Consider the following 54603-nt stretch of genomic DNA (forward strand, 5'->3'; position numbering starts at 1 on the left):
ACCGCCCTGTTCGCGGCGGGCGACCTCATGGCCGTCGGCGCCCTGCGCGCCGCCGCCGAGGCCGGCCGGTCCGTACCCCGCGACCTGGCCGTGGTCGGCTTCGACGACATTGACGCCGCGACCCTCGTCAGCCCCGCACTGACGACCGTCGCACAGGACCGCAACGCCCTCGGCGCAGCCGCCGTCGCCGCCCTGCGCGACCTGCTCGGCCCGGGTCCGGCGGAGCGTCCCGCCCCCTCGGTGGTGCCGACCCGCCTGGTGGTCCGCGGCAGCTGCGGGGCCGCGCTGGCCTGACCACCCGTCACCCGTCCGTCGGGATTGCGGCATTCACACGGTGTGCCCGGGTACGTATGCGTCATGAGCCCGAGCCGCCGCGCCACCCGCCCCCTCGCCGCGATCCTCGCCGTCGCCGCCGTGACCGCCCTCGCCGCGTGCGTCCCGGCGGACGACGGCACCAGCGACCGCCCCTCCGGCAGCCGCACCACCACCCCGGCCGCGGTCGCCGACCTGCCCGACCTGCGCGGCATGGAGCTGCAGGCCGCCCAGGACCGGGCCCAGAAGCTCGGCTTCCACCGGCTGGACTCGCACGACTCCGCGGGCCGGGGGCGCGAGCAGATCTGGGACCGCGACTGGAAGGTCTGCTTCCAGAGCCCCGCCCCGGGCCGACGGCCCACGGGGACCACCGTCGACCTCGGCACGGTCAAGCTCGCCGAGACCTGCCCCCGGAACGACGCGACCGCGCCCCCGACGGCCGGCAGCACCATGCCGGACCTGACGGGCACCTCCCTGAACCTCGCGCGCCGGGCCCTGCCCTCCATGACGAGCATCACGGCGCAGGACGCGTCCGGCGAGAAGCGCTACATCCTGCTGGAGAGCAACTGGCAGGTGTGCTCGCAGACCCCCGCGCCCGGCGCCGCGCTGCACGGGCAGCCCGTCTCGTTCAAGGCCGTGAAATTCGGCGAACGCTGCCCCTGACACCCTTTCTCTCATCACCACCTTGACAGGTGACGCACACCCATGCGAAGGTCGTCACTCTTCCAGCAGGTGATGGGTGAGGAGAGGCTTCATGAGGCATGGCTGAACGACGGAACCGGGCCGCGGAGGACGACGGCCCGCCGGTGGCGCGACGCACAATGCTCGCCATGCTCGGCGCGGGAGCCGCCGGCCTCGCCGCCGCCCCCTGGGCGCAGCGCGGGTGGGAGAAGTTCCTCGGCGCCGCCTCCCAGGTCGACCCCACCGGGCTCGCCGGAGTCCTGCCCAACCCCGGGGGCTTTCGCTACTACAGCGTCGTGGGATCCGTGCCGCGCAAGGACGCCACGAACTACCGGCTGCGGGTGAACGGCCTCGTCGACCGCCCGAGGACATACACCCTCGGCGACCTGCGCGCCCTGCCGCAGACCCGGATCGTCCACGACGTGCAGTGCACGGACGGCTGGCGGGTGGCCGACACCCCGTTCACCGGAGTGCGGCTCGCGGACCTCCTCGACGCGGCCGGCGTGCACGCGGACGGCGCCGCGGTCCACTTCACCTGCTTCGACGGCGTCTACACCGAGAGCCTCACCCTCGACCAGGCCCGCCGCTCCGACGTCATGGTGGCGCTGACCATGCAGGGCAAGCCGATCAGCCACGAGCACGGCGGCCCCGTCCGGCTCTACGTCGCCCCCATGTACTTCTACAAATCGGCCAAGTGGCTGTCCGGGATCACCGTGACCGACCGGGTGATACCCGGCTACTGGGAGGAGTACGGCTATGCCGTCGACGGCTGGCTCGACGGAGCCGACCAGCGCGGCGACGCCGCCGCGGCCTGAACGCGCCCGACTCGTCGCCCGGTTCACCCGCGCCGAACGCCTGGTCCACCGGGCCACCGGCTGGCTGATGCTGCTCTGCGTGACGAGCGCGGCATGCCTTTACCTGGCCCCGCTGGCCCAGCTGGTGGGCCGCCGCCACCTGGTCGTCACCGTCCACGAGTGGTCGGGGATCCTGCTGCCGCTGCCCTTCCTGCTCGGCCTGGCCTCGTCCGCGTTCCGCGCCGACCTGCGCAGGCTGAACCGCTTCGCCCGCTACGACCGGCAGTGGCTGCGGGCGGTCGGGAAGCGCCTGACCTCACCGGAGGCCCGGCCGGCCGGCAAGTTCAACGCGGGGCAGAAGATCTACGCGGGCTGGATCGCCGGCGCCGTCCTGACCATGATGGCCACCGGCCTGCTCATGTGGTTCACGGGCGTGCTCCCCTCCGTCTCCCGCACCAGCGCGATCTTCGTGCACGACATCCTGGCCTGGGCCGTCGCCGCCGTCCTGTTCGGCCACATGCGGATGGCCTTCCGCGACCCGCAGGCCCGCCTCGGCATGCGCACGGGGTACGTGGAACGGACCTGGGCCCGGCGGCTGCACCCGCGGTGGCTGGACGAGGAGCGCGGGCCAGAGGGGTTCACGCGGCCCCGCGGAGGGATGATCAGAGGGAAGGACCGCTGAAGCCCGCCTACCCCCAGGGAAGTCGCCATGTCCTACCCAGACCCCCGCTACTTCGGCGAGAGAGGCCAGGTCAGCGCGGCGTTCCGCCCCGCGTCCCCGGAGCCCGACACCGGCGTCGTCAGCTACGTGGCCACGCAGAAGGACACCGGCGGAGAGTTCGGCCTCTACAAGATCGACATGCCCCCGAGGACCATGGGCGCCGCCGAACACTTCCACCGCACGATCTCCGAGTCCTTCTACGTCCTGTCCGGCGAGGTCCGCCTCTACAACGGCGAACGCTGGATGACCGCAGGCCAGGGCGACTTCCTCCACGTACCGGTCGGCGGACTCCACGCCTTCCAGAACGACAGCGACGACCCGGTGTCGCTACTGCTGCTCTTCACCCCGGGCGCGCCCCGGGAGGAGTACTTCGAGAAGGTCGCGGAGTACGCACAGCGCAGCCGCGCGGAACTGAAGGCCTTCCGGATCAAGCACGACCAGTACGACACGGACCTGCTCGACGACTGACCGCGTGCGAAGGTGCCGGGCGCTTCCGCCGAGCCGCCCAGTCGGGGTCAGGACTCTCCAGGGCCGCGCACTCTCGGCTCCCGTGACCACCGGGCCCGCTCAGCGGGTGCAGGCGGTTCGCAACCCGCCACGCCCCCGCCGCCTGCCCCGGGTCCACCGCCTTCCCGCACCGCATGTACACCTTCGACGACACAGCGCGACGTGTCCCACAGCGACCCATACGTATACGTGCGGGCGGACGGGGTGCACCCGAAGGTTCGACGCGGGCAGGCAGGCACACTCCTGCGTCCTGGTCCTGATGGGAGTACGCCTGGACGGCTCCAGGGAACTGATCGCGCTCGCCGAGGGGCTGTGTGAGTCGACCGAGTCGTGGGCCGACCTGCTGCGCGGCTGCCGCATGCGCGGCATGCGCGATCCCGAACTCCCCCCCGCGCGCTTCACCGCCCGCCACGGCTGCCACCGGTCTTCAACGAACTTCGCAACGAGGCAGCACAGCCGCGACAGTGGGTGCCCCCACCGCATCGCGCGCTGTCGCCGATCGCCGCCCTGGCTACTCCCTTGCCACCACCGGGCCGGCCGAGGAGGCCGAACCCTAGATCGACTCGCGGTAGCCGTAGAACTCGTGGTCCTCGTTGTAGCCGCCCTGGCCGGCTCCCAGGTGCTTGAAGGACTCCACGAACTCGATGGACTCGATCCACTTCACCTGCTTGAAGCCCAGTTCGAGCTCGTTGCGGAGCCGCAGCGGTGCACCGTGCAGTTCATTGAGCGGCTCGCCGTTCATCTCGTAGGCGAGGAGGGTCAGACGGTGCCGCATGTGGGTGATGTCGTGGGCGTCGTAGTAGCGTCCCGCTTCGGAACCGGGCGCGTATGAGTAGAAGACGGCCCAGCGTGCCTGCGGCAGTGGTCGTACCAGGTCGACGATGTCTCGCATCGGCACGCCGCCCCACTTGGCGACGCCGGACCAGCCCTGGATGCAGTAGTGCTGGGTGACCTGCTCCTGCTTGGCCATTCCTTTCAGTTCCTCGTAGGAGAGGGTGACCGGGCTCTCCACGAGTCCGTCGATCCGCAGGGCGTAGCCGCGGTAGCCGCCCTCCCGAAGATCGACGTACTCCTGGCTGACGGGAAGGGTGCCGTTGGGCCAGAAGAAGGGGGAGACGGCCCGTTCCGGGTACGTCGCGCGGGGGTCCCCCCATTCCAGCAGCCATTTCGCCCAGCCGACGAGCCTGCGTCCGGTGCGCTGCACGGTCCGTGGATGGCGCAGGGTCAGCGGGGAGGCGGCAGCCCAGAGGGCCACCACCACGGCCATCCAGCCGACGTACAGCCACAGTCCCGTCCATGCGGCGGTGTTCGCCCCGGCGGTGATGTGGTTGAGGTTCGTCAGCAGCCCGGTGATCCACACCATGAGGGTGTGGGCGAAAATGAAGACGAGGAAGAACGTGAGCACCAGGAAGTGGACCGTACGGGCCACCTGCCGATTGATACGCCCCCAGCCGAGGCCGAACCTGGCGGCGATGGCGGGTGCCTGGAGCAGGCCGGTGAGGAACGCCGCGGGGGCCGCGACGAAGACCGCGGTGAAGTAGGCGAGGATCTGCATCCCGTTGTACTGCGTCCATCCCTCGTTCGAGGGGAAGTCCAGCGAGAGGTACTGCAGGCCGGTGGAGACCGCGTTGGGGAAGACGTCCCAGTCCCGTGGCACCAGCCTCCGCCACTGGCCGGTGGTGAACAGCAGCACGTAGAAGGCCGTGCCGGTGAGGAGCCAGAGCAGGTCGAAGCTGAAGTGCCACCAGCGGGCCAGGCCGATCGAGTGCCGGATTCCCGGCAGGCCCAGCCATCCGGGCAGGCTCACCGCGTCGTCCTTGGCCGTCCAGGCGCGATCCGGTGGTTCCTGCCGCATCCGATCCCGCGGCACCGGGCCGCGCAGCCGCAGCCACTCCCGGCCGGGGGTCGACCCGGCGTCCAGCTGCAGCCGCGGGTGGTCGGCCAGGATCTGGAGACCGGCCCGGATGATGAAGAGCATGAACAGCAGGTTCAGGAAGTGCAGGATGCGCAGCCACAGGGGGAATCCGGAGCTGACCGGTGGCTGGAAGCTGCCTTGGCCCGGGTAGGTGCGGATGAAGTCCTGCACGGCTGAATAGGTGCGCAGTTGCTGCGCCACGGCGATGCCGACGATCAGCAGCGCGACGCCGATCGGCAGCAGCCACACCGTGCTGACCCAGCGCTTCCCGATACGCACTTCCGGGACGCGCGCCATGATGGGCGGGATCCGCCGGGACCACTTCGCGACGTCGACGCGGTCCTCGCCCTTGGTGAGTTCGTGCTCCAGGGGGTCGGGGGCGTGGAGCGGGTCGGACGCGAACGCCGTGTGCGACGCCTCACGGTCGTCGTCCGGATCGCTGTTGCCACTGGGTACGTTCATGACGACGGCTTCACGTCCAAGGATGTCGGCCTTGACAGGGCGGGCGTCCGCTGCTCGGTGCGTCCGAAGCGCAAACCTGCGGACAGATTCCACCGGAATCAGACAATCATGGCTTTTCGTTGGCGTTCCGCAACGAGCCACGCGGACGTGCCCCCGCGGCGTCCGGCCGTGGCAGCCGCGGCGCACATCGGGCCGGATGCGGCGGACGGGTGAAGCGACGGTTTCCCCGTGGCCGGGCCGGCGCGGCACGGGGCCGGCGTGCTGCGGGCGGGACCGGCGGGGTACGGGAGGAGAGCGGACCGGGGCCGCGGCCCGGGCCGCCGCGGCGGGCAACCGGCCGGACGACGCCGGCCGACCCGTCGGCCTTTGCCGGCATCGATCATCCGAGCCTGGTGGGCGGCGCCCGAACGCGATGTCCGAATGCCGCCAGCAGTTCGCCGGCCGGCCTGTGAGGCTGGTGACCTCCACACGCGATGGCCCGTTGACAGAAGGCAGGGATGCATGGCTCGGCCCAGGGCAGGCAGCTCAGGTGCGGTGCTCGGACAGTTCCTCATGCTGGCCCTGGCCTGGGGTGCGAGCTTCCTGTTCATCAAGATCGGCCTGGAGGGGTTCTCGCCCGCGCAGGTGGTGCTGGGCCGCCTGCTGGCCGGCGCGGCCGCACTGCTGGCTGTCGTGGCCGCGACCCGGCAGCGACTGCCCCGGACCGCGGCGGTGTGGGGGCATCTGGCGGTGGTGGCGGTGCTGCTGTGTGTGGTGCCGTTCCTGCTGTTCGCCTGGGCCGAGCTGCGTATTTCCTCGGGCCTTGCCAGCATCTACAACGCCACGACCCCCCTGATGACGATGATGGTTGCCTGGGCGGCGCTGCCCGATGAGCGCCCCAACCGGATCAAGCTGGCCGGTCTGGTCATGGGATTCGCCGGCGTCGTGGTCGTCCTCGGCCCCTGGCGAGGGCTCGCCGGGGGCCAGGACGCGGCGCAAGTGGCGTGCCTGCTGGCGACGTTCTCCTACGGGCTGGCCTTCGTCTACATGCGTCGGTTCATCTCTCCGCGCGGAATGGCGGCACTACCGGTGGCGGCCGTCCAGGTGAGTCTCGGCGCGATGATCATGCTGCTGATGGCCCCGTTCACCGCCGCCTCGCCGGTGCACCTGTCGTGGCGCGCCGTGCTCAGCGTCGCCGTGCTGGGCGTGGCCGGAACCGGGTTGGCGTACGTGTGGAACACCAATGTCGTGGCCGCGTGGGGCGCCACCAACGCCTCGACCGTCACCTACCTCACCCCCGTGGTGGGCGTGGCCCTTGGCATCGCGCTGCTCGGCGAAGCCATCTCCTGGAACGAGCCGGCCGGAGCACTGGTCGTCATCGGCGGTATCGCCCTCAGCCGGCGCCGCACCCCCGGCCCGCCCACGTCTCGCATCGCCGCGGACTCGGCAGGGCAAAGGGTGTGACCAGCCGTGACATCCTTCACCCGCGGAGGGCCGCTGCCGTTCCGGCAGCGCGGCAATCACCGCCACACCACCCGGGCCGGGGCTTGCGGACACCCGCCGGACAAGGTCAGCGGGATACCCGATGGCCGCCACGTCGCGGCCGATCGACAGGGGCGATGTGACTCCGCAGGTGATGGTCCTCAACGGCGGTTCCAGCGCCGGCAAGTCCAGCATCGTCCGCTGTCTGCAGGCCCTGCTTCCCGAGTTGTGGCTGTCCACCGGGATGGACGTCCTGCTGCAGTCCATGCCCGCATCGCTGCACGGCTCCCCGTCCGGGCTCGAATTCACCCCCGACGGCCGCGCGACCGTAGGGAAGGCGTTCCGGGAGCTGCAGCGGGCGTGGATACACGGGGTCGCCGCCACCGCCCGGGCCGGTGCGCGTGTCATCGTCGACGACGTCTTCCTCGACGGTGCGGCCTGCCAGGAGCGATGGCAGGAGGCGCTCGAGGGACTGCGCGTCCTTTGGGTCGGGGTCCGGTGCGACGGCGCGGTGGCCGCGTGCCGGGAGGTCGCACGCGGAGACCGGGTCAGCGGGCTGGCACGGTCCCAGGCGGATGCGGTGCATCGGGGCGTGACCTACCACCTGACGCTGGACACCGCCGGCACCGAGTCGATGGACTGCGCCCGGCTGATCACCCGCCACCTGGCCTGAGCCAGGACGGGTGGCGGCGTGGGCGTTCGCCAAGGCAGCGGCCGTGCCCCGATCTCGCCGCTGCTGTCGCCCCGTTCAGCGCCGTGAAAGTGGTCGCTGACAGCCGATGAACGTCCGCCGGGGTCGAGCCGGTCGGGCCGTGGGAAGACCGGCGGCATCGTGGCCGTGCCGAGGACAGGGAGACGGGCCGGTCCGGCCCTCCGCAGCACTGGTGTCGTCATCGGGTCACTGCCGAGGGGCCTGCTTTGTCCGTGCCCTCGGCCGCACCTGAACCTCCGCCCGAACCGCCACTGGTGCCGTGCACCCCCGAACACGATCCGGTGTGCGGCAGCGTGCCGAGTACAGGGGGAAACCGCTGCTCGACCGATCCGTCCAGGCACAACAGCCATCTGCGGCCCATGGATGTGCTCGCCCGTGCGGAACGGCCTCCGGAACTCGCGGAGCGCGCTCGTGCGGATGCCCACGCACGTCGGAGACTCAACAGCACGCTTCGCGAGCGGGAGTTGGAAGCGGCCGTGCACCACCGCGCGCCACGTAACGACCACGGGACGAAGCGGCCGGAGACCGTGGGAAGCGACAGCCCGAGTCGACCGTGGACGAAGAGGAGAAGGTCCCGCCGCGGTCACCCACCACGGCCCAAGGGCGTCGCCGGCCTGATGGCCGCGCCGCACGCGAGGACCGACGCTCCCCCCGCAGCCACAGCCCGAGGGGCGCCTTCCCGGTGAACCTGCGGGCAGAGAGCGGGACGGCAGACTACTCGGCGTCGAACGGCAGCAGGCAGATGGGGCATGTCGCCTCCCGTTGCGCCCGCTGCGCCCTGACGGGAGCCCGGAACCAGACGATCGCCGACATCGCGAGGGCAGCCAGCGCGCCCGCCAGGCCGAACCACGTGGGTTTGACGAACAGCGGCCATATGACGAAGCCGGTCAGGCGCGGAATGTAGACGTGGGAGAGGAGCCGAAGGAAGCGAACCTGGTGGAACAGGAGTGCGACCGCCACGACCACCGCCCCCACCTGCGTCACGGCCAGATACCCGGCGTACTCGCCGCCCGGCTTGCGCACCACGGGCGGCACCCGTTGTTCGCAGCGACGGCAGTATCTCTCGGTGTCCTCGACCGCCTTCCCGGCCATGCCGCACCCCCAGCGCGATGTCCAGTCGTGCCGGATGGTCCCACCGTCCCCGCACCCGGTCAACGGGCCTGCCCGGCGGCAGTGAAGTGCCCCTCCGACAGCCGCACAGCCCGCGCATCCGTCACGGCCGCACGTCGGCGCGGGCCTGCACCACGGCCGGAGGTGTGTCCGCCCGGCGCGGCGCGCGGATCACGAGGAGCGCGAGCAGCACGGCGACCGCGGTGATGCCGGCCGCGACGGCCATGGCCGCGTCGTAGCCGGAGGTCAGGGCCTGGGGCAGGGCGTCGTGCGTGAGGGAGGCGGTCACGGTCGCGGCGGCGCCGGAGATGACGGCCAGGCCGAGCGCTCCCCCCGCTTGCTGGGAGGTGGCGATGAGCCCCGAGGTGACGCCCGCCCAGCGAGCCGGGACTCCGGTGGTGGCGGCGGCGTACATGGGGGCGAAGCTCATGCCGTAGCCGAGCGGCATGACCAGCAGCCCCGGCAGTACGTGCACGAGGTAACCGCCGTGCACGGGAAGGTGGCTGACCCACAGCATCCCGGCGACCACCAGGGCCGGGCCCAGGATCAGGAACCGCCGGAAGCCGAAGCGGCGGACCAGGCCGGCCATGCGGGTGGAGGTCAGGCCCAGGACGACGGGGAAGGGCAGGAAGGCCAGCCCGGTGCGGACCGCGCTGTAGTGCTCGACGTCCTGCAGGTAGAGGGTGAGCAGGAAGAACATGCCGAGGTTGCCGGCGAAGACGGCGGCCATCATGCCGTTGGCGCCGCGGACGTTGCGGATCCTGAAGATGCCGAGGTCCACCAGCGGTTCGCGGGAGCGCCCCTCGTTGACGGCGAAGGCGGCGAGCAGGATCACGCAGGCGGCGAACCCGGTGAGGGTGCGCGCGTCGGTCCAGCCCCATGCGGGCGCCTGGCTGAAGGCGAGGACCCCCGCCATCAGGCCGGCTGTGGCCAGCACGGCACCGGGTGCGTCCGGCAGGCCGCGGCGCCCGCTGCGCGCGGGCCGGTGGTCGGGGACGAGGCGGGGCACGAGCGCGAGAACGGCCAGGCCGACGGGGACGTTGATGAAGAAGTTCCAGCGCCATCCGGCGTACTGGGTCAGTACGCCGCCGAGGAGCAGTCCGACCGCGGCCCCACCGGTGGCGACCATGGACCAGTAGCCCAGGGCGCGGGCGCGCTGGTGCCCGTCCGGGAACAGCACCAGGACGGTGGACAGGGCCGCCGGGGACATGACGGCGGCGGCCAGGCCCTGCAGACCGCGCAGCACGATGAGCAGCGGCACCGAGGAGTTCACCCCGATCAGGAACGAGACCACGGTGAAGGCCGCCATGCCGGCGATCAGCGTGCGGCGGCGGCCGAAGAGGTCGGCGGCCCGGCCGCCCAGCAGCAGGAAGCCGCCGAACGCGAGGACGTAAGCCGTGACCACCCACTGGATGGTGCTGTCGCCGAAGTCCAGTTCGCGTTTGATCACGGGCAGGGCGACGTTGATGATCGCGGTGTCCAGCACCACCATGAACTGGGCCGTCGCCACCAGGGCGAACACCGCCCAGGGGCCGGCAGCGGGCATTTTAGGCATGGCCATGACATGATCCTCGAAGTGGGGCTTCCGGCCGTCGCGCACGGAAGCGAATGGTGGGGGAAGCGGTTCGGGCGGCCCGCGCCGTCGCGGGGTTCGCCCGTCAGGGATTCCGGGGAGCCGCGCCCGGGTGCGGGGACGGCCCGGCGCTCAGCCCAACCGGTCGCCGAGGAGTTCGCCCTCGGACTCCAGGCGCACCGCCCCGGCGTCGTCGCCGGCCTGTACGGCGCGCCAGTAGGCGACCCGGTTGTCGATGTAGCGCTTGCGGGCCGCGAGGCGGCGCATCTCCGCCGCGAGCGCCTCGCCGTGCCCGGCCAGCATGTCGATCTTCATGGCGACCGTCTCGGGCGAGTGCCCGCGCGCCGCCATCAGCGCGCGCATCTCCTCGATCCCCAGGCCCGCGGCCCGCAGGTGCGCCAGTGACTCGATGCGCGTCAGGTCGGCACGGGTGTAGGCACGGTGGCCGCTGGAACGGTCGCGCGCCACCGGGTCGATCAGGCCGATCTTCTCGTAGTACCGCAGCGTCCAGCCGCTCAGCCCGGTGATCCGGGAGACCTCCTGGACGCTCAGGACCGTCTCCGCCGCCGGCTGCGCGGTGTGCTCGCCCCCGGCCGCCCGTGCTTCGTTCATGCTTCGAGTATCAGGAACTTGGAGCGCTCCAAGTCAAGCGCCGGCCGTCGCCGACCTTCGCAGGCCGGACCGGCGGGGGCGCGGCCCCCGCCGGTACGGCCGGCGCCGCGCTACGCCGCAACTCCCGCGGCGTCGAGAAGCCGGTGCATGTCCTCGACCGGCAGGGCGGGATTCCCCGCGGCATGGCCGGCCATGGCGAGGTCGGCCAGCAGCTCACGGATCCGCGCCAGGGGAAGGCGGGGGTCGCGGGCGGCGCCCCAGCGGCACTCCCATTCCGGGTCCCGGGTGAACGCCTCCAGGGCTTCCGCGCTCAGCGCGGGATCGCGCAGGGCGAGGGGACGCCGCCGGGGATCCTCGGACGTCGCGAACCGGGCCGCGAGACCGGCGGCGGGGAACATCGGCCGTGTGACGAGCATCCCGACCGCGCGATGGGTGCCGTTGAGGTAGAGGTCCAGCAGCAGTTCCGGCGGCGGCTCCGGATGGAACTCGGCCAGCAGCAGGCGCACGGCGAAGTCCTCGTCCCGTGCGAGCAGTTCGACGAGGTCGGGCTCCAGGGCCGGGCACACCGCGGCGCTGCGCCGCAACCAGGTGTGGGCTGAGGCCGCGCACTGCCGCAGGACGTCGGGGTTGTCGCGGGCGTCCCACACCCAGCCGAGGGTTCCCAGGCGCGCCTCGGGATCGACCGTGTGGTCGACGGCCGCGCGTTCCCGCTCGGACAGTTCCTGCCTGGCGGACACGACGAGCCGCACCTGCGGGTCCGGGTGGGTGGCGAGTCGCCGCACGAGGTCCGCAGGGAGGGAGGGGTTGGAGGCGACGGCCTCCGGCTTGTCGACGGCCATCCGCTCGGCGAGTTCGCGGCTGAGCAGTCCGGCGCCCAGGACGTCCCGGGAGTCCGCAAAACTCTCGGCCAGCCACGTGGTGCGCTCCTCGTCCTGGTGGCAGACGCGGAGCGCCGCGGCACGTCGCACCTCCAGGTCGTCGTCGTGGAGCAGCGCGTCGCGGGCGGCTTCGGGAAGGACGTCCCACGCCCGGCAGGCGGCCCGCCGCAGCGGGCCGTCGCCGTGGTCCCACAACCCGGCCAGCAGGTGGTCCGGCACGAGCCACGAGGCGACGGTCTCGTGGCGGATGCGCGACTCGGGGTGGGCGAGCAGCCGCTCGTACGCCTCGTCGGGCAGCGGGTCCACGGGGCTCCGGTAGGTGATGGGACCGATGGCGAGGACCCAGACGACCCTTGAGGACGGGTCGTCGAGGAGCCGCGCCCGCTGCGCCGGGTCGGCGTTGGCGCTCACGGCGAATTCCATGCGCAAGGCCGGATCGGGGCGGTCAGGATCGCGTCGACCACCGGCTGCGGCAGATCGCGCCGCTGGGCGACGTTCCGCCTGACCTTCTCGTCGCCGTGCCGGAGAAGGCGCAGCAGGACGCTGTCCGGTGCGGACGGATTCCAGGACAGTGCCGCAAGCGCGTCCTGGTACGGGTCGGTCATTCCGCCTCCGATGCGATGTCCACGTGCCATTCGGCCGGCGCCGGCCTCGGCGCAGACTACGAGAGACCCCGGGCGTCCGGGGGCGGATTCGGGTCCGCGTTCGGATCGACGTGCCCGCCGGGCCGGGGGCCTTCCCGTCGGCCGCCTTCACCGGGCGGCCGGGGGCGCACCGCTGGATAGCGGGAGGAAAGTCAGGCGTACACTGACAAACGCGCCGTGCCGCGATCCCGCGCACGGGCGCACATCACGCAGGAGGTGCGCAGTGCCGTCCGGAAGGCAGGTCTCCGGTCCCACGGAGGACGACCCGAGCTGCTCCATCGAGCGAAGCCTGCAGATCCTCGGCGAGCGCTGGTCACTGCTGGTGCTGCGCGACATCTTCGCCGGGCGGCACCGGTTCGCCGAGATCCAGTCCTCGCTCGGCGTGGCACCCAATCTGCTCAGCACCCGGCTCAAGCTCCTCGTCGACGCCGGTGTGCTGTGCACGCGTACGTACCAGGAGCCCGGCAGCAGGCCGCGGCAGAGCTACCACCTCACGGAGGCCGGGGAGGAGCTGCAGGTGGTGCTGGCCGCGCTGCAGCAGTGGGGCGACCGCCACCGCCCGCGCCCCTCGGGCCCGTCCGCGAAGCGGCGGACGCGTTCCACCAGCCGCCCCGTCCACGTCGGCTTCCTCGACGAGAACGGCCATGAGGTCCCCGGCGCCGATGTGACGCTGCTCGGCGACAAGAGCGCCCGCGCCTGATCCCCCGACCTCCGGCGGCGCGGGGGCTGCCCGCCGCCTCGGCGTGACGTTCCGCCGAGCACGCCCTCGGCTCCGCGCCGACGCCTGCGCTTCCGTACCTCCGCGCTGTGCGATTCCTCTCCCCCGGCGTTCACTCACCACCTTTGACACTTGTAGACCGGTCGTCTAGCTTTTCATAGGCGACCGGTCGACTAGTGCTCGGTCGCCGTCTCCCACCCCACACACACCAACGGAGCACCCCTGTGACCACCCCCGTGAAGCTCGCGATCGTCTACTACTCCTCCACCGGCACCATCACCGAGATCGCCAGGGAGCTGCACGACGCCGCCCTGAAGACCGGCGCCGAGGTCCGCCTCGTCAAGGCCGCCGAGCTGGCCCCGCAGTCCGCGATCGACAGCAATCCCGCCTGGGCCGCCAACCACGCGGCCACCGCCGGCGTCCCGCACGCCACCCCCGAGGACGTCGAGTGGGCCGACGCCGTGATCTTCGGCACCCCGACCCGCTTCGGCAACGTCTCCTCTCAGCTCAAGCAGTTCATCGACACGCTCGGCGGCCTGTGGGCCCAGGGCAAGCTGGCCGACAAGGTCTACAGCGGCTTCGCCTCCAGCGCGACCGCCCACGCGGGCCAGGAGTCGACGCTGCTGGCGCTCTACAACTCCATCCACCACTTCGGCGGCATCACGGTCACCCCGGGCTTCACCGACCCGAGCAAGTTCGTCGACGGCAACCCCTACGGCACCTCCCACGTGGACGGCCAGGGCAGCAACCCCATTGACGACATCACGCGTACCGCCGCCCGCATCCAGGCCGAGCGCGTCGTGCGGCTGGCCGCACGCGTCAAGGCCGCCTGACCCTCGGCGCGAGTACGCCGAGAGGCTCCCATGGGCCGGTGCCGCCTCGCAGGCGGCACCGGCTCATCTGACTTGCATAACTAAAGTTAGATGCCTAGCCTGGCACCACAAGGTGCGTTCGCGCCTGCGATCGAGCCGTCGGGCCCCCCGGACGGACTCGATGCCACCGCCGCCGTGCCGGGCGGCGCCCGTCGCAAAGGAAGCCCCCCATGAACATCGAAGGTTCCGTCGCCCTGGTGACCGGCGCCAATCGCGGAATCGGCCGGGCGTTCGCCCGGGCGCTGCTCGACCGCGGCGCCGCCAAGGTCTACGCGGGGGTTCGCGACCCGGAGAGCGTCGTCGACCCGGACGTCATCCCGCTGCGCCTGGACGTGACCGACCCGGACCAGGTCGCGGCGGCCGCCGCCCTCGCCGGTGACGTCGGCATCCTGGTCAACAACGCGGGTGTCGGCGGAGCGACCGCGAGTCTCCTCGAAGGCCCCCTGGACGGCCCGCGCGAGGCGATGGAGGTCAACTACTTCGGCACCTGGCGGGTCTCCCGGGCGTTCGCGCCGGTCCTGGCCCGCAACGGCGGAGGAGCGGTGGTGAACATGCTGTCGCTGGCCTCCTGGATCGGGCAGGCGGCGTCCCCGGGTTACGCGGCCTCCAAGGCGGCGCAGTGGTCGCTGACGGACGCCATACGGAAGGGGCTCGCGGCGCAGGGCACCCTGGTCGTCGGCGTGCACTCCGGTTACGTGGACACCGACCTCAGCGCCTGGACGGACGCACCGAAGATCAGCGCCGCCACCGTGGCGGAACTGACCATGGACGCCCTGGCCGCGGATCTGCCCGAGGTCCTCGCCGACGATCACACCCGGCAGATCAAGGCCATGCTGTCGCACCCCGTGGGCACCGTCCCCGGCACCTGACGCCGCCCCGAGCGCACACACGTGAACTCCACCGACCCCTGGGGCCGGTGGAGTTCACGTGTACTCGGGGCGGGGACTGTCCGCTCCCCCGTGACGGACAGCGAGGTCCCCGTCGTTCAGTGGCCGGCGTTCTGGCCGCCGTCGACGTAGAGGATGTTGCCGGTGACGAACGGGGCGTTCTCCAGGTAGACCACCGCGTCGACGATGTCGTCCACCTCGCCCATCCGGCCCACCGGGTGCAGGGCGGCCAGGGCCTCGTGGTGCTCGACGGCGTGCATCGGGGTCTTGATGGTGCCGAGCGAGACCGCGTTGCTGCGGATGCCGCGGGTGGCGTACTCGATGGCCAGGGACTTGGTCGCGGACTGCAGGCCGCCCTTGGTCAGGGAGGCGAGCACGGAGGGCACGTTGGAGTTGGCGGCGTCGGCGAGCGCGCTCGTGATCTGCACGATGTGGCCGCCGCCCTGCTCCAGCATGCGCTCCACGGCGAGCTGCGTGATCCGGAAGAAGCCGTTCACGTTGACGCCGAGCACCGCGTCGTACTCCTCCTCCGTGTACTCGTGGAACTGCCTGGCGACGAAGATCCCGGCGTTGTTGACCAGGGTGTCGACGCGGCCGAAGCGCTCCATGGCGGTGGCGATGACGCGCTCGGCGGTGTCGCGGACCGCGATGTCGCCCTGGACGGTGACGATCTCCGGGTCGTGCGACTCGGGGATGGTCCGCGAGGTGGCGACGACGGCGTATCCGAGCTTGCGGTACCCGGCGACGATGCCGGCGCCGATGCCCTGCGAGGCGCCGGTGACGACCGCGACCTTCTGACCCTGGTTGCTCATGGTGTCCCTCTCTTAACGGTGGAAAAGGGGTTCAACCGGCGCTATCCGACCGGTCGTCTACAAGGTAGACGACCGGTCCACAATCGTCAAAGGGCCGCTCGGCCCTGCGCTCCTACCGGCGCTCGGCCGCCGCGGGCTCGCGGCGCGGGCCGGACCCCGGACCGCGAAGGCCCTCGGTGCCGCTCTCACGCGGGAAGCCGATACGGAGTACGAGGGCCGCGACCGCAGCGGCCAGGACCACGACGGCCGCCAGGACCAGCGCCCGGTGGTACCCGTGGTGCAGCAGCGGCGCGGCGGCCAGCGGGCCGGCGATCTGGCCGACCGAGTACCCCGCGGTGAGCAGCGCCACAGCGCGGGGAAACCGCAGCTGCGTGCCCGTCGCCAGCGCCAGCGAACTCACCCCGAGGAAGGTCGCCCCGAAGAGCAGCGCCGAGACGAGGACCGCCGCCGCACCGCCGACCAGTGCGGGCAGCGCGATCCCGACGGCCTGGACGATCAGCGCGGTGAGCAGCAGGCCAGGGCGCGACCAGCGCCGCCCGAGCGCCGCCCAGAGAGCGGAGGACGGTACGGCCGCCAGGCCCACCAGCACCCAGGCGCCGCTGCCGAGCCAGCCGGGCGCGCCTTGGCCGACGGCGGCCACCAGGAAGGTTCCGGCGATGATGTAGCCGATGCCCTCCAGCGTGTAGGAGGCGAAGAGCGCGGCGAACGGGCGGCGGCCGCGCGCGCCCGTCGGGGCGGCCGTGGCGGCCGTGGCGGCCCCGGGCCCGGAAGGCTCCGGCGAGGGCTCGGGCCGCATCGTCCACGCCGGCACGGAGAGTGCCGCCGCCAGCGCGGCGGACACCCACCACGCGGCCCGCCAGTCACCGAGGTCGCCCAGCCCGCGCAGCGCGAGGACGAGCAGGCCGGACAGCGCGATACCGGCACCGACGCCGCCGAAGGCCCAGCCGGGCAGGTGGGCCGGGTGTCCGCGCAGGTGGCCGTGGAGGGAGTTGACGGCGATGACGAAGACCAGCGCACTGGCGGCGCCCGCCACCAGGCGCAGCGCGAGCCACACCTCGGTGGCGTGCGTCACCGGCATCAGGGCGAGGCTCACCACGAGGACGGCCAGGCAGCCGCGCAGCACGGCGGAGGAACGCAGCAGCCGCGGCAGGCAGATGCCCGCGAGGGCGCCCACCAGGTAGCCGACGTAGTTCGCGGTGGCCACCTGCGCGCCGCCCGCGGCGGTCAGCCCCGCCTGGGCCTGCATCAGGGGCAGGATCGGGGTGTAGACGAAGCGGCCGACACCCATGGCGGCGGCCAGCGCGGCAGCCGCGGTGAGCACGTGGGCCCAGGGGGAACGGGACGGCTCGCCGCGTGCCGCGGCCGGACGGAGGGCGGACTCGTGCATGACGGGGATCCTCGGGTGGTCCTGCTCCGGGGCATGCCGGAAACCGCTGCTCGCGCCGGCCACGGGGGGGGCGGTCGTGGCCGGCGTGAGCAGCGGCGGCGTGGAGCGCGGGGTGGGGGGAACGGGACGTGTGGTCAGCCTGCCGCGGCGGTCCGGTCCGGGTCGTTGGGGTGCGACTGCAGGGCGGTGACGACCCGTGTCATCCAGGGCGCGAGCGGCAGTGTGCCGAGGACGTTCTCGAGGAGGTCGGCCTCGTCGTCCGCGCGCCACAGCCCGATGCTGCGCAGTTCGCCCACGGGGCGCCACAGTCGGACCAGGTGGCCGGTCGCGGCGAGTTCGGCGGCGCGAACGGCCTCGGCCGCGCGCCGGCGGTCGACCTCGGCCGGGTCGGTTCCCTCGGGAACGGTGGTGGTGAGCTCGACCAGGAACTCCTGCATGGTGCTGCCTCTCGTGAACGCGTACTGATGGGGGGTGCGGGGGTCGGGGAATCAGTGGTCGGTGGCGACGCGGGAGACGTGGTACTGGCGGATGAGCCAGTCGCCGCCCTCGCGCTGCAGGACCAGCGAGAGGTGGACCGAAGCCGCCCAGCCGTCCGGGTCCTTGAACGTGACGTCGGCGAACCCGCCGGCCACCTCCTCGCCGATCGCGTACGCGTGCACCTTTCCGATGTGCGCCCGGCGCACTTCCGGCACGGCCGCGTAGTAGTCGCGCACGGCGTCGCGGCCGGCGAGCACCTCGGGCCCGAAGCCCTGGAAGAGGGCGTCGGAGGTGAACAGGCCGGCCATGGCGTCGTTCTGGTGGGTGTCGAAGGCGGCCTGCCAGCGGCTCAGGACGTCGTGCAGGGGGTGGGTCTCGGTGTCGGCGCTCACGGTGGGGGGCTCCTCGGGGACGGCGGAACGGGTGCCGGCTCCCTCCCGGACGGACGGGGGGTCGGGCGCGGCCTGGACCCGGTCGGTCAAGTAGCCGACCGGTCTAGTAGACCGTAGTCGAGCGGTCGTATACTGGCAAACATGGGACGGACCAGTGATGCCAGAGAGAAAATCCTCACGGCGGCGCAATCGCTCATCGAACTGCGCGGCTACTCAGCTCTGGGTGTGGCCGAGATCTGCAAGACGGCCGGGGTGCCCAAGGGCAGTTTCTACTACTTCTTCGAGTCCAAAGAGGCCCTGGCCCTCGCCGTCATCGACGAGCACTGGGCGATCCAGCGGGCCGGCTGGTCGCGCATCATGAACGGCGACGCGCCTCCGCTGGAGCGGCTGCGGCAGCTCTTCGAGGAGACGGAGGCCGAGCAGCGGGCCGGGCAGCAGAGCTGCGGAACGGTGTCGGGCTGCATGTTCGGCAACCTCACCCTGGAGATGAGCAACCAGACCGAGGCCATCCGCGCCCGGCTGCAGGACATCTTCGACGCCCAGGTCGCGATGGTCGAGGCGGTTGTCACCGAGGCCCGCGACCGCGGCGAGGTGCACGTCGCCGACCTCCACGAGGCCGCGCGTTCCGTGGTCGCCCAGCTCGAGGGCCAGGTGCTGTTCGCCAAGCTGTACAACAACACGTCCCCGCTCGGCATGCTCTGGGCGAACTGCCTGGCACTTCTCGGTGCCCACGCGCCGCAGGAGCCCGCCACGGTCTGACGACGGCCGCGGCGCGGGGCCCGCCCCGCCGGTCCCCGCGCCGCGCCGCGCCGTCCCGCAGGAGGAAAGCAACCATGACCCACTCCCCCCTGGCCGCCCTGGGTGCGGACCTCCCGGTCCTCGCCGCCCCCATGGCAGGTGGCCCCACCACGCCCGCGCTGGTCGTCGCGGCGGCCGGGGCCGGCGGTCTCGGCTTCCTCCCCGGCGGTTACCGCACCGCGGAGGCGCTGGCCGGGCAGATCGCCGAGGTCCGCTCGGCGGGAGTGGGCTTCGGGGTGAACCTTTTCGCGCCGAATCCCGTCCCGGTCGACGCGGAGGCGTACCGCCGCTACGCACGGGCGGTCGCCCCCGACGCCCGGGCCCACGGCATCGACGTCCTGGCGACCGGGGTCGTCGAGGACGACGACCAGTGGCACGAGAAGGTCCACCTGCTGCTGTCAGACCCCGTGCCGGTCGTCAGCTTCACGTTCGGCATACCTCAGGCGGCGGTGGTCGCCGCGCTGCGCGCCGCCGGGAGCCTGGTCGTCCAGACGGTCACCTCGCCCGCCGAGGCCCGGCTGGCCGCGGAGGCCGGCGTGGACGCGCTGGCCGTGCAGGCCTCGGCGGCCGGGGGCCACTCCGGCACCCTCACCCCCGAGCGCACACCGCAGTCCGTGCCTCTGCCCGAACTGGTCGGCCGGGTACGGGATTCCGTGTCCCTGCCGCTCGTCGCCGCGGGCGGTGTGTCGACCCCGCGGGCCGTGGCCGAGGCGCTGCACGCCGGAGCGGGGGCGGTCATGGCCGGCACCGCTCTGCTGCTGGCCGACGAGGCGGGCACCTCGCGCCCGCACCGGGCGGCGCTCACCGACCCCGCGCGGGAGGGGACCGTCGTGACGCGGGCCTTCACCGGCCGTCCCGCCCGTGCGCTGCGCAACGGTTTCACCGAACGGCACAGCGCGGCCGCCCCCTTGGGCTATCCCGCGCTGCACCACCTGACGAGCCCGATGCGCAAGGCCGCGACCGCCGCGGGCGACCCCGAGCTGATCAATCTGTGGGCGGGCACCGGCTACCGCGAAGCCGCGGCGGAGCCGGCCGGACAGATCCTGCGGCGGCTCGCCGCCGAACTCTGAGCGGTACGACGCGCCCGGCGCGAGGCCGCCAACAGCCCTTCCAACGCACACCTTTGACCCGGAAGTCCCGCCCTCTGCCGTCTCATGCCGCCCTCGTCGCGTCACCATCTTGACCGGTGACGATGATCCGTGCGAGGGTTGCGACCACGCAGGGCAGCAGCGGAAGCGCGGCATCCGGCCGCCTCCGCCGCACGCGGACGTGAAGGAAGGTTCCACATGATCGACAGGCGCACTTTCGGCAAGGTCCTCGGCACGGGAGCGGCGGCGGTCTCACTGACCGGCGCGCTCCCCGCGGCGGCGGCCTCCGCCGCGACGCCCGGACGGCCGGAAGCCGCGACCCGTACCGGACCGGGCGGCCGCACGTCGTTCGGACCGCTGAAGCAGGTCCACGCCGGCGTCCTGGACATCGGGTACGCCGAGGCCGGTCCGGCCGACGGCCCCGCCGTGATCCTGCTGCACGGCTGGCCGTACGACATCCACAGCTACGTCGACGTCGCGCCGCTGCTCGCGGCGGAGGGCTACCGCGTGATCGTCCCGCACCTGCGCGGTCACGGCACGACCCGCTTCCTCTCCGGTCGCACGTTCCGCAACGCCGAACAGGCCGCCATCGCCCAGGACATCATCGCCCTCATGGACGCGCTGAGGATCGAGAAGGCGATCCTGGCCGGCTACGACTGGGGGTCGCGCACCGCGGACATCGTCGCGGCGCTGCGGCCCGACCGCTGCAAGGCCCTGGTCTCCGTGACCGGTTACCTGATCACCAACCGCGAGGCCAACAAGTCCCCGCTCCCCCCGAAGGCCGAGTGGGCCTGGTGGTACCAGTACTACTTCGCCACCGAGCGGGGCCGGCTCGGCCTGGAGCAGAACCGGCACGACCTGGCGCGCCAGATCTGGGAGTTCAACTCCCCGACGTGGGCCTTCGACGACGCCACGTTCGAGCGCACCGCGACGTCCTTCGACAACCCCGACTACGTCGCCATCGCGATCCACAACTACCGCTGGCGCCTGGGCCTGGCGCGGGGCGAGAACCGGTACGAACTGATCGAGCGGCGGCTCGCCGCCGGCCCCGTCATCACGGTGCCCACGATCACCCTCGACGGGGAGACGGACCCCTTCACCCCGGCCGGCGAGGGTGCGTCCTACCGGGGCAAGTTCGCCGGGCCGTATGCCCACCGCACCCTGAAGGGGATCGGCCACAACGTGCCGCAGGAGGCACCGGAGGCCTTCGCGCAGGCGGTCGTCGACGTCGACGGCTTCTGAGGGACGACGGCGGCCCGGGACATCCCGTCCCGGGCCGCCGTGGCGCGCGTCGGCCCTCAGCCCTCAGTTCTCAGTCCTCGTCGGCGAGGATCAGATACAGCTTCTTCCGGGCCTCGTTGACCACGGCCAGCGCCTTGTCGCGCTGCTCGGGCGTACCGGTCGCCCAGACCTGCCGGAAGGCGTCGACCAGACCGCCGCCCGCCTTGCGGATCTCGTTCATGGCATCCCAGTCGATGCCACGCCCGGCCTCCTCCCAGGGGGCGTCCGGCCCTTCCGCCGCCTCGGCGCGGCCGGCCTCGGTGAGCGTGAAGAGCTTCTTGCCGCCCTCCGACTCACTGCTGATCAGGCCCTCGTCCTCCAGCAACTGCAGCGTCGGGTACACCGAGCCGGGGCTCGGCTTCCACGCGCCGCCGCTGCGCTCGGCGATCTCCCTGATCATCTCGTAGCCGTGCATGGGCCGGTCGGCGAGCAGGGCGAGGATCGACGCGCGGACATCCCCGCGCCGCGCCCTCCCCCGAGGCCCGCCCCGTCCGCCACGCCCCCCGTGCCAGGGCCCGGGACCCCAGGGCCCCGGCCCTCCGAACGGCGGCCCGAACGGCCCGAACGCGGCCCGCCGCCCGTCACCCTCGTGCTCGCCCCGGCCGTGATGACCGGGGCCAAAGTGTCCATGTCCATAGGAACGCATGATGTCGCTTCCCTCCATCGTCGTACGATCGCGATGCCTCAACGATATATCGGAACCTGTCGACCGACAAGGCCCGTGGAAGGGTTTCCGTTTGTCCTGTCTCAGCGAAGATGCACCGGTCTCACCGAAGATTGACGACCGGCCTGTTCGTCTCATCGAAGTTTCACCAGATGGGGCCACCCAGCCGCGCCCTGGATAATGGCGGCAGCACGCCGAGAGCGACTGGACGGTCAAGGGTGACCCCTGTACAGGTCTCGCTAGGCTCACGGCATGTCTAACGATCTCGGTTTCACGTGCTCGTGCTGCGGCGAGCACCACGCAGAGCTCCCCATGAGCTACTCGACGATGGCCCCGGACGTATGGGATCACAGCTTCGAGAGCGATCCGGACAGCATGCTGTCGTCCGACCAGTGCGTGATCAAGGGCCAGCACTTCTTCATCAGGGGCCTGATCGAGATACCCGTAATCGGCAGCCAGGACGGCTTCTCCTGGGGCGTCTGGGTCTCACTGAGTAGGGAAAACTTCGCCCGTGCCCTTGAGGTGTGGAACACGGAGGGCCGCGAGGCCGAGAAGCCGTATTTCGGCTGGCTCAGCACCGAGCTCGCGCTCTATCCCGAGAGCACGGCCAACCTGAAGACGAACACCCACACTCGACCGGTCGGCAAGCGGCCCTTCATCGAGCTGGAGCCCACCGACCACCCGCTCGCCGTCGAACAGCGCTCCGGGATCACGCAGGACCGCGTGCGTGAGATCGCCACGGCGGTGCTCCACCCGGCCTGACTGGCCGCGTCGGCCAAAGTTCACTGATACTGGTCGAACTTCGCTGAGACAGGACACCGTTGTCCTGCCTAGCTCGCTCGAGCGCGACCGAGAGCGCTGGGGGGTGCTGGATGGCCCTACCGGCTGGAGCGGATCAGGCAGGGCGGTGTGACGGGTCGGTTCGAGGATGTCGCTCCGGTGCGCACGTTTCGCTGGCCGCACGGTGGGCGCCAGTTCCCAGGCTGCTCATGGGACGGCGACGACCGGGCGGCACGTCGGCTTCGAGTCATGGCTGAGCGGGAACGTCGGCACGCTCCTGACCACTTCCTGCGCCGCGTAGACGGTCCGGCGGTGACTCGGCCGGCGTGCGCCCGGGCCGGGTGGAGGTTCGAACGGGCGGGAACGCTGGATCCTGTCATGCCCGCGAGGGTCCGGTGGCTGTCGCGCTACCGGCACCCGCGATGTCCGCACGCCCCTGCGCCGGACCGGCCCCGGGAGGTCTGCGCGTCCCCGGGACCACTGTCGACGCTGCCTTGCGCTGTTCCACCTGCTCCGGCTCCGGGAGTTGACCGCCAGGGACGAAGCCGCGGCCGGAGCTCGATCCCGAACAGCGCTCGCCGGGCCGGCGCGAGGGGACCACGGCTGCGCAGCTGCCAGCAGCCGGGCACCAGGTGTCGGCCGGCGGCGCCGGACAGGAGTCCTGTCCGGCGCCGCCCGCCCGCCTGTTCCCAGGTGTTCCGCCGACGTCAGGGAAGCCAGAGCGTCAGGAGGAAGCCCGGGCTGTCCCACGTGCACGTGTACTGGTAGGCCTGGCCGGAGTCGACGAACTTCTTGCCGGCCGTCTTGCAGGCCTCGCTCGTCGGATACACCTTGTACGGCACGCTCGCGTTCGCCGGGGCGGCGAGCGTCAGCATCCCGGTGAGCGTCGCGGCCACGGCCACGGCGACCGAGGCGCCTCTGCGCTTGTTCATGTCCCCTCCACGAAGAGCTCGTTGCTACAACTGGATCACCGGCATCCTCACACCGTTGCAATGGACACGTCAAGGAGGCGGATCATGTGCCGGACGCACCGGTCAATGCGGTAGGTGTCGGGGGGGGATGACGACGCTGCGGTTCTCGGAGCAGCGGTAGGAGACGGCGGTCCCGGCGGCGTCCTGTCGCCTTCTCCCGACCTGTCACTACGGGTACTGAGCCCCCGCCGGGCCTACACCCAGTTCGCCCAACCGAACGTGAAGCGATAGGCCCGTCGCCCCGCCTCCGGACCTCGAATGCCGCGAATGAACGTGACCAGCAGAGCGACAAGGAACAGAGCGGCAAAGGCGCCTGCTACCAGGGCCCCAGCGACGGGTCCCACGAGCAGGCCCACGATCACGCTCGCGACGATGACGATCCCCAGACCGAAGTGCGCAGCGGGCAGATCTGCCCTGATCACCTCTGGCAGTGACGTGCGCACCGACCGCATGCCGGAGGCGTACCGCTCCCGCGCCGCTTCCGGATCAGCGGCGGGTCCCTCAGGCCACCGTTCCATCATCGCCCCCGCCCAGTCTGAACGGAGCCTAGCGCGGAAGGCGCTCCTCCCTCCTGACCAGCCATGCACAGGCTGGGCTGTGACCTGCGACATCCAGATCGGTGAACCCAGTCCACGCAGGTCAGCGCTCCCTGACGACCAACGTCGTCGGGACGGGACAGCCGACCGGCTGTCCCGTCCCGTTCAAACGCACCCCGTCGCGCGGCGCAGGCGATCTTGGATCGTCGCCGATCCGGTCGCGCGCCTCACCAGATGACGACCGAAGTGGACGCGGGGCGGGGCGCCGCGGTGTCGGCGGTGGCCGCGGAGGAGACCTTCCAGAAGCCCGCCACCCCCGTGGAAACGGTGTCCTGGAAGCGGCCGTTGCTGTCGGTCGTCAGGGGCCAACCGGCACTGCACGTGGATGAGCAGAACTGCACGAGCACCTGCTTGCCGGCGTAGTCCTCATCCACGTGGGTCTCCCAGTTGGCCCGGGTCAGGCGACCGGACAGCGTGACCACCTGGCCCTTGACCGGCCGGGGCCCGACACCCGCGACCAGTTTGCTGGCCCGCAGTACGTCGAAGGTCGCCGCGGTGTCGATGTGGCGGTGCTGCAGGAAGAAGCCGCCGTAGGCGTCGGCGGACATCTTCCATGTGCCTGCCTGCGAGTGCTTCAGTCCGTCGAGGGTGCCCTTCATGGCGCACGTCGCACTCACGCGGGCGGGACTGGACGGCCATTGACAACCGGTGAGCTGCGCGGTCCGGTCGTTGTCGGTGGTGCTCACGCCGTGGTACAGCGTCCCGCCGGCGCCGGCGAGGCCGTCCCAATCGGAGACGAACATCGACGCGGGCACGGACACCGTGCCGGAGGAGTCGACCGCCACGGCCCTCCCCGAGTTCACCACGACACTGGATATCTGCAGTTCGCCGACGAGGCCGCCGGCCTGGGCGTGCGGCGCGGCGACGGCGCCCACGATCAGGGAGGCGGCGACGGCGGCGACGGCGGCGACGAGCGAACGGACGGACGCGCGCATGAAACCCCACTTCCTACGGTCCAGTCCGATGCCATCCGGCGGATGACGATCATGTGGGGGCCGGTACGCCCGTAGCCTCGTGCGGCCGGCGTGGGCCCTCCAGTGACTGGTGCCGGACGACCCGGCACCACAGAAGATGTCAGCCGGCACCGGCCGGCACCCGGCGCCTCAGTACCCTGCCGCTCCTCCGCACGGGGGAACCCGGTCCCGCCGAGCCGGTACCACAGGCGGAAGCGGTGGCCCATCTGCCCGCCCCGCCCGCTGCCCGCCGCCCTGATCCGCCTGCCATACCTCAGGGGTATGGGTGGTGATCGAATTCGTCATTGATCCCCGTGCAGGGCACGACATCTAATCGCAGGGAGCGGATGTCATCCGAATCAATCCGGAATGCCGAATGAGATGGGGTACGTGAAATGGGTCAGCTCGACGGCAAGGTCGCGGTCGTCACAGGTGGCAGCAAGGGTATCGGCCTCGCCGCCGCGCGGCGCTTCGCCGAGGAAGGCGCCCACGTCTACCTCACTGCCCGCAACAAGGAGGAGCTCGACGCGGCCGTGGCCTCCATGGGACCGGCGGCCACCGGCGTGGCCGGCGACGTCACGAACCTTGACGATCTCGACACGCTTTTCGCCACGGTCGGCAACGACGGCCGTCGCATCGACGTGCTGTTCGCGAACGCCGGCGGCGGCGGGTTCGTGCCCCTGGAGGCGGTCACCGAGGAGCACTTCGACCAGGTCGTCGGGCTCAACATGCGCGGCACGCTGTTCACGGTGCAGAAAGCCCTGCCTCTGCTGAACGACGGCGCGTCGGTCATTCTCGCGTCCTCCATTGCCGCCAGCTCCGCCATCGCCGGACTGGGTGTCTACGCCGCCGCCAAGGCGGCGATCGTCTCCTTCACCCGCACCTGGGCCAGTGAACTCAAGGGCCGCGGTATTCGCGTCAACGCACTGGCCCCTGGTTCCACCGACACCCCTGGTGTGGACGAGGCCGCTCCCGAAGGCGTCAGCCACGAGGACTTCAAGGGCATGCTGGCCGGTTCGGTCCCGCTGGGTCGCGTCGCGCGGCCTGAAGAGCAGGCCTCCGCCGCGCTGTTCCTCGCTTCCGGACAGAGCAGCTACGTGACCGGCGTCGAGCTGCTCGTCGACGGCGGGCTCGTCCGGGCCGCCTGATCCGGGCAAACCGGCCGGCGCCCTCACCCGCGCGGCGTGAGGGCGCTCTTGTCCGGCGTGGTGGTCACCGGGCGCGTGCAGCCGACCTCCGGGGGCTTGGCCATGCGCGTGCGGATGTAGAGGACGTCGCCGATGAACAGGTCGTAGACGAGGACCCCGATGACGCCGCCGACGAGGGGACCGACGATGGGCACCCAGAAGTAGTCGCTGAAGGCGCCGGGCTGCGAGCCCGGCAGGGCGAGTTGCCCCCAGCCCATGGCCCAGGCGAACAGCCGCGGGCCGAGGTCGCGGGCGGGATTGATGGCGTAGCCCGCGTTCGCGCCGAACGACAGCCCGATGGCGGCGACCGCCAGGCCGATGACGACCGGCCCCAGGTAGACCCGGACGGCCGGGTTGCGCAGGTCGATGACGGCCATGATGAAGATGAGCATGAACGCGGCACCGACGATCTGGTCCACGAGCGGGCCCCACATGCTGCCGTGGAAGTACGGCGCGGGAACCGTGCCGAAGATCGAGAAGCTGGCCAGGGTGTGCCCGTCGGTCTTCGGCCCCTTCATCGCCTGGTCCAGGGCGCTGATCGCGTCGTGGTACACCGCGTACACCAGGACGCCCCCCGCGAAGGCGCCGACGAGCTGCGCGAACATGTACGGGACGACCTTGGCCCAGGAGAACCGGCGCCGCACCGCGAAGGCGAGCGTGACCGCCGGATTGAGGTGCGCGCCGCTGACGCCGCCGGCGACGTAGACCCCGAAGGTCACGGCCAGGCCCCAGCCGAGGACCGGCATGACCCAGTCGCCGGCACCGACGAAGCTCGTGGTGGCTCCCGCGGTGCGGCCCGAACCGGGCAGCGCCGCGACCGCCATGGCTGCCACGCCGCATCCGAACGAGACGAGGACGAACATCCCCAGGAACTCGGCGAGGCACTCGCCGAGCAGGCCCTCCCGGCGCCGGATCCGCGCGGGGCTCACCAGGGGCGGGATCTCAACGGCCATCAGGGCTCCCTCGTGACCAGGCGTGCGGGGACGGCAGCCCGCCGATGACCGCCGGGCTCGGCGGAGGTCTAGGCGTCGGCGCCGGCGCGGTACTGGAACCGCGTGACCCAGTGCGGGAGGTCGCGTTCGAGCTCGCCGCGCTGTTGGAGACCGGCCTCGAACAGGTGCTGTGCGACGTGCTGCTGGGCGGGGCGGTTCACCGCGGCCCAGAAGGCGTCCATCTGGTCCTTGAACTCGCCGTCGGGCCGCAGGGTCGCGACGTTGACGAAGTGTTTGATGTCCTTGATCGTCTGCAGGTCGAACGAGGCGATGCGGGACGCCAGTTCGTCGACGAAGCCGTCGAGTTCGGCGTCGGGGAAGGCGCGGTTGAGGTAGCCGTAGCGTTCGGCGAGGTCTCCGTCGAGGTCGAGGCCTCCGAGGAGGATCTCCAGGGTCCGGCCCCGCCCGACCAGTGCGGGCAGGCGCGTGGCGGGTCCTCCGCCGGGGATGGCGCTCATGCCGATCTCGAACTGGCCGACGACGGCCTTCTCCCGGCTGCCGAACCGCATGTCGGCGGCGAGCAGGAACTCGCTGCCCGCACCGCGCGCGATGCCCCTGACGGAGGCGATGGTCGCCATGGGGAGCTTGCTCAGCCGGGTGAGGAGGGCCGTGAAGGGATGTACCTCCTGCGGGTGGGCCAGTACGTGCTCCAGCTCGTCCTTGGCGGAGAGGTCGTAGTGGGCGATCCAGAACTCGGGGTCCGCGCTGTCGAAGACGACGACCGCGACTCCGGCCTCCTCAGCACGGGTGAAGACGGCGTCCAGCTCGCTCGTCATCGTCGCGTCCACGAGGTTGACCGGCGGGTTGTCGAAGGTCACGCGCCAGTACGTGGGCGTGTGCTCGGTCAACGAGAACCGCGTCGGTGAGTCCATGGGCCCGACACTAATGTCCGGTGAGGGAGCGGCAACCCGGTCGCGTCCAGCGGAGGGAAGGGCCCGGTCCCCCAGCCGGCGGGGTCGGGCCGGGCCAACCGCTCGAGCAGCGTCGTGCCGGTGCTCGCGTCCCGCATGCCCTGGTTGTCCCGAAGTCACGGTCAAGGGGCCCGGCCGCCGGGGAGGACGACTTGTCCGGCCCGCCCGCCTCCTCCCCCACCGACGCGGTGCCGGACCAGGTTTTTTACATCGAAACAACGCCAATGGGAATGGACGCGGCCCGACGTTCACCCAACAGATGGTTCTTCCTCAACGTGACGAGCCGCCGCATTCAGTACCTGTGGGTTTCCTTTGGATCATGTTCAGTTTGATAACACAACGCACCGGCTTGCGGGTTCACTCCGCGGGCCGTCGCGGGATGATGGCGACCGGCGTCGCCGCACTCGCGCTCGTTCTGGCGAGCACGTCCACGCCGGCCTCCTCATTCGCCTCCGCCGACGGCGGCACGCCGTGGCTCCCGCAGCAGCTCGACTCCTGGTCGACGATCACCCAGCACACGATGACCAAGCCGGCGCCGGTGACCGACGGGGTCACCTACTCCAGCGGCGCGGTCGACGCGATCGACGGCCGGGTGCCGGTCAACGTCGTGTCCGCGGACACCCGGAGCAAGAACGTGCGGCTCGGTGTCGTGGTCTCGCACGACGCCGTGGTCGACCCGCTGGACGAGACGACCACGTCGATGGCGGTCCGTACCGGAGCCGTGGCCGGCATCAACGGCGGGTACTTCCAGATCAACGCGTCCGGCCAGGCCAACGACGGCGAGATCGTCGGCGGTGAGATCTGGAAGAGCCCGACGTCGAGCCACGAGGGCACGATCTCGGTGCTGCGGAACGGCTCCGTGGCCTACGGGGACCAGGTCTTCAGCGGTTCCGTCGCCGTCGACGGCGGCGCGAGCCGTCCGCTCACCTCGGTGAACCGGCTGGCCGACGCGACCGGCAACGGCATAACGCAGGTCACGCCGCGGCTGGGCGACGTCGCGAAGACCTGGTTCGGCGGCACCAAGGTCATCGCGCTCGGTACCTCCGACGACAAGGGCGCCACGATCCGGATCACGGGCGTGACCACCGGTGACTCGATCGCGGCCGGGCAGTACGGCCTGGTCGGCGGGGACGCGGCCAGCGCGGGCGGCCAGTGGATCCAGCAGAACGTCCATGTCGGCTCGGTCGTGACCACGACGCACCGGATCAGCCCGAACAACGACATCCAGGAGATGATCCAGGGCCCGGGCCGCATCCTCAAGGACGGCGCGGTCTTCCAGGACCCGGTCAACCAGATGCCCAGCGGCCTGCACCCGGAGTCCGTGATCGGCAGCACCGCCGACGGGCACCTGGTCATGGCGACGTTCGACGGCCAGAAGGCCGCGAACGTCGCGCTCGGCGTGGGCTGGCAGCAGGTGGCCTCCTACATGCAGTCGATCGGTGTGCGGGACGCGGTCCTGCTCGACGGCGGCGGCTCGACCGGCATGGCCGTGCGCCGGCCGGGCGACACGCAGGCCACGCTGGCCAACACCCCCTCCGACCTGTCCGAGCGACCGGTCGCCAACGGCCTGTTCGTCTACTCGACCGCGACCGAGGCCGGGCCGGCCAAGAGGGCGTTCATCAACGACGGCGCCGACCTGTCGACGGCCGAGGGCGTCGCCTCGAAGGTGAAGGCGTACGCGACGGACAGCGACGGGAACCCCACCAGCGACCCGGTCTCCGTCACGGTCGAGCCCAGCAGCCTGGGCACGTGGGTGAACGGCGTCTTCAAGGCAGGCTCCGCCGGTTCCGGCACGCTGACCGTGCACTCGGGCCGCAAGACCGACGACATCGATCTGACGGTGGCGCCGGCGTTCGACCGGCTGACCGTCTCCCCCGCACAGCAGGGCCTGGCCAACAACGCCGCGCAGAAGTTCACGGTGCAGGGCACGAACGGCTGGTCCCCCACGGTCACCGTCGCGCCGGAGTCCGTGACCTGGACGCTCGACCGCAGCGACCTGGGCCGGATCGACCCGGCCACCGGGGTGTTCACCGCCGCCGCCACGGGCAGCGGTGAGGTCCGTCTCACCGCCGCGGCCGGCGGCCGCACGGCGACCGCGGTGCTGAGCATCGGCTCGGTCATCACGCCGCTGCTGACGGCCGACAACGCCGCCGAGTGGATGATGCGCGCGGACGGCGGCGCCGTCACGGTGCCCGCCGACCACTTCGCCGAGACCACCGACGTGCCGCCGGGCTCCGGCCAGGCGCGGGCGCTGCAGGTGCAGTACTCGTTCCCGAACGACACCAAGCAGCACCGGGTGCGCGTGGTGCCGAACAACGGCGCCGGCGTGAAGGCCGACAAGAACGAGCTCGGCCAGGTCCCGCAGAGCCTGCGCTTCCAGTTCAAGGTCGAGAGCGCCGCGCCGCAGAAGTCGTGGATGGTCCTCAACGTCTCGGACCCCGAGGGCCACCTGATGGGGCTCTGGCTCGAACTGGCCCCGAGCGACTACAACCGGTGGAACGAGCGGAGCGCGAAGCTGGTCTGGGGTGTCTTCACCTCCTACCCGCTGACCATCCAGGACATCAGCCTGGTGGGCCAGAACGCGACCGGCGCCAACGTCGGCAAGTTCACCTTCGCGGGCATGAAGCTCCAGTACTCGGTCGGCACGCCGACGCAGGCCACGCCCTACCAGGCGATCAACCCCAACAACCCGTCCTGGCTGGAGTACACCGAGGACCCGGCCGACTTCCGTCCCGGCGGGCAGACGTTCATCATCGGTGACGACGGCCACCTGGTGGCGGCCAACCCCGACTCGACGAGCGTCAAGAACATCGCCGGCATGGTCAACCGTACGACCGGCACGCCGTTCCGGACCGCGTCGGGCCAGACCGTCGCACCGCTGCCGGTGCAGGCCCGTCCGGACGTCGCGCTGAGCCTCGGCGACATCGCCGACACCGGCACCAAGGACGACCTCGCCTACGCGAAGGCGCAGTGGGAGAAGTTCGGCCTGCCGCTGTACGACGTGGTCGGCAACCACGAGGTGAGCCAGGGCGCCATCCCGCAGAACACCAACTTCTACGACGTCTTCCAGCAGAACACGCACTTCTCGTTCCAGCAGGGCCGGACGACGTTCATCGGCCTGGACAACTCCAGCGGCTCGATCGCGGTCTCCGACAAGTTCCAGAAGCCCGCGGAGCCGCAGTACCCGTGGCTGGCGCAGCAGTTGGAGAAGGCGACCACCCCGGTGGTGTTCGTCGGTGTGCACATGCCCGCCTACGACCACGCGCCGAACAAGTCCAACCAGTTCTCGAACCGCTGGGAGGCGCAGCAGTACCTCCAGCTGATCCAGGACTACCGGCTGTCCCACCCGAAGCAGCACGTGGTCCTGATGTACGGCCACTCGCGCGGCTTCGCCAACCAGCTCATCGACCCGCTGGGCAACGAGGCGGACGCCAAGCTGGGCATCCCGCAGTTCACGATCGCCGACATCGGCACGCGACCGTACGTGGCGGCCGACAAGGGAGGCCTCTTCCACTTCGCGCTGTTCCACGTCAACGAGGACGGCACGGTCCAGTACTCGGTCGAGGCCATGCTCAAGTCGATGACCATCGACCAGGGCACCGCCGGGCCCGACGCGGCCGCTCCGCGCACCGACACCATGGTGGCTGGTCAGGCGAAGCAGTTCACGGCGACCGCGGTGAACGCCAACGGCAACGACATCAGCGACCCGCCGACGATGCCGGTGGCCGACCCGATGTCCCACGTCTGGACGACCTCCAACAAGAAGGTCGCCAAGATCGACCCGGTGACGGGAGCGCTGACGGCGCTCAAGCCCGGCACCACGACGATCTCGGTGACCGCGGGCGGCATCACGAGCACGCTCAACCTGGTCGTTTCCCAGCCGTAAGGGGCTGACGCCCCGCACCGCACCATGAATGGGGGCGGCCGGCACTCCTCACGGAGCCGCCGGCCGCCCCACTGCGTTTCGGCGTCCCGCGTTTCCCAGTCGAGGCCGCACCGCCGGCCCGGGCCCTGAGACGCCTGTCGCAAGTCATGGCGGATCGCAGGGCAAGTGAGGTGCGGCAGAGCAACACGATCCTGGGGGTAACCCTGTCAGTCCCAGGGTTCGCAGGGTTCTGGCTCGCCCGCGAACCCGGACCCAGTATGGCCGTGTCGGCCTGAGCAGGCACGCCCCGGAGCGTTCCCGACGTCAAAGGCACGCGCCAGGGGCCTGCCGGCAGGTCGGGCACAGGAGACGCGCGACGGCGATCCGATCGCCGTCGGGCCCCCACTACAGGCAAGGCTTCGCACCATGACTCGCATCACCACCCCCTTCGGATTCTCCTCCACGGCCGCCGAGGTCGCGGAAGGTATCGACCTGACCGGTCGGCGCGCCATTGTCACCGGCGCGTCATCGGGTATCGGCATCGAGACGGCGCGCGTCCTGGCGGCCGGCGGTGCCGAGGTCACCCTGGCCGTACGCAACACGGAGGCCGGCGAGAGGATCGCGGCCGGGATCACCGCGTCGACCGGCAACAAGAACGTGAACGTGGGCCGCCTCGACGTGTCCGACCAGGAGTCGGTCGCGGCCTTCGTCTCGTCCTGGAGCGGCCCGCTGCACCTGCTGATCAACAACGCCGGCGTCATGGCCGTCCCGGAGCTCCAGCGCACGCCCGAGGGCTGGGAAATGCAGTTCGCCACCAACCACCTCGGCCACTTCGCCCTGGCAGACGGCCTGCACGGCGCACTCGCCGCCGGCGGCGACGCCCGCGTGGTCGTCGTCAGCTCCCAGGGACACCTCATCTCCCCCGTCGTCTTCGACGACATCAACTACCGCTACCGCGCCTACGACGCGATCGGCGCCTACGGGCAGTCCAAGACGGCGACGGTGCTGTTCGCCGTCGCGGCGAACCAGCGCTGGGCCGCCGACGGCATCACCGCCAACGCCTTGATGCCCGGCGCCATCGCCACCAACCTGCAGAAGCACACCGGCGGTCTGCGGACCCCCGTCGAGCTGCGCAAGACCGTCGAGCAGGGCGCGGCCACCACGATCCTCGTCGCCACCTCGCCCCGGCTGACCGGCATCGGCGGACGCTACTTCGAGGACTGCAACGAGGCCGTCCAGGTGCCCGACGGCAACGGCTGGACCAGCGGCGTCGCCCCCTACGCCCTGGACCTCGACAACGCCGACCGCATCTGGGAGATCTCCCACCGCTTCCTGCACGAGGCCGGCCGCAGCTGAGACAGCACGTTCCGTTCAAGGCCCTCGCCGACTGCGCCGGCGGCGGGTGGGGCAGCGACACACCACCACAGAGAGATCCACGTGACGAACCATCACCCGCAGCCGAACATCGGATGGATCGGCCTGGGCGACCAGGGCGCGCCCATGGCCCGCGCGATCGCCGACTCCGGCTACCCGCTCCAGGTCTGGGCCCGTCGCAGCAACTCGCTCGACGCACTCGACGGTCTGCCCTGCACCGTCCACACCAGCGTCGCCGAACTCGGTGCGGCCAGTGACATCGTCGGGCTGTGCCTGCGTGAGGACTCCGACATCCGGGAGGTCCTCACCGACGGCGGCCTGCTCGCCGGCATGAAGCCCGGCTCTGTCATCGTCAACCACGGCACCGGCCTGCCCCAGTTCGCCGGCGAGATGACCGGCATGGCGGCGGCCAAGGGCATTCACGTCCTGGACGCGCCGGTCAGCGGCGGCAACGCCGGCGCGGTCGCCCGACAGCTGACCACCATGGTCGGCGGCGACGCACAGATCGTCGAACAGTGCCGTCCGGTCTTCGAGACCTTCTCCAGGAAGGTCACCCACATGGGACCCTCAGGCGCCGGTCAGCTGGGCAAGCTCATGAACAACACCCTGCTGATGATGAACCAGCGCAACGTCCAGGACATCCTCGGCCTGGCCCAGGACCTGCACCTGGACATCGCGGCCCTGGTCGACCTCCTGTGCTCCGGCACTGGTTCGAGCTTCGCCCTGCAGGCTCTCGGCGGAGCCGTCACCACCGACAACGCCGAACACCTGACCACACTGCAGCTCATCGACATGGACATCTTCGACGACGCCGTCCGGGCCCTGGGACACAGCGTCCCCGACATCACCGCCCGCGCGGTGGAAGGAGCACGCGGCCTCCCCGGAGCGGCACGCATCGTCGCCGCCTCGACCGGCCCCGCCCCGGCCGCCTCCCACTGACCGCACCGCACGTCGGGCAGACCGTGTGGCGTCCCTCGTCGGCCGCCCGGGCACCCCGGCCCCGACCGGAGCCACGCCCGATCCTCCTGTTCGCGGGTCGACGACGTACCGTGTCATTCATGGGTGGCAAGCAATTCGGCGACTATCTGCGCGCCCGCCGCGAGATCGTCCGGCCCGAGGATGTCGGTCTTCCGTCGGGTGGAAGGCGTCGGGTGCCGGGCCTGCGCCGGGAGGAACTCGCGCTGCTCGCCGGTATCAGCAGTGATTACTACTTGCGACTCGAGCAAGGACGTGACCAGAATCCATCTCCTCACGTTCTGAACGCTCTGGCGCGGGTTTTGCAGCTCGACGGTCCCGCCACCGACTACCTGCACGCGCTGGCCGGCCCCCCGCCGCGAGACCGCAGGCCTGCGGAACCGGATCGCGTCAGTCCCGGAATCCGGCAACTGATCGCGACGTGGTGGGCGGGGACGCCCGTGATCGTCTTCAATCGGTACATGGATGTCCTCGCATCCAATCCATTGGCCATCGCCATGTCTCCGATCTTCCTGCCCGGCGTGAACGTGATCCGCGCCGCGTTCCTCGACCCGGACGTACGGCGCCTCTACCTCGACTGGGACGACATGAGCATCCGCGCCGTGGCCGGCCTCCGCGCATTGGTAGGGACACAGCTGGAAGACGTACGAGTCGTGGAGCTGGTGGACGAACTGTCGACCAAGAGCCCGGAGTTCCAGCGCCTGTGGACCCGCCACGACGTCAGTCCGGAAGGCGCCGGCGTGGCCCGGATGAACCACCCGACCGTGGGTGGGATGACTCTGCAGTACGAGCGGCTCACGGTCGCGGGGACTCACGGTCAGCTCATCGTCGTCTTCCATGCGGAGCCGGGCAGCCCGTCCGCGGAGAAACTCGCCCTGCTCAAGAGTCCCAGCCTGCCCTGAGCCGTCAGGAACGCCATTTGGGCCCGGCCCTCAGGCGGGGAGGGCGGACGGTGAGGGCTCCGCCACAGGGACCCGGTCGGCGAGCCAGTCGAGGATCTTGCCGAAGGCGTACCGCTGCCCGCCCACATGGCAGTGCGCTCCGGCTCCTTCCGCGTCGGTGAGCCGCAGCAGCGTCTTGTCGGGTGCCGTCAGGTGGCCGAACACTTCCTCGGGTTGCCCCTTGAAGAAGAGGTCGTCCTCGGCCTCGCAGATCAGCACGGGGCAGCCGATCCGCTCCGCCACGCCGTCGCGCAGGTTGAAGTCCAGGGTGCGTGCGGCGTACTGGCGTGGTGTTTCGCCGCCCATGACGTACATGCCGTGGGTGATGGCCCAGCGCGCGGTGGGGCTCGAATCGGCGGCCGCGGCGAGTTGCTCGTCGATCTCCGGAGCCTCCGGTGCCCGCAGTGCCGCCCGCACCTTCTCGGGGTCTCCTTCGAGGAAGCGGAGCATCAGCCGGCTGAAGTCGTAGACCCCGTCCACGGCCATGACGGCCTTGATGCGCGGCTCGAACGCGGCAGCGCGGAGGCAGAGTTCGCCACCGAGGCTGACGCCGAGCAGGGCCACCCGGTCGGTGTCCACGTCCGGCAGGCCGGAGAGGTGGTCGAGGACCGGGCCGACGACGTTCTCCCAGTCGGGGCGGAAGAGGAGCCCCTGGTGCTGGCGCGCGCCGGGCTGGCCCGGTCCGTCGAAGGTCAGCACGTGGTACCCGCGCTCCTGGGCGGCGACCGCGCCGAAGAAGTGCATCTCCTCCGCGGTCCCGTCGAAGCCGTTGTGCATGACCACGACCGGCTGCTCGCCCGGGAGCGGGCTGGGATAGAAGTAGCCGTGGAGCGTCGCGCCCTCGAAGGGGATGTCCACGCGTGCGAGGGTGGTCCCACTCAGTTCGGCGAAGTCGTGGAACGCGTCGACGGCCTTGTCGTAGGTCATCAGGATCCGGGGATCCGCGGGATTTCCGTGCAGGAAGAACTCGGCCGTGCGGTAGTAGTTGGAGGCGCGCAGGTAGCTGTCCCGCGCGGTGTTCACGTGTCCCTGGGCACGGGCCTCGTCGGCGAGCGCACGGATGCGTTCCGCCGTGGCGTACCACTCGTCGAACCAACTGTCGTAGGCCCCGGGGCGGATCCGCTCGGCGGTGGCCTCCACTTCTCCGAAGTCGGCACCGCCATAGGCGATGTGCCCGAGCGAACGGAGCGTTTCGAACCAGAAGTTCTCGTCCTGGGCGAAGAGCAGATGGCGCACGACAGCTCCCGGGGTGGCAGCTTCGCCGAGCCCGGATCGATGGGACCCACCACCCGGCGCGGGGATGGCGTATCCAGTCCAGCCTAGTGCCGGGGGCGGCCTTTCGCAGATGCGAAAGGCCGCAGGTCAGCCCGGGTACGGCACCGACGTCAGGCGCCACCGAGCGTGACGGTCAGGGCGTCCGCGTCATCGGCCGTGTGGGAGAACACGACCGTCTCCCCGTTCCGGCTGAGGACCGTGCGGGAGAGGACGGCGACAAAGTTCCCGTTCCTGTCCCGCATGGCGAGGGTGTAGGTGATGGGCGAGGAGGTCTGCGTACGGCCCCGGGTGACCCAGGTCCGCAGGCCCATCGCCGCCAGGTCCTTTTGCAGTTGGGCGGCGTCGGCCGTCCGCGCGGCACCGGCGCGGACGGTGATCCTGACGGCGTCGTCCTGCTCGCGGTCCAGGGTGTAGGCGGCGGTGCTGATGTTGGTGAGCGGGCTGTCGGCCGGTCGGGGGGAGACGCCGCGGGACACCGTGACGCGGGGTGTGCGGTCGGCCGAGACGGTGGTGGACAGCTGGAAGGCGGTGAACGCCCCGACCGCTGCCGCGGCCACGGCGAGGGGCGTCGCGATGCGGACGAGGAGCCGGCGCGGCGTGCTCGCCCCACGGGACAGCCGCAGCCAACTGGTCATCAGGTGTTCCTCGTGCTGGCGACGGCGGCCGGGCGGGAAGTCCCGTTCCGCGGGGGCCGGGAACATCCGGCGCAGTGCCTGGAGGTCGTCGTGGTCCACGTCCCTGTTCATCGCGTCTTCCTCTCGTTCAGCAGGACCACGTCCGCCCGGTCGCCGGCTCCGGCCGCTCTGGCCGGGCCGGTGTTCTTCTCCGCGAGTTTCTCCAGGCGGCGTCGCGCCCGCGACAGCCGGGAACCGACAGTGCCGACGGGCACGCCCAGGGCCTCGGCCGCGCCCTCGTAGTCCAGCCCGCCCCACACGCACAGGGCCAGGACGTCCCTGTCGGCCCGTGACAGGCGGTTGACGACCTCCATGGCCGCGGCGATCCGGTCCTGGTCGTCCAGCCGGCCCACCACCTCGTCGGCGAGATCCGGCACCAGCTGGGTCGCCGGCAGCCGCCTCATCAGCCGCTGATTCCTCCAGGCCACCCGTCGGTGCCGGTGGACGACGCGGGTCGCGACACCCAGCAGCCAGGGCAGCAGGGTCCCGCCGTGCCGGTCCACTTTCGCCCGCGATCGCCATGCCTCGAGGAACACCAGCGACGTGCAGTCGTCCGCCGCCGCCCAGTCGCCCGTCAGACGGAAGCAGTAGTTGTAGACCGAGGTGGCGTGCTCTCGGAACAGCACACCGAAAGCGCCCTCGTCACCCGCCCGTATCCGAGCCCGGAAATCGTCGTCCATACCCATCTCTGCCTCGCCGGACAGCACCCCTTCCCGTGATGTGGCTCACACGCGGTTCGTCCCCGCGAGGCGGTGCGTCGTGGAGCTCACCGTACGTCCGCCCGCTCGGGGCCGGTCACCCCGGACTCAGCCCATCGGGCCGAAGTCGCGCGGTCCGCTCGCCCTCCCGGCCAGGGGGTAGGCCCTGTGGCACTTCTTGTTGATGTCCTCGAGCCGCGGGTGGTGGAACCACTGGGAGCGGGTGTCGATGACCTCGCCGCCGTACTTGCCGTCCGGGTCGGGGTAGTCCGTCAGTCCCGCCGCGCGCATGCACTTGGCGAACGCGAAGTCCTGTTCCAGTTCCTCGGCGGTGGGGAGCTGGGCGTGGAACTTCTCCGGCAGGAACGGTGAGCAGGCGCGGAAGGCCGCCTTGCCCTTGGCGGTCGGCGGGTAGTCGACGGTGAACTCCGGAGTGGCCGGATCCGGGATGTCGACGCCGTTGCTCCGCATGCACCGCGCGTATTTCGTGCCCGTCGCCTCGCTCCGGTCCTCGAAGGTCGGGACGGCTGAAGGGTCCGATGGGGCTGAAGTGCTCGGGGCCGGCGCAGTGGCGGTGCCGGGCGCGGACGGGGCCGCCACCTGGGCAGTGGGAATGGTCCGGTCGGCGCTGTCCACGGACGGGCCGCTCGCGCACGCGGCCAGGGCCGCGATGCCCACGCTCACTGTGCAGGCCACCGTCAGTGATGTACGACGTCTCAAGGCTCTGTCTTCCTCGTCTTCCTCGTGTCCGGGTCCGGCGCGAGCGGCTGCTCGGCAACTCGTACTGCCGCCCGACGGCGGCCCCTTCCCGTGACGCGCCTCACACGGCGCCGACGGGCGTCGTTGTGACGCACACCACTGCAAGGCGCCCGGGCCCCGGTGGCAGTACGGCGTGAACGGGCCATGAGGACAGGTATGAGGAGCAGCACATGAGGCACAGCGCCACGGCGGCCGGCGGCCGCCGCAGCGAGCCGTCGGGACGGTCCGGTGGGTAGGCGCTCGCAGCCGCGGAGCCGGGGGCCCCTGCTGGTGGCCGTCGCGGTGGTGGTGGCCGGCGCGGCGGTCGCGGTGGCGGTCGTCGGCCTGCACGCCGGGAACCGGGCGCCGGCGCCCTCCCGGAAGCTCGCGGTCGCCACCGCCGTGGTGACCCGGCAGACCCTGACGCAGACCGCGACAGCACCCGGGACGCTGGGCTTCGCCCACCCGGTCCAGGTCAGCAACCGGCTCGCGGGAACGTACACCGCGCTGCCCGCCGTCGGGGCGACCGTCACCCGGGGGCAGCGGCTCTTCGCCGTGGACGACCGCCCGGTGACCCTGCTGTACGGGCTCCTGCCTGCCTACCGGGAGCTGAAGCCCGGCGTGGTGGGGGACGACGTGCTGGAGCTGGAGCAGAACCTCGCCGGTCTCGGCTACGGCGACTTCACGGTGGACACCGCGTTCTCGGCCAAGACCGAGGCCGCCGTCCGGCGGTGGCAGAAGGACACCGCGCAGAAGGTGACCGGCGCCGTGGCCCTGGGACAGGTGGTGTTCCTGCCCGGGCCTTCCCGCGTGAGCGACGAGAAGGTCTCCACCGGTGACGCGGCGGTCGCCGGACAGCAGGTGATGGCCGCCACCGACACCACCCGTACGGTGCGCACGCAGCTGAAGCTCGCCGACAAGCCGCTGGCCGTCCCCGGCAGCAGGATCAAGGTGACGCTGCCCGACGGCTCGACGGTGCCGGCGACCGTGGCGATGGCCGCGTCCGGTGCGGCCGCGGACGGCGGCACGGGTGCGGGTGCCGACCCGGGCGGGGCGGACGCGGGACCCGCCGGGGAACCGACCGTGCAGGTCCTGGTCGCGCTGTCCGGTGCCGGGGCGCAGCGGGCCGCCGCACCGTTCGACGGCGCGGGCGTGGAGGTGACGTTCACCGCCCTGGTGCACCGCAACGTCCTGGCGGTTCCGGTGGAGGCCCTGGTGGCACTGGCCGACGGCGGGTACGGCCTGCAGGTCGTGGACGGCACCGCATCGACGTATGTGCCGGTCACCACCGGGATGTTCGCCTCCGGCAAGGTGGAGGTCTCCGGTCCCGGCATCAGGGCCGGATCCAGGGTCGGGGTGCCGCAATGACCCCCATGGTCCGCCTGGAGCGGGTCACCAAGGTGTACCCCGGGGACGTCACCGCCGTGGACGAGGTGTCCCTGACGGTCGGCCGCGGGGAACTGCTGGCCGTCGTCGGGCCGTCCGGCTCGGGGAAGTCGACCATGCTGCATCTGCTGGGCGCCCTGGACCGCCCGACCCGCGGACGGGTCGAGATCGACGGGCACGACGTACGGCGGCTGCCGGACCGGCAGTTGTCTGCGCTGCGGGCCCGCCGTATCGGCTTCGTCTTCCAGCAGTTCCATCTCGCGCCGGGGCTGTCCGCCGTGGACAACGTCAGTGACGGGCTGCTGTACGCGGGGGTCGGCACGGCACGCCGCCGCCGGATGGCCGAGGCCGCGCTGCACCGGGTGGGCCTGGGCCACCGGCTCGGCCACCGGCCGCAGCAGATGTCCGGCGGCGAACGGCAGCGCGTGGCCATCGCCCGCGCCGTGATGGGCGACCCCGCCCTGCTGCTCGCCGACGAACCCACGGGAAATCTCGACACCGCGTCCGGGGAGGCCGTACTCGCACTGCTCACGGAACTGCACCGGAGCGGAACCACGATCGTCGTCATCACCCACGACCAGGACATCGCCCGGAGCATGCCGCGCCAGGTCCGCATGCGCGACGGCCGGATCGTCCTGGACGGCGGGCCGGGGCGGGCGCCTGCGGAGGCACGGACATGAGCACACTCCTGCGCCCCGCCCGGATGCGGCCGCGGGACGTGGTCCGCGTCGGCAGCGTGGGCCTGCGCACCAGACCGCTGCGGGCGTTCCTGTCCGCGCTCGGCATCGCCATCGGCATCGCGGCGATGGTGGCCGTGGTGGCCATTTCGGCCTCGTCGCGAGCCGGCCTGGACCGGATGCTGGCGCAGCTGGGCACCAACCTCCTCACCGTCCAGCCGGGACAGGGTCTCGAGGGGCAGCAGAGCAGCCTCCCCGAGCAGGCCGTGGGGATGATCGGGCGGATCGGTCCGGTGACCGGCGTCTCCGCGGTCGGCCGGATCGAGGGCGCCAAGGTCTACCGTTCCGACAAGGTGCCCCCGCAGGAGAGCGGCGGGCTGGCCCTGTACGCGGCGCGCACCGATCTGCCGGGAACGGTCGGGGCCACCGTCCGCTCCGGGACCTGGCTCAACGCGGCGACGTCCCGGTACCCGGCCGCGGTGCTCGGCTCCGTGGCCGCGCGGCGGCTCGGCCTCGCCGCCCCCGACGCCGGGATCCAGATCTTCGTCGCCGGCAGCCGGTACAGCGTCATCGGCATCCTCGACCCGGTCACGCTCGCCCCCGAACTCGACACCGCGGTGCTGGTGGGCTGGCCCGACGCCCAGCAGCGGCTCGGCTTCGACGGGCACCCCACCACCGTCTACACCCGCGCCCTCGACGACCAGGTCGAGGCGGTCCGCAACGTACTCGCCCGGACCGCCAACCCCGAGAACCCGTTCGAGGTCTCCGTCTCCCGGCCTTCCGACGCTCTGGCGGCGAAAGAGGCCGGCGACAGGACGTTCGGCGCCCTGCTGCTCGCCCTCGGCGCGGTCGCGCTGCTGGTCGGCGGGGTGGGAGTGGCCAACACCATGGTCATCTCGGTGCTGGAGCGGCGGTCCGAGATCGGCCTGCGGCGCGCCCTGGGCGCGACCAGGGGGCAGATCCGCCTGCAGTTCCTGTCCGAATCGCTCCTGCTGTCCGGCCTCGGCGGCGGCGGGGGCATCCTCCTGGGCGCGGCGGCGACCTCGGGCTTCGCCGTCTCGCAGCACTGGCCCTCGGTGATCCCCCTGTGGACCCTGGCGGCGGCCTTCGCCGCCACACAGGTCATCGGCGGCCTGGCCGGCCTCTACCCCGCCGTCCGCGCCAGCAGGCTCTCCCCGACCGAGGCGCTCAGCTCCACCTGACGCCCAGGCGCCGGACGGCGCTCCCCGGAGACCCCGCGGAGCGCCGCCGGAGCCCGGCGTCCACGGCCCCGTCGACGGTGTTTGCCCACACTTCCAATAGGAGCATATGCTCATAATCATCAACCGAGGCTGCCCGCGACCCGCGCGGCGGCCCCCGACCGACCTCCGAAGGAGACTGGACATGCCCGATCCGGACAGCGGAAACGCCGCCACCCAGGGGCTGAGCTACTACCCGTGGTGGCTCGACAACCTGGCCGCCGACGCCACCCTCGAAGGCGCGGCGATGAACGGCACCGCGCGTGGCGCGGACGCCGTGCGCGCCATCGTGGTCAAGGCCCGCGAGCTGTACGAGTTCCAGGACTTCGGCTTCACCGGCGACTTCGGCGACGACGGCTTCCTCGAGATCTACGACGCCTCGGTCCAGGGCGAGCCGCTGAAGGTCGTCGTCACGGTGGTCCGCAACGCCGCCGGGCAGGCCCAGGACCTCGCGGTCCTCCACCGGCCGCGCAGTGCGCTGCTGCGCTTCTCCCGTCTGATGCACGAGAAGTTCGCCGGCACCCCGCTCGCCGGGCACTTCCTCGCAGACGAGGCCGTCTGATGACCGCCGGCCATCGTGTGCTCCTGCCCGGCGCCGGCGGCGTGAGCCGCGTGGTCTTCGACCATGTGCGCGCCCACGACCTGGCGGTGCGTGTCATGGTCCGGCGCGAGGACGAGCGTTCGGCCGCACTGCGGGAACTCGGGGCGGAGATCGTCATCGGCGATCTGACCCGGCCCGAGACCGTGGCGGCCGCGCTCGAAGGCGTGTCGCGCATGTACTTCGCGATGCGGGTGTCGCCCGATCACCTCCTGGCGGCCACCGTGGTGGCCTCGGTGGCACGGGAGTACGGAGGACTGGACGCCCTGGTCGACCTCTCGCAGATGACGGTGTCGCAGATGACGGCCACCAGCACCGGCGAGTCCCACCAGCAGCGGCTGCACTGGCTGGCCGAGCAGGTGCTGGACTGGTCGGGCCTGCCCGTGGTCCACATCCGGCCGACCTCGTTCCTGGACAACCCGCTGTTCACCGCGCTCGCGGCGCGGACGATCCAGCAGAACGGCACCATCGCGCTGCCGTTCGGCGCCGGGCGCACCTCACCGGTGGCCATGGACGACGTCGCCCGGGTCGTGGCGACCGTGCTGCGCGATCCGGCTCCGCACATCGGTCAGGTCCGCGAACTCACCGGTCCGCGGTCGGTCGACATGCACGAGCTCGCCGCGGAGTTCTCGCGTGCGCTGGGCCGCACGGTGTCCTACGTGGATGTGCCGCAGGAGCGGTGGGAAACCGAAGTCCTGGCCAAGGCGGGCCTGCCGCAGCACATCGAGCGTCACATCGCCACCATGGGACGACTGCACCGGGAGAACCGCTACGACCGCACCTCCGACGGTGTCGAGCAGGTGACCGGCATCCCTCCCCAGTCGATCGAGGCGTTCGTGGCCGCCCGGAAGGACTTCTACCTGGGCTGAGCGGCCGCGGCCCCGCCCACACCCATGTCCGGCCTGCTTCAGACGCCTTGAAGCAGGCCGGACGTCTGCCGGGGTACGGCTACTTCGTCGTTCCCCAGAGCTGGCCGGCAGGCACGTGGGAGGGATTGCCCATCAGCCGGGCGACCTGGATCTGCAGGGGTACGGCGGTGCGGTGACCGCGGTGGCCGTGGCTGCCGCGTGCGACGGTCATCGCGTAGGGGTGGGTGAAGTCGGCGGTGGCACCGCTGACCAGCGGAAAGTGCCCCTGGGAAGCGGTCGCCGGCGAGTCGGCCGTGTCGATGATCCAGACGGTCCTGCCGGGGGTGTCGCACTTCTGCAGGGTGAGGCCCTCGCCCTGGTGGGCGGTGTGCGCCAGGCCCGCACAGAGGCCGGTGCGTTTGCCGTGCGGCGCGTACTCGACCTCCACCGCGCGCAGTTTGCCGTAGTGCCGGTTCACCTCCGCGGACACCAGGCCGTCCTTGTAGAAGTCGGACACCGGGCCCGCGCGATGGCCGACGATGTCCCCGGCCGGGCTGGACGTGCTGACGTGGCGCAGCGCGGTGGGCCGGCCCACCCTCGCCACCCCCCGGTACACGGTCTCGACCAGGCGGGGGTGCTCGGCCGTACCGAACGCGGCGCTGTAGATCTGGATGCATCCGCCGCCGCACTCCGGGGTGGCCGCGCTCGCGGACACCGTTCCCGCCGCCGAGAATCCGGCAGCGACGGCCATGGTGGCCGCCGCGGCGAGCACCTTGCTCTTGAGGTTCCTGACGGACATCGAGATCTCCTTTGCTCGAACAGCAGCCGCGCCGTGCGGACTGCCGAGACGGCAGTCCGCCGCCTCGACATACGAGCATATGCGCGTATATGCCAAACGGAAGGGTCCGCGGCCACGCATCCGCACAACGGCCGGTGACATGACCCACCTTGCCGCTCCTCAAAATAGGTGCATATGCTCGTACCGAGACCGGCGAGGTCCGCCGGGTCCCCACATCGCCGCGCCGCCGACCGCTCGGCCGGCCCGCAACCCACCGAACGTGCCGACCAGCACGCACCAGGACAAGGAGTCCACCATGACCGTGAAGGTCGCCGCAGTCCAGATCAGCCCGGTGCTCTACAGCCGCGCGGGCACCGTCGCGCGCGTCGTGCGGAAGATCCACGAACTGGGCAAGCAGGGAGTCGAGTTCGCGGTCTTCCCGGAGACCCTGGTCCCGTACTACCCCTACTTCTCGTGGGTGAAGCCGCCCTACACGATCGGCAGCGACCAACTGCTCCTGCTGAACGAGTCGGTCATCGTGCCGTCCCCCGAGACCGACGCGATCGGGGAGGCCGCGCGGCAGAACGGCATGGTGGTCTCCATCGGCGTCAACGAGCGTGACGGCGGCTCCCTCTACAACACGCAGTTGCTGTTCGACGCGGACGGCGCACTGGTCCAGCGTCGCCGCAAGCTCACGCCGACGTACCACGAGAAGATGGTCTGGGGCCAGGGCGACGCCTCGGGCCTGCGCGCGGTGGACACCGCCGTAGGCCGCGTAGGCCAGCTCGCCTGCTGGGAGCACTACCAGCCGCTGGCGCGCTACGCGTTGATCGCCGACGGCGAGCAGATCCACGCGGCAATGTTCCCCGGCGGCCTGGGCGGCGAGGACTTCGCCGACCAGATGGAGGTCGCCATCAGGCAGCACGCGCTGGAATCGGCCTGCTTCGTGGTCAACGCCACCGCGTGGCTCGACGACGACCAGAGGGCCAAGCTCGCCGAGGACACCGGCGGCCCCGTCGGCGCCTTCTCCCACGGCTGGTTCACCGCCATCGTCGACCCCGAGGGCCGCATGGTCGGCGAACCGCTCACCTCGGGAGAGGGCGAAGTGATCGCGGACCTGGACTTCACGATGATCGACCGGCGCAAGCGCCTCATGGACGCCCGCGGCCACTACGCGCGCCCGGAACTCCTCAGCCTGCGGATCGACCGCGCACCGATGGCGCCCCTCCATGAGCGCGGCGCCCGGGCGGACACCGCCGGCCAGTGAACCGCGCCCAGAACCCCATCACCCCGTCCTCGAGGAGGTACACCACGTCAGCCAGGGCTCGTTCATCGACAACGGCCCGGTCCGGGGCCCGGAGGCCGTGCATGCGGTGGTGACGGCCGCCCGCGAACTCTGCGAGTTCCAGGACTTCGCGCACACCGGCGACTACGGCGACAACGGCTTCATCGAGGAGTACCGCACCCAGGTGAAGGGCGAGCCCCTCCACGTCGTCGTCACGGTCGCCCGGAACTCCGCGGGCGAGTGCGAGAAGCTCGTCGTCAACCACCGGCCGCGCAACGCGATGCTGCTCTTCTCCCGCGAGATGCACCGGAAGTTCGCCGGCACACCCCTCGCGGAGCACTTCCTCGCCGACGAGTCCTGAGCCCCGTCCCTACTCGGCCCAGGGGGTGAAACCGGTGCGGAGGACGGCTTCGAGGGCGCTGCGCAGCTGGGCGGCCTCGGTGCCGCCGAAGCTCTCCTCGAACCGGGTCTGCACCTCTCTCCACAGCGGCAGTGCCGCCTTCACCCGGGACAGGCCGTCGGGCGTGAGCGTGACGATCCGCGCCCGGCGGTCGGCCGGCGAGGGCTCGACGCTGACCAGGCCCTCCCGGACCAGCGGCTTGAGGTTCGAGGCCATCGTCGTACGGTCCATGGCGATCACGTCGGCGAGGCCGGTGATCGTCATCTCGCCGAGCACGCTGAGCTTCTGCAGGATGCTGAACTGCGTGCCGCGCAGGCCCACCGGGGCCAGGGCCTTGTCGTAGGTCGCGCCGAGGTACCGCGCCGCTTTGCGCAGGGCCAGGCTGTTGCACGGAACGTCGTCGTCCGTCGGCGTGGCGGTCATCGTCCCCTCCAAACTCGTCCCTCCCACGATACGAGCAAATGCTCGCACACGTGAAACAGCGGGCGATGCCTGCCGGTCCGGGCGTATTGCCCCGCACCGGGCACGCCTTCCACGACCTCATCGCATCCCGCGGAAGCGTCGGGAGCTGCTGCTCATCCCCTGGCTCGAGCCGGGTCGACGGTCCCGGCCCGTCGCGGAGGCCGGGGCGGCCTCTACGGCACGTGCGGCCCGGAGACGTAGTGACCGTTCTTGTCGTACGGCCAGGCGTTGGCGACGCAACCGTTCAGCCCCTTGATCTGCTGCATCATGACGGGGGCCAGTTGGCCGGGGCCGCCGCAGGTCATGTGCGTGAGGCCCAGGGAGTGGCCCATCTCGTGGTTGATGATCAGCGCCCGGTACTCGTGGATCGGTCCGTCGAAGGTGGGCGAGCCCTTCACCCAGCGCTTGAGGTTCACCACCACCCCGCCGGGGATCTCGCAGTTGTACTCGCCGTGGGTGCTCTGGTGGATGCCCGCCCAGCACAGGGCGTCCGCCGTCCCCGGTGTGGCTATCTTGATCATGAGGTCGTACGACTCCCCCGCGCCCGCCGGCCGGAACGAGTTGTTGCCGCTGTGGGTCCAGCCCCTGGGAGCGGCGAGTATCTGCGCGATCTCCCGCGCCGCGTCGTCGGGGGAGATGTCGAGCCCGGTCTCGACCTGCACCGCGTAGCGGATCAGATGCGCACCGCGGCCGACCTTGTCACCACTGGCGCGCGCGGTGGTGAACGTGCCGCTGCCCGTCGCCGGGACGTCGATCTCGGTAGGTGTCGGGATGGGCGTCGGCGTGGGCGTCGGGCTCGGACGGGGCGCGGGCGCGTGGGTGAGGTGCGTCACGTGCCTCGGGGGCTGCGTACTGCTGGACGCGTCGCTCCGCCCGCCGTCGAGGAGGAAGATGGCGGAGCCGAGCAGGCCGGCGGCCGCCAGGACCGGGATCAGCCAGCGTCCGGCCCGGCGGTGCGGACGGCGGCGATGGGACGTCCGGCGGCGCCCGCCGCGCCCGGAGTCGCTCTGCGGGCGACTGCGGTGGACGGCCGCGCCCTCGGTGGGCGGTGCGGATTCCCGCTCTCGTGCCGAATACATGGCAGCTCAAACTGGTCATTTCAGATGATCGCCATAGGTTCGGAAAGTCACAAGAAGATAACGGACAGCTCTCCTTATGACCCTTCTGTAACAGGCCCCGGGAGGGGCTCTTCACGGGCCGATCACCGAATACGGTCTGCGTACACTGTCGAGGTGTCGCGAGTCCTTATTGTCGAAGACGACCCGGATGTCCGCAATGCCGTGCAATTGGCGCTGCGGCACCAGGGCCATCACGTCGTGGCCGCCGGTACGGGCGAAGAGGGGCTGGAGCAGCTCCGCCCCTTCCGGCCCGACGTGGTGGTGCTCGACCTCATGCTGCCCGGCATGTCCGGTCTTGACGTGTGCCGGCGGATCAGGGACCGCGACCAGGTGCCGATCATCATGGTGACCGCCAAGGGGGACGACATCGACGTGGTCGTGGGCCTGGAGGCCGGCGCCGACGACTACGTGGTCAAGCCCGTGCAGGCCCGGGTGCTCGACGCCCGAATACGGGCCGTGCTGCGCCGGCAGGACCCGTCGGTCGCCGACGGCATCCGCCCCAGGGCGGAGTCGCACGGCGCACTGGTCATCGACCGGGCCGGGCTCGTGGTGACGCACCACGGCGCCCCCGTCGCGCTCGCCCCCTCCGAACTCCGGCTGCTGCTCACCCTGTCGGCCTCGCCCGGCCAGGTCTTCAGCCGCCAGCAACTGCTGGAAGCCGTCTGGGAGCACAGCTACCACGGCGACATACGGCTCGTGGACGCCTGTGTGAAGCGGCTGCGCAACAAGCTGGGCGAGCTGGGCGGGGATCCCCAGTACATCCAGACCGTCCGCGGCTTCGGCTACCGGTTCGTCTCCCCGTGAGCGGCAGGAGATCCGTACGGGCCCACGAGGCCGCCACGGCCGCCGGCGAGCCCGTTCCCCGGCCGAAACGGTTCCTCGGAGCGGTCCTGGCGAAGGCGCCGCTGCCGCTGCGGGGCCTGCGCGCCCGCCTGGTGGTGGCCTTCGCGCTGGTCGCCGTGGTCAGCTCCCTGAGCACCGGAGCGCTCGCCTTCCGGGAGGCGCGCACGGGAGTCCTCCAGCAGAGCCAGGACTCCGTGATCCAGCAGTTCCGCAACAGCGTCAACGATGTGGCCGGGTCCCTCCCCGTCGTACCGAGCCAGTCGGAGCTGCAGGCGGTGGTGAGGCATGTGGCCGACACCGACCCGGCACAGCGGTGGCGCGTACTGGCCACGCACGGCAGCCTCCGCGCCTGGTCGACGAGTCCGGACTTCGAACGGCTGAGCCCTGAACTGCTCCGGTCCGTAGGCACCACACGCGCCGCAGTGTTCCAGCGGGTGAACGCCGACGGACAGCCCTGGCTCGTCGTCGGCATGCCGGTCACGTACAGCACGCTCCAGGCGAAGGAGCTCGAACTCTCGGGGACCGTGCTGTATTTGGTGGTGCCGCAGAACACCGAAGAGGCATACGTCCAGGCGATGGTCAGCGGCATCGAGCGCGCCACCCTGGTGGCACTCGCCCTCGCCGTTGTCCTGGCACTACTGGCGGCCAGCGGCGTCCTCCGTCCCGTACGTGCGTTGCGCAGGGCGACGCGCCGCATGGCGGAGGGGCATCTCGACGTCCGGCTCACCGTCAACGGTTCCGACGAACTGGCGGACCTCTCGCAGTCCTTCAACGACACGGCCGCCGCGCTGGAGAAGTCGGTTGCGGAACTGCGCCGCCTGGAGGCCCAGGCACGCCGCTTCGCCGCGGACGTCTCCCACGAACTGCGCACCCCGCTCACAGCGATGGCGGCACTCACCGACGTGCTGGACGAGAACGCGCTGCACCACGACCGGGAGACCGGCGACGCACTGCGGCTCATCAGCGAGGGCACCATCCGGCTCAGCGCCCTGGTGGAGGACCTGATGGAGATCTCCCGCTTCGACGCCGGTGCGATCGAACTCAACCTGGACGAGGTCGACCTGGCCGAGTCGGTACGCCGCACCCTCACGTCCCGGGGGTGGCAGGACCAGGTGAAGACCGATCTGCCGGACCCAGGCGTGCTCAGGACGCGCGTGGATCCGCGCCGCCTCGACGTCGTCATGGCCAATCTGGTCGGCAACGCCCTGCGGCACGGGGCGCCGCCGGTGCGGCTGACCATGAGCGTGAGGGAGGAACGAACCGACATGGCATGGGCCGTCATCGAGGTGTCCGACAGCGGACCGGGGATCGCCGAGGAGGCGATGCCGCACATCTTCGAGCGCTTCTACAAGGCCAGCACGTCGCGGACGAGAAGCGAGAGCAGCGGGCTCGGCCTGGCGATCACGGCGGAGAACGTCCATCTCCACGGCGGACGCATCGGGGCCGCGAACCTGCCGTGGGGCGGGGCGGCGTTCACGGTCGAACTCCCCCTGCACCGCGAGTCCTCGACCGCCGACGCCGACACCGCAGGTGGCCGGTGAAACGCTCGCGTGCATGGGCGCCGGCGGCCGGACTCGTGGCCGCGCTCGCGCTGTCGGCGTGCGGAATTCCTCCGTCCGGCGTCATCCAGGCCGGTCCCGCGGCGAGCGGCATCGTCGCCGACGCTAAGCCCGCGGCATTGACCGATGTGTACTTCCTGGTCGATGGCAATCCGGCGCCCTACGCCCGCAAGGTCGCCGAGCCCGGGGACCTCGGATCCGTCCTGGGGCTGCTCTTCGACGGACCGACCTCGGCCGAGGCAGCATTGGCCACCACCGAGCTGCCCCACATGATCGCGGTGCCGAAGACGGCGATCGACGACGGCACCGCCTCCGTCCTGCTCCCGGAGAACTTTCCCCCCTTCAGCCACGCGGCCATGCTGCAGTTGACCTGCACGGTGACCCACGCGACCGGGCTGCAGGACCCCGGGTCCCTCGCCTCGGCAGGGGGGAGCGGCGGCGCTCCGGATGATTCCTTCCAGGCGCAGAAGGCATCCGCGATCAAGAACGTCCGCGCGCTCGGGAACGGATGGACGAGAACGCTCCCCGCCGACGCGTGCCCGGTTCCCGTCAGTCCGTAACGGCGGCAGCGTCCGGTCAGCCGCGCAGGAGCGCGTTGAGCCGGGCGGCCTGCCGCGTCAGATGATCGCGCTCGGCGAGGTCGGGTGCCCTGCGGGCCGCCTCGGCGTACAGCCGTGCCGCCGTCACGAGGTCGCCGTCGCGCTCGTGGAGATGGGCCGCCACCGCGGTGTGGCGGGGAACGGGGTCCGCGCCCGGGGAGGCGGCCGGGGAGCCCGTCACCGCCGCGAGCGCCGCCAGCCCCGCGCGCGGCCCGTCGGCCTCGCAGACGGCCACCGCGCGGTTGAGCCGCACGACCGGACTGTCGGTCAGGCGCACCAACTCGTCGTACCACTCCACGATCTGCACCCAGTCGGTCTCCTCGGCGGTTCGCGCGTCGGCATGGAGCGCCGCGACGGCGGCCTGGGCCTGGTACTCGCCCAGCCGGTCGCGGGCGAGGGCCGCCTGGAGGATCGCGACGCCCTCGGCGATCGCCCCGGTGTCCCACCGTCCGCGGTCCTGTTCGGCGAGCGGCACCAGGCTGCCGTCGGGCGCGGTCCGGGAGGCGCGGCGGGCGTGGTGGAGCAGCATCAGGGCGAGCAGCCCGGCCACTTCGGGATGGTCGATCGCGGCGGCGAGTTGACGGGTGAGGCGGATCGCCTCGGCGGCGAGGTCGATGTCGCCGGAGTAGCCCTCGTTGAAGACCAGGTAGAGGACGCGCAGCACGGTGGCGACGTCGCCGGGCCGGTCGAGGCGCACGCCGGAGACGGTGCGCTTGGCACGGCTGATGCGCTGCGCCATCGTCGCCTCGGGCACCAGGTAGGCCCGCGCGATCTGCCGGGTGGTCAGGCCGCCCACGGCGCGCAGGGTGAGCGCGACCGCGGACGAGGGCGTCAACGACGGGTGCGCGCACAGGAAGTAGAGCTGGAGCGTGTCGTCCCTGTCCGGCGCGGGCCCCGGCGCCGGCTCCTCGTCGACGAGGTCCTCGCGCCGGCGCCGGGCGGCGTCCGCCCGGGCGGCGTCGAGGAACCGGCGCCAGGCCACGGTGACCAGCCACGCCCTGGGGTCGCGCGGAGGATCGTCCGGCCAGACGCGGACCGCCTCCACCAGGGCGTCCTGCACGGCGTCCTCGGCCGCCGCGAAGGGGGCTCCGCGGCGGACGAGGATCGCGAGCACGCTTGGTGTGAGGCTCCGCAGCAGGGCCTCGTCCATCGCAGAGGTCACTCGGTGATGGTGTGGGACGCGGTCAGGAACGGGCGCAGCTCCAGCCACTCGTGGATGGGCTTCCCGCCCGCTCCGGGTGCGGCGGACAGCTCCCCGGCGAGTTCGACGGCGCGCTCGTGGCTGTCGACGTCGATCACCATCCAGCCGGCGATGAGGTCCTTGGTCTCGGCGAACGGGCCGTCGGTGACGGGCGGGCGCCCCTCGCCGTCGTACCGCACCCAGGTCCCCTCGGGGGCGAGCGCCTGGCCGTCGACGAACTCGCCGCTCTTCTCCAGCCGGGCCGCGAACTCGTGCATGTACTGCATGTGCGCCGAGATCTCCTCCGGCGTCCACTCGGTCATGGGCACGTCGTTGACCGCGGACGGAGCGCCTCGGTAGTGCTTGAGCAGCAGGTACTTGGCCATGGTGGTTCTCCTCGCTCCTGGTGCGGCCCATTGTGGCCGCCTTCACCCCTGGGACGGAGCCGGCCGCCGGTTCTCGACACGGCGGGGCCACGAATTCAGGGCCGGGCCGAACGCAGTCCGGCGACGAGGAGTCCGACCAGTACGCGCGGGTCGTAGCGGGGATCGCTCTCCGCGCCGATGCACAGGTTCCCGACGCCGCGCATGAGCTGGTAGGCGTCGGTGCCGGTGCCGATCTCCCCGGCGGCGGCCGCGGCGTCGAGCAGCTGGGCGCACACCGGCAGGAGCCGGTCGAGGAAGTAGGCGTGCAGGGCGTCGAACTCGGTGTGGTCGGACCGCAGCACCGCGGCGAGCCCGTGCTTGGTGACCAGGAAGTCGACAAAGAGATCGATCCACTGCCCCAGTGCGGCGTACGGACCCGCCCCGCCGGCCAGCAGCGCCGGTCCGGCCTCCGCGCACGCCTCGACCTGGTGCCGGTAGACGGCGATGATCAGATCCGCCCGCGTGGGGAAGTGGCGGTAGATCGTGCCCGTCCCGACGCCGGCCCTGGCCGCGATGTCGCGCACCGGCGCTTCGACGCCCGCGGCGACGAAACTCGCGGCGGCCGCTTCGAGCAGAATCTCCTTGTTGCGCCGGGCGTCCGCCCGCTTGGGCCGGGCCGCGCCCGCCGCGCCCGCGTCGCTGTCGTTCACCGCGGTGTGCCTCCACTGCCGAATCGTGCTTGCTAAACGGAACGTCGTTCCGTATTGTTAACGGAACAAGGTTCCGCTTGCTCATGATGCCAGAGCAGGGGGCCTACGACCAAGCAGTTCCAGAGGAGACACGGTCATGCAGTACCGCACCTTGGGCCGCACCGGTGTGCAGGTCAGCTCCCTCGCGCTCGGCGCGATGAACTTCGGCGCGATCGGACGCACCACCCAGGACGAGGCCACCGCGATCGTCGACGCCGCCCTGGAGGGCGGCATCAACGTCATCGACACCGCCGACATGTACGGCGACGGGCAGTCGGAGGAGACGGTCGGCAAGGCCGTCGCCGGCCGCCGTGACGACATCGTGCTGGCCACGAAGGCGGCCATGCCGATGGGCGACGAACGCAACCACCGCGGCGGCTCACGCCGCTGGCTGGTCACCGCCCTCGACAACAGCCTGCGCCGTCTCGGCGTCGATCACGTCGACCTCTACCAGATCCACCGGTGGGACCCGGCGACCAGCGACGAGGAGACGCTGTCGGCCCTGACCGACCTGCAACGCGCGGGAAAGATCCGCTACTTCGGCTCCTCGACCTTCCCGGCCCACCGCCTCGTCCAGGCCCAGTGGGCCGCCCGGGAGCACCACCTGGGCCGGTACGTCACCGAGCAGCCCAGCTACTCCATCCTGCAGCGCGGCGCCGAGGCCCATGTCCTGCCGGTGACCGAGGAGTACGGTCTCGGCGTGCTGGCGTGGAGCCCGCTGGCCTCCGGCTGGCTGTCGGGGGCGGTCCGCGCGGGCCGGGAGATCACCACCCACCGCGCGGCGCTCCTGCCGCAGCGTTTCGACCTGTCCGTACCGTCCAACCGCGCCCGGCTCGACGCGGTGGAGCGCCTCGCCGCGGTCGCCGACGAGGCCGGTCTGACCATGATCCAGCTCGCCCTCGGGTTCGTGACCGCGCACCCCGCCGTGACCGGCGCGATCATCGGCCCCCGCACGACGGAGCACCTGCACGCGCAACTGGCCGCCGCGGACATCACGCTCTCCGCCGATGTGCTCGACGCGATCGACGCGATCGTCCCGCCGGGTGTCGACCTCGCCGCGCACGAGAAGTTCGACACGCCGCCCGCCCTGCTCGACCCGTCGCTGCGGCGCCGCTGACCTCGGCGGGATCAGCACGTCATCGGCGCCGGCGCGCCCGCCACCGGGCGCCGAACCGCCGACGTGGCCGCCCCTTTGGGGAAGTTCGGCGGGAAGCGCCTTCCTCGCGCACCGGCCGCCAGGGGTCGTCGGGCGCCGCCACGGGCATCCTCCGCTGCGCCTGCGCCTGGATCTCGTAGTGCGCGTCGTGGGCCGTCACCTGGAAGGCCTCCTCGTAGGAGGCCATGGCCACCCGGACGGCGGAACCGGCCACGCCCCGGCGGCGGATCACCGTCGCCAGCCACGCGAAGAGGCCCATGACCGCGGCCAGGCAGGCGGCGAGTGCCACGTACGGCAGGAGCGGTCCCATGGGCCCGAGCCTAGGCGTGCGTGCCGCAAAAAAACACCGGCGTCCTGGCCGGCCCGACGGGGCCTGCCAGAACGCCGGGGCGTCACACGGTCAGACAGTCACACGGTCGGACCGTCAGACGAGGTCGAACCGGTCGAGGTCCATGACCTTGGTCCACGCCGCGACGAAGTCGCGCACGAACTTCTCCTTCGCGTCGTCGCTCGCGTAGACCTCCGCGAGCGCGCGCAGCTCGGAGTTGGACCCGAAGACCAGGTCGGCACGGGTGCCGGTCCACTTGACCTCGCCCGTGGCGCTGTCGCGGCCCTCGAAGGTGTTCGCGTCCTCCGACGTCGCCTTCCACACGGTGCCCATGTCGAGCAGGTTG

58 protein-coding genes and 1 pseudogene (2 of these 59 running past the window's edge) are annotated in these 54603 nt (G+C 71.4%); 31 read left to right on the forward strand and 28 right to left on the reverse strand.

Going from position 1 to position 54603, the window contains the following annotated elements; genetic code table 11:
- The 6 genes and pseudogenes from ABZ883_RS32435 to ABZ883_RS32460 form a co-directional block, all read left to right on the forward strand.
- Window positions 1–294, forward strand: partial view of a LacI family DNA-binding transcriptional regulator gene (locus tag ABZ883_RS32435; RefSeq protein ID WP_360912548.1) — the 3' end only. Its footprint begins 792 nt before the window's first position; the window shows 294 of its 1086 coding nt (coding positions 793–1086); the start codon falls outside the window, past its left edge; it ends in the stop codon at window positions 292–294.
- 63 nt (window positions 295–357) lie between these two features.
- Entirely contained in the window at window positions 358–975 is a 618-nt protein-coding gene (locus tag ABZ883_RS32440) for a hypothetical protein (protein WP_360912550.1), read from the forward strand.
- 98 nt (window positions 976–1073) lie between these two features.
- The gene (locus tag ABZ883_RS32445) at window positions 1074–1808 is read left to right on the forward strand and encodes a molybdopterin-dependent oxidoreductase (protein ID WP_360912552.1); all 735 of its coding nucleotides are present in this window, start codon (window positions 1074–1076) and stop codon (window positions 1806–1808) included.
- Entirely contained in the window at window positions 1750–2469 is a 720-nt protein-coding gene (locus ABZ883_RS32450) for a cytochrome b/b6 domain-containing protein (protein WP_360912554.1), read from the forward strand. Before ABZ883_RS32445 ends, ABZ883_RS32450 begins: the two co-directional genes overlap by 59 nt.
- Before the next feature lie 27 nt (window positions 2470–2496).
- Window positions 2497–2976: a cupin domain-containing protein gene (locus ABZ883_RS32455; protein WP_360912555.1), complete on the forward strand. Its 480-nt coding sequence runs from the start codon at window positions 2497–2499 to the stop codon at window positions 2974–2976.
- A 195-nt stretch (window positions 2977–3171) separates the two neighbouring features.
- Window positions 3172–3385 (forward strand): annotated as a pseudogene (locus ABZ883_RS32460) (transposase); the annotation flags it as partial.
- A gap of 183 nt (window positions 3386–3568) precedes the next feature.
- Here ABZ883_RS32460 and ABZ883_RS32465 read toward each other — a convergent pair.
- Window positions 3569–5392: a molybdopterin-dependent oxidoreductase gene (locus ABZ883_RS32465; RefSeq protein WP_360912557.1), complete on the reverse strand. Its 1824-nt coding sequence runs from the start codon at window positions 5390–5392 to the stop codon at window positions 3569–3571.
- A gap of 501 nt (window positions 5393–5893) precedes the next feature.
- Here ABZ883_RS32465 and ABZ883_RS32470 point away from each other — a divergent pair.
- Window positions 5894–6835: a DMT family transporter gene (locus ABZ883_RS32470; protein ID WP_360912559.1), complete on the forward strand. Its 942-nt coding sequence runs from the start codon at window positions 5894–5896 to the stop codon at window positions 6833–6835.
- Window positions 6836–6956: 121 nt separating this feature from the next.
- A complete protein-coding gene (gene cpt, locus ABZ883_RS32475) occupies window positions 6957–7526 on the forward strand; it encodes a chloramphenicol phosphotransferase CPT (RefSeq protein WP_360912561.1) in 570 nt (189 codons plus the stop codon).
- Between the two features lie 753 nt (window positions 7527–8279).
- Here cpt and ABZ883_RS32480 read toward each other — a convergent pair.
- From ABZ883_RS32480 to ABZ883_RS32500, 5 genes are all read right to left on the reverse strand, one after another.
- Window positions 8280–8657, reverse strand: coding sequence for a hypothetical protein (locus tag ABZ883_RS32480; protein ID WP_360912563.1), 378 nt, complete (start codon window positions 8655–8657; stop codon window positions 8280–8282).
- Between the two features lie 121 nt (window positions 8658–8778).
- Window positions 8779–10236, reverse strand: coding sequence for an MFS transporter (locus ABZ883_RS32485; RefSeq protein ID WP_360912565.1), 1458 nt, complete (start codon window positions 10234–10236; stop codon window positions 8779–8781).
- Window positions 10237–10380: 144 nt separating this feature from the next.
- On the reverse strand, window positions 10381–10860 hold the full coding sequence (locus ABZ883_RS32490) for a MerR family transcriptional regulator (protein WP_360912567.1): 480 nt from the start codon (window positions 10858–10860) through the stop codon (window positions 10381–10383).
- Between the two features lie 110 nt (window positions 10861–10970).
- Window positions 10971–12149: a hypothetical protein gene (locus tag ABZ883_RS32495; RefSeq protein WP_360912569.1), complete on the reverse strand. Its 1179-nt coding sequence runs from the start codon at window positions 12147–12149 to the stop codon at window positions 10971–10973.
- The gene (locus ABZ883_RS32500) at window positions 12146–12343 is read right to left on the reverse strand and encodes a hypothetical protein (protein ID WP_360912571.1); all 198 of its coding nucleotides are present in this window, start codon (window positions 12341–12343) and stop codon (window positions 12146–12148) included. Before ABZ883_RS32500 ends, ABZ883_RS32495 begins: the two co-directional genes overlap by 4 nt.
- A gap of 262 nt (window positions 12344–12605) precedes the next feature.
- On the opposite strand from ABZ883_RS32500, the gene ABZ883_RS32505 reads away from it, so the two are divergent.
- From ABZ883_RS32505 to ABZ883_RS32515, 3 genes are all read left to right on the forward strand, one after another.
- Window positions 12606–13082, forward strand: coding sequence for a helix-turn-helix domain-containing protein (locus ABZ883_RS32505; protein WP_360912573.1), 477 nt, complete (start codon window positions 12606–12608; stop codon window positions 13080–13082).
- A gap of 242 nt (window positions 13083–13324) precedes the next feature.
- The gene (gene wrbA / locus ABZ883_RS32510; protein ID WP_360912575.1) at window positions 13325–13933 is read left to right on the forward strand and encodes an NAD(P)H:quinone oxidoreductase; all 609 of its coding nucleotides are present in this window, start codon (window positions 13325–13327) and stop codon (window positions 13931–13933) included.
- Window positions 13934–14142: 209 nt separating this feature from the next.
- Window positions 14143–14841 carry an SDR family oxidoreductase gene (locus tag ABZ883_RS32515; RefSeq protein ID WP_360912577.1) on the forward strand — a complete coding sequence of 233 codons (699 nt, stop codon included), beginning with the start codon at window positions 14143–14145 and terminating at the stop codon, window positions 14839–14841.
- Between the two features lie 116 nt (window positions 14842–14957).
- On the opposite strand, the gene ABZ883_RS32520 is transcribed toward ABZ883_RS32515, so the two are convergent.
- The 4 genes from ABZ883_RS32520 to ABZ883_RS32535 form a co-directional block, all read right to left on the reverse strand.
- Window positions 14958–15671: an SDR family oxidoreductase gene (locus ABZ883_RS32520; RefSeq protein WP_360912579.1), complete on the reverse strand. Its 714-nt coding sequence runs from the start codon at window positions 15669–15671 to the stop codon at window positions 14958–14960.
- A gap of 112 nt (window positions 15672–15783) precedes the next feature.
- On the reverse strand, window positions 15784–17058 hold the full coding sequence (locus ABZ883_RS32525; RefSeq protein ID WP_360912581.1) for a YbfB/YjiJ family MFS transporter: 1275 nt from the start codon (window positions 17056–17058) through the stop codon (window positions 15784–15786).
- A 134-nt stretch (window positions 17059–17192) separates the two neighbouring features.
- On the reverse strand, window positions 17193–17495 hold the full coding sequence (locus ABZ883_RS32530; RefSeq protein ID WP_360912583.1) for a muconolactone Delta-isomerase family protein: 303 nt from the start codon (window positions 17493–17495) through the stop codon (window positions 17193–17195).
- A 51-nt stretch (window positions 17496–17546) separates the two neighbouring features.
- Window positions 17547–17927: an SgcJ/EcaC family oxidoreductase gene (locus ABZ883_RS32535; RefSeq protein WP_360912585.1), complete on the reverse strand. Its 381-nt coding sequence runs from the start codon at window positions 17925–17927 to the stop codon at window positions 17547–17549.
- 141 nt (window positions 17928–18068) lie between these two features.
- Between ABZ883_RS32535 and ABZ883_RS32540 the strand changes: the two genes are divergently transcribed.
- From ABZ883_RS32540 to ABZ883_RS32550, 3 genes are all read left to right on the forward strand, one after another.
- Window positions 18069–18686, forward strand: coding sequence for a TetR/AcrR family transcriptional regulator (locus ABZ883_RS32540; RefSeq protein WP_360912587.1), 618 nt, complete (start codon window positions 18069–18071; stop codon window positions 18684–18686).
- A gap of 74 nt (window positions 18687–18760) precedes the next feature.
- On the forward strand, window positions 18761–19795 hold the full coding sequence (locus ABZ883_RS32545) for a nitronate monooxygenase (protein WP_360912589.1): 1035 nt from the start codon (window positions 18761–18763) through the stop codon (window positions 19793–19795).
- Window positions 19796–20011: 216 nt separating this feature from the next.
- A complete protein-coding gene (locus ABZ883_RS32550) occupies window positions 20012–21055 on the forward strand; it encodes an alpha/beta hydrolase (protein ID WP_360912591.1) in 1044 nt (347 codons plus the stop codon).
- 70 nt (window positions 21056–21125) lie between these two features.
- Here ABZ883_RS32550 and ABZ883_RS32555 read toward each other — a convergent pair whose 3' ends face one another.
- Window positions 21126–21740, reverse strand: coding sequence for a PadR family transcriptional regulator (locus ABZ883_RS32555; RefSeq protein WP_360912593.1), 615 nt, complete (start codon window positions 21738–21740; stop codon window positions 21126–21128).
- 330 nt (window positions 21741–22070) lie between these two features.
- Here ABZ883_RS32555 and ABZ883_RS32560 point away from each other — a divergent pair, with 330 nt between their 5' ends.
- Window positions 22071–22520 (forward strand): DUF2199 domain-containing protein, encoded by a 450-nt coding sequence (locus tag ABZ883_RS32560; RefSeq protein ID WP_360912701.1) that lies wholly within the window; start codon window positions 22071–22073, stop codon window positions 22518–22520.
- 725 nt (window positions 22521–23245) lie between these two features.
- On the opposite strand, the gene ABZ883_RS32565 is transcribed toward ABZ883_RS32560, so the two are convergent.
- The 3 genes from ABZ883_RS32565 to ABZ883_RS32575 form a co-directional block, all read right to left on the reverse strand.
- Window positions 23246–23470 (reverse strand): hypothetical protein, encoded by a 225-nt coding sequence (locus ABZ883_RS32565; RefSeq protein ID WP_360912595.1) that lies wholly within the window; start codon window positions 23468–23470, stop codon window positions 23246–23248.
- A gap of 233 nt (window positions 23471–23703) precedes the next feature.
- Window positions 23704–23961 (reverse strand): hypothetical protein, encoded by a 258-nt coding sequence (locus ABZ883_RS32570; protein ID WP_360912597.1) that lies wholly within the window; start codon window positions 23959–23961, stop codon window positions 23704–23706.
- Between the two features lie 311 nt (window positions 23962–24272).
- Window positions 24273–25040, reverse strand: a complete 768-nt coding sequence (locus ABZ883_RS32575; protein WP_360912599.1) for a hypothetical protein — start codon at window positions 25038–25040, stop codon at window positions 24273–24275.
- Window positions 25041–25453: 413 nt separating this feature from the next.
- On the opposite strand from ABZ883_RS32575, the gene ABZ883_RS32580 reads away from it, so the two are divergent.
- A complete protein-coding gene (locus ABZ883_RS32580) occupies window positions 25454–26206 on the forward strand; it encodes an SDR family oxidoreductase (protein WP_360912601.1) in 753 nt (250 codons plus the stop codon).
- 23 nt (window positions 26207–26229) lie between these two features.
- Here ABZ883_RS32580 and ABZ883_RS32585 read toward each other — a convergent pair whose 3' ends face one another.
- Entirely contained in the window at window positions 26230–27198 is a 969-nt protein-coding gene (locus ABZ883_RS32585) for an MIP/aquaporin family protein (RefSeq protein WP_360912603.1), read from the reverse strand.
- Window positions 27199–27266: 68 nt separating this feature from the next.
- The gene (locus tag ABZ883_RS32590; RefSeq protein ID WP_360912605.1) at window positions 27267–28109 is read right to left on the reverse strand and encodes an enoyl-CoA hydratase/isomerase family protein; all 843 of its coding nucleotides are present in this window, start codon (window positions 28107–28109) and stop codon (window positions 27267–27269) included.
- Between the two features lie 418 nt (window positions 28110–28527).
- Here ABZ883_RS32590 and ABZ883_RS32595 point away from each other — a divergent pair, with 418 nt between their 5' ends.
- The 4 genes from ABZ883_RS32595 (at window position 28528) to ABZ883_RS32610 (ending at window position 35264) form a co-directional block, all read left to right on the forward strand.
- Window positions 28528–32034: a phosphodiester glycosidase family protein gene (locus ABZ883_RS32595; protein ID WP_360912607.1), complete on the forward strand. Its 3507-nt coding sequence runs from the start codon at window positions 28528–28530 to the stop codon at window positions 32032–32034.
- 405 nt (window positions 32035–32439) lie between these two features.
- A complete protein-coding gene (locus tag ABZ883_RS32600) occupies window positions 32440–33369 on the forward strand; it encodes an SDR family NAD(P)-dependent oxidoreductase (protein ID WP_360912609.1) in 930 nt (309 codons plus the stop codon).
- Window positions 33370–33450: 81 nt separating this feature from the next.
- Entirely contained in the window at window positions 33451–34326 is an 876-nt protein-coding gene (locus tag ABZ883_RS32605) for an NAD(P)-dependent oxidoreductase (protein WP_360912611.1), read from the forward strand.
- Between the two features lie 119 nt (window positions 34327–34445).
- Window positions 34446–35264 carry a helix-turn-helix transcriptional regulator gene (locus tag ABZ883_RS32610; RefSeq protein ID WP_360912613.1) on the forward strand — a complete coding sequence of 273 codons (819 nt, stop codon included), beginning with the start codon at window positions 34446–34448 and terminating at the stop codon, window positions 35262–35264.
- Window positions 35265–35294: 30 nt separating this feature from the next.
- Here ABZ883_RS32610 and ABZ883_RS32615 read toward each other — a convergent pair whose 3' ends face one another.
- The 4 genes from ABZ883_RS32615 to ABZ883_RS32630 all read right to left on the reverse strand — a co-directional run bounded on the left by ABZ883_RS32615 (window position 35295) and on the right by ABZ883_RS32630 (window position 38421).
- Window positions 35295–36539 carry an alpha/beta fold hydrolase gene (locus tag ABZ883_RS32615; protein ID WP_360912615.1) on the reverse strand — a complete coding sequence of 415 codons (1245 nt, stop codon included), beginning with the start codon at window positions 36537–36539 and terminating at the stop codon, window positions 35295–35297.
- A gap of 149 nt (window positions 36540–36688) precedes the next feature.
- Window positions 36689–37324 (reverse strand): hypothetical protein, encoded by a 636-nt coding sequence (locus ABZ883_RS32620; protein WP_360912617.1) that lies wholly within the window; start codon window positions 37322–37324, stop codon window positions 36689–36691.
- Window positions 37321–37932, reverse strand: a complete 612-nt coding sequence (locus tag ABZ883_RS32625) for an RNA polymerase sigma factor (RefSeq protein ID WP_360912619.1) — start codon at window positions 37930–37932, stop codon at window positions 37321–37323. Before ABZ883_RS32625 ends, ABZ883_RS32620 begins: the two co-directional genes overlap by 4 nt.
- Before the next feature lie 126 nt (window positions 37933–38058).
- Complete coding sequence (locus ABZ883_RS32630; RefSeq protein WP_360912621.1) at window positions 38059–38421, reverse strand: hypothetical protein; 363 nt, start codon at window positions 38419–38421, stop codon at window positions 38059–38061.
- A gap of 516 nt (window positions 38422–38937) precedes the next feature.
- Here ABZ883_RS32630 and ABZ883_RS32635 point away from each other — a divergent pair.
- From ABZ883_RS32635 to ABZ883_RS32655, 5 genes are all read left to right on the forward strand, one after another.
- Window positions 38938–40056, forward strand: a complete 1119-nt coding sequence (locus ABZ883_RS32635; RefSeq protein ID WP_360912623.1) for a peptidoglycan-binding domain-containing protein — start codon at window positions 38938–38940, stop codon at window positions 40054–40056.
- On the forward strand, window positions 40053–40754 hold the full coding sequence (locus ABZ883_RS32640) for an ABC transporter ATP-binding protein (RefSeq protein ID WP_360912625.1): 702 nt from the start codon (window positions 40053–40055) through the stop codon (window positions 40752–40754). The genes ABZ883_RS32635 and ABZ883_RS32640 overlap by 4 nt, the downstream gene beginning before the upstream one ends.
- Window positions 40751–41953: an ABC transporter permease gene (locus ABZ883_RS32645; RefSeq protein WP_360912627.1), complete on the forward strand. Its 1203-nt coding sequence runs from the start codon at window positions 40751–40753 to the stop codon at window positions 41951–41953. The genes ABZ883_RS32640 and ABZ883_RS32645 overlap by 4 nt, the downstream gene beginning before the upstream one ends.
- 181 nt (window positions 41954–42134) lie before the next feature.
- Window positions 42135–42551 carry a hypothetical protein gene (locus ABZ883_RS32650; RefSeq protein ID WP_360912629.1) on the forward strand — a complete coding sequence of 139 codons (417 nt, stop codon included), beginning with the start codon at window positions 42135–42137 and terminating at the stop codon, window positions 42549–42551.
- Window positions 42551–43456, forward strand: coding sequence for an NAD(P)H-binding protein (locus tag ABZ883_RS32655; protein WP_360912631.1), 906 nt, complete (start codon window positions 42551–42553; stop codon window positions 43454–43456). The genes ABZ883_RS32650 and ABZ883_RS32655 overlap by 1 nt, the downstream gene beginning before the upstream one ends.
- A 79-nt stretch (window positions 43457–43535) precedes the next feature.
- On the opposite strand, the gene ABZ883_RS32660 is transcribed toward ABZ883_RS32655, so the two are convergent.
- Window positions 43536–44234 carry a hypothetical protein gene (locus ABZ883_RS32660; protein ID WP_360912633.1) on the reverse strand — a complete coding sequence of 233 codons (699 nt, stop codon included), beginning with the start codon at window positions 44232–44234 and terminating at the stop codon, window positions 43536–43538.
- 259 nt (window positions 44235–44493) lie between these two features.
- Here ABZ883_RS32660 and ABZ883_RS32665 point away from each other — a divergent pair, with 259 nt between their 5' ends.
- Window positions 44494–45480 carry a nitrilase-related carbon-nitrogen hydrolase gene (locus tag ABZ883_RS32665; RefSeq protein ID WP_360912635.1) on the forward strand — a complete coding sequence of 329 codons (987 nt, stop codon included), beginning with the start codon at window positions 44494–44496 and terminating at the stop codon, window positions 45478–45480.
- The gene (locus tag ABZ883_RS32670) at window positions 45443–45859 is read left to right on the forward strand and encodes a hypothetical protein (RefSeq protein WP_360912638.1); all 417 of its coding nucleotides are present in this window, start codon (window positions 45443–45445) and stop codon (window positions 45857–45859) included. Before ABZ883_RS32665 ends, ABZ883_RS32670 begins: the two co-directional genes overlap by 38 nt.
- Before the next feature lie 9 nt (window positions 45860–45868).
- On the opposite strand, the gene ABZ883_RS32675 is transcribed toward ABZ883_RS32670, so the two are convergent.
- On the reverse strand, window positions 45869–46321 hold the full coding sequence (locus ABZ883_RS32675; RefSeq protein ID WP_360912640.1) for a MarR family winged helix-turn-helix transcriptional regulator: 453 nt from the start codon (window positions 46319–46321) through the stop codon (window positions 45869–45871).
- Window positions 46322–46533: 212 nt separating this feature from the next.
- The gene (locus tag ABZ883_RS32680) at window positions 46534–47439 is read right to left on the reverse strand and encodes a DUF3152 domain-containing protein (protein ID WP_360912642.1); all 906 of its coding nucleotides are present in this window, start codon (window positions 47437–47439) and stop codon (window positions 46534–46536) included.
- A 153-nt stretch (window positions 47440–47592) separates the two neighbouring features.
- On the opposite strand from ABZ883_RS32680, the gene ABZ883_RS32685 reads away from it, so the two are divergent.
- The 3 genes from ABZ883_RS32685 (at window position 47593) to ABZ883_RS32695 (ending at window position 50440) form a co-directional block, all read left to right on the forward strand.
- Window positions 47593–48282: a response regulator transcription factor gene (locus ABZ883_RS32685; RefSeq protein ID WP_360912644.1), complete on the forward strand. Its 690-nt coding sequence runs from the start codon at window positions 47593–47595 to the stop codon at window positions 48280–48282.
- Window positions 48283–48368: 86 nt separating this feature from the next.
- Window positions 48369–49862: a HAMP domain-containing sensor histidine kinase gene (locus ABZ883_RS32690; RefSeq protein WP_360912703.1), complete on the forward strand. Its 1494-nt coding sequence runs from the start codon at window positions 48369–48371 to the stop codon at window positions 49860–49862.
- A complete protein-coding gene (locus tag ABZ883_RS32695; protein ID WP_360912646.1) occupies window positions 49859–50440 on the forward strand; it encodes a hypothetical protein in 582 nt (193 codons plus the stop codon). The genes ABZ883_RS32690 and ABZ883_RS32695 overlap by 4 nt, the downstream gene beginning before the upstream one ends.
- Before the next feature lie 16 nt (window positions 50441–50456).
- Here the strand turns inward: ABZ883_RS32695 and ABZ883_RS32700 are convergent, their stop codons facing one another.
- The 3 genes from ABZ883_RS32700 to ABZ883_RS32710 form a co-directional block, all read right to left on the reverse strand.
- Window positions 50457–51629 carry a DUF6596 domain-containing protein gene (locus tag ABZ883_RS32700; RefSeq protein WP_360912705.1) on the reverse strand — a complete coding sequence of 391 codons (1173 nt, stop codon included), beginning with the start codon at window positions 51627–51629 and terminating at the stop codon, window positions 50457–50459.
- 8 nt (window positions 51630–51637) lie between these two features.
- Window positions 51638–52045 (reverse strand): YciI family protein, encoded by a 408-nt coding sequence (locus ABZ883_RS32705; protein WP_360912648.1) that lies wholly within the window; start codon window positions 52043–52045, stop codon window positions 51638–51640.
- A 95-nt stretch (window positions 52046–52140) separates the two neighbouring features.
- Window positions 52141–52734, reverse strand: coding sequence for a TetR/AcrR family transcriptional regulator (locus ABZ883_RS32710; RefSeq protein WP_360912649.1), 594 nt, complete (start codon window positions 52732–52734; stop codon window positions 52141–52143).
- A gap of 136 nt (window positions 52735–52870) precedes the next feature.
- Here ABZ883_RS32710 and ABZ883_RS32715 point away from each other — a divergent pair, with 136 nt between their 5' ends.
- Window positions 52871–53890, forward strand: a complete 1020-nt coding sequence (locus ABZ883_RS32715) for an aldo/keto reductase (protein ID WP_360912651.1) — start codon at window positions 52871–52873, stop codon at window positions 53888–53890.
- 19 nt (window positions 53891–53909) lie between these two features.
- On the opposite strand, the gene ABZ883_RS32720 is transcribed toward ABZ883_RS32715, so the two are convergent.
- Window positions 53910–54239 (reverse strand): hypothetical protein, encoded by a 330-nt coding sequence (locus tag ABZ883_RS32720; protein WP_360912653.1) that lies wholly within the window; start codon window positions 54237–54239, stop codon window positions 53910–53912.
- Between the two features lie 114 nt (window positions 54240–54353).
- Window positions 54354–54603 carry the 3' portion of a catalase/peroxidase HPI gene (gene katG, locus ABZ883_RS32725; RefSeq protein ID WP_360912655.1) on the reverse strand. It continues 1982 nt past the right edge of the window, so the window shows 250 of its 2232 coding nt (coding positions 1983–2232); the start codon falls outside the window, past its right edge; the stop codon is at window positions 54354–54356.

Origin of the sequence: Streptomyces sp. NPDC046977, assembly GCF_040644455.1 — a bacterium.
Classification (GTDB): Bacteria; Actinomycetota; Actinomycetes; order Streptomycetales; family Streptomycetaceae; genus Actinacidiphila.

Excerpts from the sequence above, each read along its gene's own strand:
- ABZ883_RS32440 (WP_360912550.1), top strand. The coding sequence starts at position 358 with ATGAGCCCGAGCCGCCGCGCCACCCGCCCCCTCGCCGCGATCCTCGCC.
- ABZ883_RS32445 (WP_360912552.1), top strand. The coding sequence starts at position 1,074 with ATGGCTGAACGACGGAACCGGGCCGCGGAGGACGACGGCCCGCCGGTG.
- ABZ883_RS32450 (WP_360912554.1), top strand. The coding sequence starts at position 1,750 with ATGCCGTCGACGGCTGGCTCGACGGAGCCGACCAGCGCGGCGACGCCG.
- ABZ883_RS32455 (WP_360912555.1), top strand. The coding sequence starts at position 2,497 with ATGTCCTACCCAGACCCCCGCTACTTCGGCGAGAGAGGCCAGGTCAGC.
- ABZ883_RS32465 (WP_360912557.1), bottom strand. The coding sequence starts at position 5,392 with ATGAACGTACCCAGTGGCAACAGCGATCCGGACGACGACCGTGAGGCG.
- ABZ883_RS32470 (WP_360912559.1), top strand. The coding sequence starts at position 5,894 with ATGGCTCGGCCCAGGGCAGGCAGCTCAGGTGCGGTGCTCGGACAGTTC.
- cpt (WP_360912561.1), top strand. The coding sequence starts at position 6,957 with ATGGCCGCCACGTCGCGGCCGATCGACAGGGGCGATGTGACTCCGCAG.
- ABZ883_RS32480 (WP_360912563.1), bottom strand. The coding sequence starts at position 8,657 with ATGGCCGGGAAGGCGGTCGAGGACACCGAGAGATACTGCCGTCGCTGC.
- ABZ883_RS32485 (WP_360912565.1), bottom strand. The coding sequence starts at position 10,236 with ATGGCCATGCCTAAAATGCCCGCTGCCGGCCCCTGGGCGGTGTTCGCC.
- ABZ883_RS32490 (WP_360912567.1), bottom strand. The coding sequence starts at position 10,860 with ATGAACGAAGCACGGGCGGCCGGGGGCGAGCACACCGCGCAGCCGGCG.
- ABZ883_RS32500 (WP_360912571.1), bottom strand. The coding sequence starts at position 12,343 with ATGACCGACCCGTACCAGGACGCGCTTGCGGCACTGTCCTGGAATCCG.
- ABZ883_RS32515 (WP_360912577.1), top strand. The coding sequence starts at position 14,143 with ATGAACATCGAAGGTTCCGTCGCCCTGGTGACCGGCGCCAATCGCGGA.
- ABZ883_RS32520 (WP_360912579.1), bottom strand. The coding sequence starts at position 15,671 with ATGAGCAACCAGGGTCAGAAGGTCGCGGTCGTCACCGGCGCCTCGCAG.
- ABZ883_RS32525 (WP_360912581.1), bottom strand. The coding sequence starts at position 17,058 with ATGCACGAGTCCGCCCTCCGTCCGGCCGCGGCACGCGGCGAGCCGTCC.
- ABZ883_RS32530 (WP_360912583.1), bottom strand. The coding sequence starts at position 17,495 with ATGCAGGAGTTCCTGGTCGAGCTCACCACCACCGTTCCCGAGGGAACC.
- ABZ883_RS32540 (WP_360912587.1), top strand. The coding sequence starts at position 18,069 with ATGGGACGGACCAGTGATGCCAGAGAGAAAATCCTCACGGCGGCGCAA.
- ABZ883_RS32545 (WP_360912589.1), top strand. The coding sequence starts at position 18,761 with ATGACCCACTCCCCCCTGGCCGCCCTGGGTGCGGACCTCCCGGTCCTC.
- ABZ883_RS32550 (WP_360912591.1), top strand. The coding sequence starts at position 20,012 with ATGATCGACAGGCGCACTTTCGGCAAGGTCCTCGGCACGGGAGCGGCG.
- ABZ883_RS32555 (WP_360912593.1), bottom strand. The coding sequence starts at position 21,740 with ATGCGTTCCTATGGACATGGACACTTTGGCCCCGGTCATCACGGCCGG.
- ABZ883_RS32560 (WP_360912701.1), top strand. The coding sequence starts at position 22,071 with ATGAGCTACTCGACGATGGCCCCGGACGTATGGGATCACAGCTTCGAG.
- ABZ883_RS32565 (WP_360912595.1), bottom strand. The coding sequence starts at position 23,470 with ATGAACAAGCGCAGAGGCGCCTCGGTCGCCGTGGCCGTGGCCGCGACG.
- ABZ883_RS32570 (WP_360912597.1), bottom strand. The coding sequence starts at position 23,961 with ATGCGGTCGGTGCGCACGTCACTGCCAGAGGTGATCAGGGCAGATCTG.
- ABZ883_RS32575 (WP_360912599.1), bottom strand. The coding sequence starts at position 25,040 with ATGCGCGCGTCCGTCCGTTCGCTCGTCGCCGCCGTCGCCGCCGTCGCC.
- ABZ883_RS32580 (WP_360912601.1), top strand. The coding sequence starts at position 25,454 with ATGGGTCAGCTCGACGGCAAGGTCGCGGTCGTCACAGGTGGCAGCAAG.
- ABZ883_RS32585 (WP_360912603.1), bottom strand. The coding sequence starts at position 27,198 with ATGGCCGTTGAGATCCCGCCCCTGGTGAGCCCCGCGCGGATCCGGCGC.
- ABZ883_RS32590 (WP_360912605.1), bottom strand. The coding sequence starts at position 28,109 with ATGGACTCACCGACGCGGTTCTCGTTGACCGAGCACACGCCCACGTAC.
- ABZ883_RS32595 (WP_360912607.1), top strand. The coding sequence starts at position 28,528 with ATGATGGCGACCGGCGTCGCCGCACTCGCGCTCGTTCTGGCGAGCACG.
- ABZ883_RS32600 (WP_360912609.1), top strand. The coding sequence starts at position 32,440 with ATGACTCGCATCACCACCCCCTTCGGATTCTCCTCCACGGCCGCCGAG.
- ABZ883_RS32610 (WP_360912613.1), top strand. The coding sequence starts at position 34,446 with ATGGGTGGCAAGCAATTCGGCGACTATCTGCGCGCCCGCCGCGAGATC.
- ABZ883_RS32620 (WP_360912617.1), bottom strand. The coding sequence starts at position 37,324 with ATGAACAGGGACGTGGACCACGACGACCTCCAGGCACTGCGCCGGATG.
- ABZ883_RS32625 (WP_360912619.1), bottom strand. The coding sequence starts at position 37,932 with ATGGACGACGATTTCCGGGCTCGGATACGGGCGGGTGACGAGGGCGCT.
- ABZ883_RS32630 (WP_360912621.1), bottom strand. The coding sequence starts at position 38,421 with ATGCGGAGCAACGGCGTCGACATCCCGGATCCGGCCACTCCGGAGTTC.
- ABZ883_RS32640 (WP_360912625.1), top strand. The coding sequence starts at position 40,053 with ATGACCCCCATGGTCCGCCTGGAGCGGGTCACCAAGGTGTACCCCGGG.
- ABZ883_RS32645 (WP_360912627.1), top strand. The coding sequence starts at position 40,751 with ATGAGCACACTCCTGCGCCCCGCCCGGATGCGGCCGCGGGACGTGGTC.
- ABZ883_RS32650 (WP_360912629.1), top strand. The coding sequence starts at position 42,135 with ATGCCCGATCCGGACAGCGGAAACGCCGCCACCCAGGGGCTGAGCTAC.
- ABZ883_RS32655 (WP_360912631.1), top strand. The coding sequence starts at position 42,551 with ATGACCGCCGGCCATCGTGTGCTCCTGCCCGGCGCCGGCGGCGTGAGC.
- ABZ883_RS32660 (WP_360912633.1), bottom strand. The coding sequence starts at position 44,234 with ATGTCCGTCAGGAACCTCAAGAGCAAGGTGCTCGCCGCGGCGGCCACC.
- ABZ883_RS32670 (WP_360912638.1), top strand. The coding sequence starts at position 45,443 with ATGAGCGCGGCGCCCGGGCGGACACCGCCGGCCAGTGAACCGCGCCCA.
- ABZ883_RS32675 (WP_360912640.1), bottom strand. The coding sequence starts at position 46,321 with ATGACCGCCACGCCGACGGACGACGACGTTCCGTGCAACAGCCTGGCC.
- ABZ883_RS32680 (WP_360912642.1), bottom strand. The coding sequence starts at position 47,439 with ATGTATTCGGCACGAGAGCGGGAATCCGCACCGCCCACCGAGGGCGCG.
- ABZ883_RS32700 (WP_360912705.1), bottom strand. The coding sequence starts at position 51,629 with ATGGACGAGGCCCTGCTGCGGAGCCTCACACCAAGCGTGCTCGCGATC.
- ABZ883_RS32705 (WP_360912648.1), bottom strand. The coding sequence starts at position 52,045 with ATGGCCAAGTACCTGCTGCTCAAGCACTACCGAGGCGCTCCGTCCGCG.
- ABZ883_RS32715 (WP_360912651.1), top strand. The coding sequence starts at position 52,871 with ATGCAGTACCGCACCTTGGGCCGCACCGGTGTGCAGGTCAGCTCCCTC.
- ABZ883_RS32720 (WP_360912653.1), bottom strand. The coding sequence starts at position 54,239 with ATGGGACCGCTCCTGCCGTACGTGGCACTCGCCGCCTGCCTGGCCGCG.